The sequence below is a fragment of the Rhodococcus sp. NPDC055024 genome (genome assembly GCF_053608585.1).
Map to the genome: position 1 here is coordinate 1 of NZ_JBSGVT010000012.1, position 57671 is coordinate 57671.

At 61.4% G+C, this 57671-nt stretch carries 47 protein-coding genes and 2 tRNA genes (1 of these 49 running past the window's edge); 16 read left to right on the plus strand and 33 right to left on the minus strand.

The window, feature by feature from the left end; translation table 11 throughout:
* Positions 1-22: 22 nt before the first annotated feature.
* The 8 genes from ACWF6P_RS22945 to ACWF6P_RS22980 all read right to left on the minus strand — a co-directional run bounded on the left by ACWF6P_RS22945 (position 23) and on the right by ACWF6P_RS22980 (position 10318).
* Positions 23-778 carry an enoyl-CoA hydratase/isomerase family protein gene (locus tag ACWF6P_RS22945; protein ID WP_452622630.1) on the minus strand — a complete coding sequence of 252 codons (756 nt, stop codon included), beginning with the start codon at positions 776-778 and terminating at the stop codon, positions 23-25.
* A gap of 121 nt (positions 779-899) precedes the next feature.
* Positions 900-1748: a Bax inhibitor-1/YccA family protein gene (locus ACWF6P_RS22950; protein WP_452622631.1), complete on the minus strand. Its 849-nt coding sequence runs from the start codon at positions 1746-1748 to the stop codon at positions 900-902.
* A gap of 194 nt (positions 1749-1942) precedes the next feature.
* Positions 1943-3079: a class I SAM-dependent methyltransferase gene (locus ACWF6P_RS22955; protein WP_452622632.1), complete on the minus strand. Its 1137-nt coding sequence runs from the start codon at positions 3077-3079 to the stop codon at positions 1943-1945.
* Positions 3080-3135: 56 nt separating this feature from the next.
* Positions 3136-3822 carry a nitroreductase gene (locus ACWF6P_RS22960; RefSeq protein WP_378446526.1) on the minus strand — a complete coding sequence of 229 codons (687 nt, stop codon included), beginning with the start codon at positions 3820-3822 and terminating at the stop codon, positions 3136-3138.
* 68 nt (positions 3823-3890) lie between these two features.
* Positions 3891-4796 carry a TIGR03619 family F420-dependent LLM class oxidoreductase gene (locus tag ACWF6P_RS22965; protein ID WP_452622633.1) on the minus strand — a complete coding sequence of 302 codons (906 nt, stop codon included), beginning with the start codon at positions 4794-4796 and terminating at the stop codon, positions 3891-3893.
* A gap of 3 nt (positions 4797-4799) precedes the next feature.
* On the minus strand, positions 4800-5651 hold the full coding sequence (locus ACWF6P_RS22970) for an SDR family NAD(P)-dependent oxidoreductase (protein WP_378446524.1): 852 nt from the start codon (positions 5649-5651) through the stop codon (positions 4800-4802).
* A gap of 46 nt (positions 5652-5697) precedes the next feature.
* Positions 5698-8103, minus strand: coding sequence for a putative bifunctional diguanylate cyclase/phosphodiesterase (locus ACWF6P_RS22975; RefSeq protein WP_452622634.1), 2406 nt, complete (start codon positions 8101-8103; stop codon positions 5698-5700).
* Positions 8096-10318 carry a putative bifunctional diguanylate cyclase/phosphodiesterase gene (locus ACWF6P_RS22980; protein WP_452622635.1) on the minus strand — a complete coding sequence of 741 codons (2223 nt, stop codon included), beginning with the start codon at positions 10316-10318 and terminating at the stop codon, positions 8096-8098. The genes ACWF6P_RS22975 and ACWF6P_RS22980 overlap by 8 nt, the downstream gene beginning before the upstream one ends.
* Positions 10319-10698: 380 nt before the next feature.
* On the opposite strand from ACWF6P_RS22980, the gene ACWF6P_RS22985 reads away from it, so the two are divergent.
* The 3 genes from ACWF6P_RS22985 (at position 10699) to ACWF6P_RS22995 (ending at position 13095) form a co-directional block, all read left to right on the plus strand.
* Positions 10699-11376: a TerD family protein gene (locus ACWF6P_RS22985; RefSeq protein ID WP_378446521.1), complete on the plus strand. Its 678-nt coding sequence runs from the start codon at positions 10699-10701 to the stop codon at positions 11374-11376.
* Positions 11377-11665: 289 nt separating this feature from the next.
* On the plus strand, positions 11666-11860 hold the full coding sequence (locus ACWF6P_RS22990) for a hypothetical protein (protein ID WP_452622636.1): 195 nt from the start codon (positions 11666-11668) through the stop codon (positions 11858-11860).
* Positions 11861-12408: 548 nt separating this feature from the next.
* On the plus strand, positions 12409-13095 hold the full coding sequence (locus ACWF6P_RS22995; protein WP_007728826.1) for a hypothetical protein: 687 nt from the start codon (positions 12409-12411) through the stop codon (positions 13093-13095).
* A 99-nt stretch (positions 13096-13194) separates the two neighbouring features.
* Here the strand turns inward: ACWF6P_RS22995 and ACWF6P_RS23000 are convergent.
* The 6 genes from ACWF6P_RS23000 to ACWF6P_RS23025 all read right to left on the minus strand — a co-directional run bounded on the left by ACWF6P_RS23000 (position 13195) and on the right by ACWF6P_RS23025 (position 17865).
* Positions 13195-13268, minus strand: a tRNA-Leu gene (locus tag ACWF6P_RS23000).
* Between the two features lie 34 nt (positions 13269-13302).
* Positions 13303-14268: a Ppx/GppA phosphatase family protein gene (locus ACWF6P_RS23005; RefSeq protein WP_452622637.1), complete on the minus strand. Its 966-nt coding sequence runs from the start codon at positions 14266-14268 to the stop codon at positions 13303-13305.
* Positions 14265-14810 carry a DUF501 domain-containing protein gene (locus ACWF6P_RS23010; RefSeq protein WP_214885201.1) on the minus strand — a complete coding sequence of 182 codons (546 nt, stop codon included), beginning with the start codon at positions 14808-14810 and terminating at the stop codon, positions 14265-14267. Before ACWF6P_RS23010 ends, ACWF6P_RS23005 begins: the two co-directional genes overlap by 4 nt.
* A complete protein-coding gene (locus tag ACWF6P_RS23015) occupies positions 14807-15532 on the minus strand; it encodes an FtsB family cell division protein (RefSeq protein ID WP_452622638.1) in 726 nt (241 codons plus the stop codon). Before ACWF6P_RS23015 ends, ACWF6P_RS23010 begins: the two co-directional genes overlap by 4 nt.
* A 20-nt stretch (positions 15533-15552) precedes the next feature.
* Positions 15553-16839 carry a phosphopyruvate hydratase gene (gene eno / locus ACWF6P_RS23020; RefSeq protein ID WP_347874312.1) on the minus strand — a complete coding sequence of 429 codons (1287 nt, stop codon included), beginning with the start codon at positions 16837-16839 and terminating at the stop codon, positions 15553-15555.
* 213 nt (positions 16840-17052) lie between these two features.
* A complete protein-coding gene (locus ACWF6P_RS23025; RefSeq protein WP_452622639.1) occupies positions 17053-17865 on the minus strand; it encodes a lytic transglycosylase domain-containing protein in 813 nt (270 codons plus the stop codon).
* A 140-nt stretch (positions 17866-18005) separates the two neighbouring features.
* Here ACWF6P_RS23025 and efeU point away from each other — a divergent pair, with 140 nt between their 5' ends.
* Genes efeU through efeB form a run of 3 tightly spaced genes read left to right on the plus strand, consistent with a single transcriptional unit; the run spans position 18006 to position 21334 of the window.
* Positions 18006-18908: an iron uptake transporter permease EfeU gene (gene efeU, locus ACWF6P_RS23030; RefSeq protein ID WP_452622775.1), complete on the plus strand. Its 903-nt coding sequence runs from the start codon at positions 18006-18008 to the stop codon at positions 18906-18908.
* A gap of 14 nt (positions 18909-18922) precedes the next feature.
* Entirely contained in the window at positions 18923-20053 is a 1131-nt protein-coding gene (gene efeO / locus ACWF6P_RS23035) for an iron uptake system protein EfeO (protein WP_452622640.1), read from the plus strand.
* On the plus strand, positions 20054-21334 hold the full coding sequence (gene efeB, locus ACWF6P_RS23040; protein ID WP_452622641.1) for an iron uptake transporter deferrochelatase/peroxidase subunit: 1281 nt from the start codon (positions 20054-20056) through the stop codon (positions 21332-21334). It begins immediately after the preceding gene.
* A 16-nt stretch (positions 21335-21350) separates the two neighbouring features.
* Here efeB and ACWF6P_RS23045 read toward each other — a convergent pair whose 3' ends face one another.
* Positions 21351-22610 (minus strand): Hsp70 family protein, encoded by a 1260-nt coding sequence (locus ACWF6P_RS23045; protein ID WP_452622642.1) that lies wholly within the window; start codon positions 22608-22610, stop codon positions 21351-21353.
* A gap of 141 nt (positions 22611-22751) precedes the next feature.
* Between ACWF6P_RS23045 and ACWF6P_RS23050 the strand changes: the two genes are divergently transcribed.
* Together ACWF6P_RS23050 and ACWF6P_RS23055 are read left to right on the plus strand one after the other, a co-directional pair.
* On the plus strand, positions 22752-24590 hold the full coding sequence (locus tag ACWF6P_RS23050) for a serine aminopeptidase domain-containing protein (protein WP_452622643.1): 1839 nt from the start codon (positions 22752-22754) through the stop codon (positions 24588-24590).
* A complete protein-coding gene (locus tag ACWF6P_RS23055) occupies positions 24587-25819 on the plus strand; it encodes a lipase family protein (protein WP_378446512.1) in 1233 nt (410 codons plus the stop codon). The genes ACWF6P_RS23050 and ACWF6P_RS23055 overlap by 4 nt, the downstream gene beginning before the upstream one ends.
* 1 nt (position 25820) lies before the next feature.
* Here ACWF6P_RS23055 and ACWF6P_RS23060 read toward each other — a convergent pair whose 3' ends face one another.
* The 7 genes from ACWF6P_RS23060 to ACWF6P_RS23090 all read right to left on the minus strand — a co-directional run bounded on the left by ACWF6P_RS23060 (position 25821) and on the right by ACWF6P_RS23090 (position 35631).
* A complete protein-coding gene (locus tag ACWF6P_RS23060) occupies positions 25821-27236 on the minus strand; it encodes a glycoside hydrolase family 71 protein (RefSeq protein WP_452622644.1) in 1416 nt (471 codons plus the stop codon).
* Positions 27237-27430: 194 nt separating this feature from the next.
* Positions 27431-29242, minus strand: a complete 1812-nt coding sequence (locus ACWF6P_RS23065) for a Wzz/FepE/Etk N-terminal domain-containing protein (protein WP_452622645.1) — start codon at positions 29240-29242, stop codon at positions 27431-27433.
* Positions 29239-30654 carry a hypothetical protein gene (locus tag ACWF6P_RS23070; RefSeq protein ID WP_452622646.1) on the minus strand — a complete coding sequence of 472 codons (1416 nt, stop codon included), beginning with the start codon at positions 30652-30654 and terminating at the stop codon, positions 29239-29241. The genes ACWF6P_RS23065 and ACWF6P_RS23070 overlap by 4 nt, the downstream gene beginning before the upstream one ends.
* Positions 30651-31454 carry an SGNH/GDSL hydrolase family protein gene (locus ACWF6P_RS23075; RefSeq protein ID WP_452622647.1) on the minus strand — a complete coding sequence of 268 codons (804 nt, stop codon included), beginning with the start codon at positions 31452-31454 and terminating at the stop codon, positions 30651-30653. Before ACWF6P_RS23075 ends, ACWF6P_RS23070 begins: the two co-directional genes overlap by 4 nt.
* A complete protein-coding gene (locus ACWF6P_RS23080; RefSeq protein ID WP_452622648.1) occupies positions 31451-32887 on the minus strand; it encodes an oligosaccharide repeat unit polymerase in 1437 nt (478 codons plus the stop codon). Before ACWF6P_RS23080 ends, ACWF6P_RS23075 begins: the two co-directional genes overlap by 4 nt.
* Positions 32884-34188 (minus strand): hypothetical protein, encoded by a 1305-nt coding sequence (locus tag ACWF6P_RS23085; protein ID WP_452622649.1) that lies wholly within the window; start codon positions 34186-34188, stop codon positions 32884-32886. The genes ACWF6P_RS23080 and ACWF6P_RS23085 overlap by 4 nt, the downstream gene beginning before the upstream one ends.
* Positions 34189-34380: 192 nt before the next feature.
* Positions 34381-35631, minus strand: coding sequence for a hypothetical protein (locus ACWF6P_RS23090; RefSeq protein WP_452622650.1), 1251 nt, complete (start codon positions 35629-35631; stop codon positions 34381-34383).
* 382 nt (positions 35632-36013) lie between these two features.
* Between ACWF6P_RS23090 and ACWF6P_RS23095 the strand changes: the two genes are divergently transcribed.
* From ACWF6P_RS23095 to ACWF6P_RS23120, 6 genes are all read left to right on the plus strand, one after another.
* A complete protein-coding gene (locus ACWF6P_RS23095; protein ID WP_452622651.1) occupies positions 36014-37306 on the plus strand; it encodes a glycosyltransferase family 4 protein in 1293 nt (430 codons plus the stop codon).
* Between the two features lie 83 nt (positions 37307-37389).
* A complete protein-coding gene (gene gmd / locus ACWF6P_RS23100; RefSeq protein ID WP_452622652.1) occupies positions 37390-38427 on the plus strand; it encodes a GDP-mannose 4,6-dehydratase in 1038 nt (345 codons plus the stop codon).
* Positions 38424-39404 carry a GDP-L-fucose synthase family protein gene (locus ACWF6P_RS23105; protein ID WP_452622653.1) on the plus strand — a complete coding sequence of 327 codons (981 nt, stop codon included), beginning with the start codon at positions 38424-38426 and terminating at the stop codon, positions 39402-39404. Before gmd ends, ACWF6P_RS23105 begins: the two co-directional genes overlap by 4 nt.
* A complete protein-coding gene (locus tag ACWF6P_RS23110; protein WP_452622654.1) occupies positions 39401-39937 on the plus strand; it encodes a DapH/DapD/GlmU-related protein in 537 nt (178 codons plus the stop codon). The genes ACWF6P_RS23105 and ACWF6P_RS23110 overlap by 4 nt, the downstream gene beginning before the upstream one ends.
* Positions 39934-41055 carry a glycosyltransferase gene (locus ACWF6P_RS23115; protein ID WP_452622655.1) on the plus strand — a complete coding sequence of 374 codons (1122 nt, stop codon included), beginning with the start codon at positions 39934-39936 and terminating at the stop codon, positions 41053-41055. Before ACWF6P_RS23110 ends, ACWF6P_RS23115 begins: the two co-directional genes overlap by 4 nt.
* Before the next feature lie 33 nt (positions 41056-41088).
* A complete protein-coding gene (locus ACWF6P_RS23120; protein ID WP_452622656.1) occupies positions 41089-41643 on the plus strand; it encodes a YdcF family protein in 555 nt (184 codons plus the stop codon).
* Positions 41644-41667: 24 nt separating this feature from the next.
* Here the strand turns inward: ACWF6P_RS23120 and ACWF6P_RS23125 are convergent, their stop codons facing one another.
* The 11 genes from ACWF6P_RS23125 to ACWF6P_RS23175 all read right to left on the minus strand — a co-directional run bounded on the left by ACWF6P_RS23125 (position 41668) and on the right by ACWF6P_RS23175 (position 56253).
* On the minus strand, positions 41668-43149 hold the full coding sequence (locus ACWF6P_RS23125) for a sugar transferase (RefSeq protein ID WP_452622657.1): 1482 nt from the start codon (positions 43147-43149) through the stop codon (positions 41668-41670).
* Between the two features lie 320 nt (positions 43150-43469).
* Positions 43470-44306 (minus strand): MazG family protein, encoded by an 837-nt coding sequence (locus ACWF6P_RS23130; RefSeq protein ID WP_452622658.1) that lies wholly within the window; start codon positions 44304-44306, stop codon positions 43470-43472.
* A 7-nt stretch (positions 44307-44313) separates the two neighbouring features.
* Positions 44314-47940 carry a transcription-repair coupling factor gene (gene mfd / locus ACWF6P_RS23135; protein ID WP_452622659.1) on the minus strand — a complete coding sequence of 1209 codons (3627 nt, stop codon included), beginning with the start codon at positions 47938-47940 and terminating at the stop codon, positions 44314-44316.
* Between the two features lie 128 nt (positions 47941-48068).
* Positions 48069-50672 carry a glycosyl hydrolase 2 galactose-binding domain-containing protein gene (locus ACWF6P_RS23140; RefSeq protein WP_452622660.1) on the minus strand — a complete coding sequence of 868 codons (2604 nt, stop codon included), beginning with the start codon at positions 50670-50672 and terminating at the stop codon, positions 48069-48071.
* A gap of 2 nt (positions 50673-50674) precedes the next feature.
* The gene (locus ACWF6P_RS23145; RefSeq protein WP_378446494.1) at positions 50675-51661 is read right to left on the minus strand and encodes a DUF1839 family protein; all 987 of its coding nucleotides are present in this window, start codon (positions 51659-51661) and stop codon (positions 50675-50677) included.
* The gene (locus tag ACWF6P_RS23150; RefSeq protein ID WP_452622661.1) at positions 51661-52617 is read right to left on the minus strand and encodes an amino acid--[acyl-carrier-protein] ligase; all 957 of its coding nucleotides are present in this window, start codon (positions 52615-52617) and stop codon (positions 51661-51663) included. Before ACWF6P_RS23150 ends, ACWF6P_RS23145 begins: the two co-directional genes overlap by 1 nt.
* On the minus strand, positions 52614-53804 hold the full coding sequence (locus ACWF6P_RS23155) for an acyl-CoA dehydrogenase family protein (protein ID WP_452622662.1): 1191 nt from the start codon (positions 53802-53804) through the stop codon (positions 52614-52616). The genes ACWF6P_RS23150 and ACWF6P_RS23155 overlap by 4 nt, the downstream gene beginning before the upstream one ends.
* On the minus strand, positions 53801-54043 hold the full coding sequence (locus tag ACWF6P_RS23160) for an acyl carrier protein (protein WP_283301892.1): 243 nt from the start codon (positions 54041-54043) through the stop codon (positions 53801-53803). Before ACWF6P_RS23160 ends, ACWF6P_RS23155 begins: the two co-directional genes overlap by 4 nt.
* Positions 54036-54482, minus strand: coding sequence for a holo-ACP synthase (locus tag ACWF6P_RS23165; RefSeq protein ID WP_452622663.1), 447 nt, complete (start codon positions 54480-54482; stop codon positions 54036-54038). The genes ACWF6P_RS23160 and ACWF6P_RS23165 overlap by 8 nt, the downstream gene beginning before the upstream one ends.
* Positions 54483-54768: 286 nt before the next feature.
* The gene (locus ACWF6P_RS23170) at positions 54769-55410 is read right to left on the minus strand and encodes a ScbR family autoregulator-binding transcription factor (RefSeq protein WP_003946317.1); all 642 of its coding nucleotides are present in this window, start codon (positions 55408-55410) and stop codon (positions 54769-54771) included.
* A gap of 189 nt (positions 55411-55599) precedes the next feature.
* Complete coding sequence (locus tag ACWF6P_RS23175) at positions 55600-56253, minus strand: TetR/AcrR family transcriptional regulator (RefSeq protein WP_095972137.1); 654 nt, start codon at positions 56251-56253, stop codon at positions 55600-55602.
* A gap of 154 nt (positions 56254-56407) precedes the next feature.
* Here ACWF6P_RS23175 and ACWF6P_RS23180 point away from each other — a divergent pair.
* Positions 56408-56478, plus strand: a tRNA-Gln gene (locus ACWF6P_RS23180).
* A gap of 78 nt (positions 56479-56556) precedes the next feature.
* Positions 56557-57671 carry the 5' portion of a bifunctional UDP-N-acetylglucosamine diphosphorylase/glucosamine-1-phosphate N-acetyltransferase GlmU gene (gene glmU, locus ACWF6P_RS23185; protein ID WP_452622664.1) on the plus strand. The gene runs 337 nt beyond the window's last position, so 1115 of the gene's 1452 nt are visible here — the first part of the coding sequence; the start codon lies at positions 56557-56559; its stop codon lies off the right edge, out of view.

Consider the following 57671-nt stretch of genomic DNA (forward strand, 5'->3'; position numbering starts at 1 on the left):
AGCTTCTGCCGGGCGGCCGCTTTCATGTTGTGGTGAATTTCCGAGCAAAACTCCCCAACTCACGAATCAACTCTCGCGCGGCGTCGTCCTCACGCTGCACGGCGGCGCGAGCCTCTTCCGCCCAACCATGACGGAGCAGTCGTTTGGCGGCCAGGACTGCCGGTCCGACGTTGGCGGCAATCTGCTCGGCACTCTCGCGTGCGCGCGCATGTACCTCGTCGGCAGGCACGGCTGCGGTCGCCAAGCCGTAGTCAGCCGCCTCGATGCCGCTGAGCCACCGGGACGACAGGATCAGCTCGGCAGCGCGCTGTGTTCCGATCACCTTGGGCAGCAACCAACTACTGGCCGCTTCGGGCGCCGTGCCCAGCGATGTGAACGGCGCCCGCAAGCGTGCGTTCTCGGCAACGTAGACGACGTCGCAGTAGAGCAGCATGGTCAGGCCGATGCCGACGGCGGCGCCGTGCACCGCGGCGATCAAGGGCTTCGGAAACTCCACCAGCGCAACGATCAGCGGCGCGAATGCGTCGCCGAAGTCGGCATTGTCCGTGCCGGGTTCGGCCAGTGCGCGTAGGTCGACACCACTGGAAAATGCCTTGCCTGCGCCCTCTACGATCACCACGGCCACGGAATCGTCCGACGCCACGTCGTCGAGCGCCTTGGTCAACGCTCGAAAGCCGGCCGCATTGAAAGCGTTCAGGCGGCTCGGATTGTTGAAGGTCAGCGTTCGCACTGCTCCGGCATCCGCGACCAGCAAGGGATCGGTGGTGTTTGTCGACATTTGCGCATCCTTCATCCAAACCAAGCACTTGCTAGGTATCAATGCACCGTAATCGCCCACAGACGACAAAAGAAGGGCCCCTCGCGGGGCCCTTCTTTGGTGTTCTGGAACGACTCGAGAACTAGTCGTTGTTGAAGTAGCTCAGCAGACGCAGGATCTCGACGTACAGCCAGACCAAGGTGACGGTGAGGCCGAATGCAACGCCCCAGGCTGCCTTCTCCGGAGCCTGCGCGCGGATCAGCTGATCAGCGGCGTCGAAGTCGAGCAGGAAGCTGAAGGCCGCGATGCCGATGCAGACGAGGCTGAAGATGATGGCAATCGTTCCGCCGTCACGCAGCCCCAGTCCACCCTCGGTAAAGAAGCCGGCGACGAGGTTGCCGAGCGCCAGAACGACAACACCGATGAGTGCACCGATGATCATTCGCGTCAGACGCGGGGTCACGCGAATCGCGCCGGTCTTGTAGACCACCAGCATGCCGAAGAACACGCCGAACGTTCCGAGAACCGCCTGCGCAATCAGCATCGATGCGTCAGCGCCTTGGAGCTGGAAGGTGAACATGAACGACAGCGCACCGAGGAACAAACCCTCAGCCGCGGCGTAGGCCAACACGATTGCCGGATTGTCCATCTTGCGGCCGAACGTGGCGACCAGAACCAGAACGAAGCCGACCAGTCCACCGCCGATGACCAGCGGGGCTGCGAGGTCGGCGTTGTTGTTGACCAGGAAGTACGACACCAATGCCGAGATGGTCAGCACACCGAGCGTGATGCCCGTCTTGGTGACGACGTCGTCGATCGTCATGGCCCGCGAGGTGGGACCGGTCTGGTACGGCTCAGCCGGAGCGTACTGCGGCTGACCGAACTGCTGGGTTGCCTGCGAGGCGCCCGCCGTCGCAGATCCGAACGAGGCGTATCCGTTGCCCTCTTGCTTGGGCAGATTGCGGAACACCGGGTTGCTGGTGGTGCGCACCGTGATCATCCCTTCATCGTGGTGGCCTACGACGGGTGCGTCGCGGGTTCGCCGGACGGATCCGAGTTTCCGACACGGTCCGTGTACCTAACTAAAAGTAAAGCACTCGTAATTTACAACGTCGAAGCATCCGTTGTAGTTCCCGGCGCGTTTCCGGAAGGTCAACAGTCTTCGACACTCGTCCCTTTTCGATACTAGGACGGTTTGATCGACTTCATCACGATGAACTTCGCGTTCTTCGCCATCGCCTCACTGGGACCCACCGCGGCTTTCAACGGTTCGCGGTAGCCCAGATGCGCGTTATGGACAGTCCACAGCTCCCCGCCGGGGCGCAGGACGCGACCGGCGGCTTCGAACATCTTGAGCGCTCCACCGGTGTGAACCGCCGCGCCGACATGGAACGGCGGGTTCAACAGAACCAGATCCGTGCTCGCGTCGGGCAGCGAGCTCATCGCGTCGTCGCGCAGACCGCTCACCCGATCGCCGACGCCGTTTGCGGACGCGGTCGCCAGTGCCGAAGCGACGGCTGCCGAGGACTGATCCGTCGCGATCACGTGCACGTCCGGGAACTTGCGTGCGATCGCCGTCGCGAGAATGCCGCTGCCACAACCCAGATCGACCACATCGCTCAACGGGTCGACCGCTATCTTGCCGAGGTTCTCCAGCAACAGCCGGGTGCCGATGTCCAGGCTCGCACCGGCGAACACTGTGCCGTGAGCAACGACGTCGAGATCGAACTCGTCGAGACGTTCGGTCAACGGGAACGTGATCGCAACATCGGCCTTGGGTTCCGAAGCCTTGAGTACGCGCGACTTCTGACGCCCACGTGAGGCGCTGACGTCGGAAAACGATTCGCCGAGAACCTTGTTCATCGCCGGGGTGATGTGCTTGTCACGCCCACCGGCGAAGACCCGTACTGCCGGGTCGGCATGGAGTGCGATCAGTTGAGCGATCTCGGCGAGTTCGGCGAGACTACGCGGCAATTGCATGAGCACGACGCGGGCGCCGCTGAGCAACTCCTCGTCCAGTCCGTGGGAGGTGAAGGCGTCACTGAAACCGAGTTCGCGCGCATTGTTCGCGAGGGCCAACTCTCCGGTGAGCGGATCCTGGTGAACCCGCACGCCGGCGATTCCGTGAACGAGCGCAACACCGGCGGTCAGCGCACCGTAGTGATCGCCGATCACGACGACGGTGCCCGCCGGTGCCGCGGCAAGAGCATCGGCGGCCTCGTCGAGGATCAGACGATCGGCCGCGTCGACGGCAAAGAGATTGGGTGCCTCGACATCGGGGAATCGGCGCAGACGATCGAACAGTTCGGGTGTGTCGGACATGCCACCAGTCTTTCAGGTGGAACTACGCAACACTCAATCCCCCGACCAGCAGGTGATCAGTTCGACATCCACTGCACGACGTTGTCGACGGTTTCGCGTTCGGTGCGGAATCCGTTCACCGGGTGGTCGGTATCTGGGTATCCGAACGAGATAGCGCATACGACCTTGCGAGTGTCGTCGATGCCGAAGTGCTCGTGAATGAACTTGGAGCTACCTGCGAGTGCCGCCTGCGGAATGGTGGCCACACCCAGACTCTGGGCCGCGAGCAGGAAGCTGTTCACGTACAACCCGCAATCGACGGCGCCGTAGGTGCCCAATGCCTCGTCGGTGGTGATGATCGCGACGTGGGGAGCGCCGAAGAGCTCGAAGTTCTTCATCGTCTGTGCCGCGGAACCGGCGCGGTCACCGTGCTCGATTCCGACGCTCGAATAGAGCGCCATCGCGCAGTCGAACCGACGCGACTTGTAGATGCCCTGGTATTGGCGGGGGAACTCGAAGTCCGACTCCTGGGCGTTGGCGATCACGTACTCACCGAGGCCGGCGCGGAATCGTTCGGTGCCCTCCCCTTCCGTGATCGCGACCTGCCACGGTTGCGTGTTGCACCACGACGGCGTCTTCTGCGCCAACCGAAGGATCTCCTCGATCACCTCACGCGGCACCTGACGGTCCTCGTAAGCGCGGCAGCTGATCCGGGCATCGAGCAAGGCTTCCAGGCTCGTATCCACGACGATGCTCTCGGTCATGTGTTCTCTCCTCGATCAGGCTGCACAACAACACTTCGCACGATAGAACTACCGCCTCGACGCGATGGTCAGCGGGTCACCTTTGCGAAGGCCGCCACCAGCTCGCCGAACTCCTCCATCGCCGCATCCGGGTCGGGATCAACCGCTGCCAGCGCGACCAGCACGTCGGTAGCTCCGGATTCGAGCAACTGTTCGGCGCCGAGCATCGTCGCCGGGAGGTCGATCGAGCCGTCAGACCCGCGAACGACGGTCAATCGCCCACGAACCTGCAGTTCCGCCGGATCGCGTCCGAGATCTGCCATTGCCTTGCCGATGACGTTGATCCCAACACGTAGGTCGTCGTCGACGGCGCCCATGATCGGAATCCACCCGTCACCCCAAGTTGCGACGCGTCGTACGACCGCTTTGGAGAGCGAACCCGACACCCAGATCGGGATTCCTGCGGACGGCCGAGGTGCGCAGTACACGTCGTCGAATTTCAGTCGAGGAGTGTCGATGCTCGCGGGCGCCGAACTCCACAGGGCCCGGCACACCGCGAGAGCGTCGTCGAGCAGGGGTCCTCGTTTGCCGAAGTCCATGCCGGCAGCTTCGTATTCGCGTTCCTGCCAACCGGTTCCGACGCCCAGGTCGAGGCGGCCGCCGGAGAGCAGGTCGAGTGTCGCGGCAGTTTTGGCCAGTACCGCTCCCCCGCGCAGTGCGGCGATGACGATTCCGGTACCCAGGCGAATCGTTTGTGTCTGTCCGGCAACAAAAGCCAGGACGGTCAGCGGTTCGAGCCAGTTGGCGTCAGGCTCGGTGGGAAACGCCGACCACGTGTATGCCGAGTTGTCCGAGCCCATCACCACGTGATCGGTCACGAGGACCCGGTCGAAGCCGGCAGCTTCCGCGCTCTGACAGACCTGGACGAGTTTTCCGTAGGAGTCCTCCGCGAGAGTAGTGCCGAAATTGGGAACATTGAGACTGAAAGTTGTCATGTGTCAAGCCTTTCGGGGCCGGTTGGTCCAGCCACCCTCTTCTGTGGGGAACCAGCCACCAGCAGCGTGCGAGCCGCCGTCGACGTGGATGACAGTTCCGGTGATGTATCTCGCCAGGTCGGAAGCCAGGAACAGTGCGGGACCGGCAATGTCGACCGGCTGGCCTGGTCCACCCAACGGCGCCCACCCCGGCCACTTGTCCCAGTCGTCCGCAGAAACGATCTTGCGGTACGGCACCTGCACCGACTCGATCAGATCCGGGGCAATCGCGTTGACGCGCACTCCGGTTCGACCGATCTCCACACCAAGACTTCTGGTGAACTGTGTGAGTGCCGCCTTGTATGCCGAGTACATCGTGTGGCCCGGGATTGCTCGATGCGCCTCCACCGTCGTCAGGTTCACGATCGATCCACCCGAACCGCGGTCGATCATGCCGGGAAGCAGGGCATGGGTCAGACGCACGACGTGATCGAAATTGATGTTGCCGGCCTCGGACCAGAAACCCGGATCAGTTCCGGTGAACGCTGTCGGCGGATTCAGGAAATGCCCCACATTGTTCACCAGGACATCTGGTGCGAACTCGGTCAACGCGACGGGGACTTCCGGCGCCCGCACGTCGCACTCGAGATGTTTGATCGAACCACCTGCAGCGGAGTCGAATTCGCTCTCGTTCAGCGGAGCCACGTCGACAACCAGAACTGACGCGCCGTGCGATGCGAATGCTCGAGCTATCGCTGCTCCGATTCCCTGGGAGCCGCCTGTGACCACTGCCTTCTTACCCACCAACATCGGCCCTGGGGAGTATGCCGATCCGACCTCCACGAAGACACCCTTCTGCAGTTCGATGTGAATCACTTGGGCGTACCGTCACACATCGATTCGCAAGACGGGCACTAAGTTCTCACTCAGTGGTAGCCGCTACACCCCGCCTGCTCGGACCGCCGAGTCGCCGGTTCAAATAGTCCGGAATCTCGGCTGCCCGTATCGGCACTCCCTCCAGGTACCCCTGGATCACGTCGCATCCGCACTCGGTCACTACCGCGCGCTGCCTCTCCGTCTCCACCCCTTCGGCGACGGTGTCCAGCCCGAGAGATTTGGCAATCGCAATGACGGCTCGCAGGACAGCGAATCTCGAACTCGAGGGATCCGCGTCCAGTGGTGCGACGAACGCCCGGTCGATCTTCAACCGATCGAGTGGCAGGCGGGCCAAGCTGGCAACCGAGGAGAACCCTGTGCCGAAGTCGTCCATCGCAATGGCGATTCCGAGCGCCGACAGCTGTACCAACACGTCTCGGTCGGCGTCGTCGATGACGAGCGATTCGGTCACCTCGATCTCGAGTCGGCTGGGGTCGAGGTTCACTTCGTTCAGTGTCCGGCGCACCGACTCGACGTATCGACTCGAACGCAGTTGCACCTGAGAAACATTGACGGCAACCCGAATGTCCTCCGGCCACGTTGTCGCTGCCGTGCAGGCAGCCCGCAAAACGCCTGCACCAATTGGCACGATCAAGCCAGTTTCCTCGGCGACCGAAATGAAGTCTCCCGGCGAGACGAGACCTGAAGTCGGATGGTTCCACCGCAGCAAAGCCTCGAACCCGACGACAACTCCGGTCGCGGCCGAAACCTGCGGTTGATAGACCAACTCGAACTCTTCGTCGATCAACGCGCGACGAAGATCCAACAGTGCCCTGGCCCTACCGGTCGCACGATCGCGCAAAGTCGCATCGAAGGCGCGGATCTGGTTCCGACCGCTCTCTTTTGCGTGGTACAGCGCGAGGTCGGCAACAATCACCAGGTCTTCGAGGCTGTCGGCGTCGTCGGGCATAGAGCCGTAGCCCAGACTCGCGCGAATGCGAATCTGATTGCCGACCAGTGAAAATGGTCGTTCGAATGCGTCGAGAATTGTTTGGAATCGCTCCTCCACCTCGTCTGCATTCCCGGTATCCCCGAGGGCGATGTCGTCGAAGGCGATGTCGTCGAAGGCGATGGCAAACTCGTCACCCCCCAGTCGGCCACAGATCTCGTTCGATCGCAGAACGCTGTGCAGTCTGCTCGCTACATCACGAAGCACGTCGTCTCCGACGTGATGGCCCAACCGGTCGTTGATCGACTTGAAGTTGTCCAGATCCAAGATCGCCAACCACACTCTGCGCCCGTCCCGAAGCCGCGAAGACAGTTGAGCGTTGAAGCTGTACCGATTTCTGAGCCCGGTCAGCGAATCGACCTCCGCCAGTCTCAGGATGTTTTGACGCTGGTGATAGGAGTGTGTGATATCGGATCCGACACCGCGCCATCCGTAGTCCGACCGCTCGCCGCTGCCTGGGTGACCTGACATCGACCACCAGCGAGTGTCGCCCCGCACAACGACCTGCAGTGTGAGGTCCCGAAATGCCGTCCCTGCTTCAAAATTCGCAGCGAGGAGAGCTAGGGACTTCCTGCCCGCGTCTGTTCGGGACGCGCCGATCCCGATCAGAATCTCGTGCATGGTGCGGCCGCGGATCTTCGCTGCCGGTAAACCGACCTGCTCGGCGAATCGATACGACACGGTACTGGCGATACCGCGCGAATCGGTCTCCCAGAGCCAATCCTGAGCACCGTCTTCGAGATCGTTGAGCAACAATTCCACGAGATCACGTTCGTCCTCGGCGACGAGCTCGGCACGTAGCCGTCTCTCGAAAAGGTTGGCCAACAGCAATGTTCCGCTGTAGAGCGAACCCAGAAAGATGACCAGTACCCCGATCAGTACGTAACGCGACGTGCCTGGTTCCGTCCAAAACGCGCCGACCAGACCGGCCCCGACCAGGCTGATCCAGACGACAGTGATTCCGCGAAACATCATCGTGGGAAATACGCCGACCGCGATCCCGCCGATCAAGGTCGAGCTCAGCACCAATTCGTCACCAGGGTCGAGCATCGGGAAGAGAACGAGAGCCAAGCATGCCAGGAGCAGTCCCCAGACAACGATTTCGACTGTGAGCACCACCAATTCGGTAGTCTGCGACTCGGAGACGCCGAGACGCGCGCGCCGCAGCCAATAAACACTGAATCCGGCGCTCGACAACAGCATGACACTCGACCAGGCGAAGCTGAACCATCCGGCATCCACCGGCAAGAGCACCACGATCACTGACAACGCAACAGCTGCGGTCAGAAACGACCACGGAAGAACCCGCGCGGTGAACCGCAGCCGTCGATCGAGTAGACGACGGCGATCGTAATCCGAGAGGTGTTGTTCCGAGCCGCTTCGACCGAGCTTGCGCACCGACGTCTCGACACGACGCCTACGGAGTGCTGCCGGATCATCCATGATGGCCTGCTGTCACCAGTGCAACCTCGTCGACCGACATGACTCCGCCGGCGGCGTATCCCTGGACAGTCCGCACCCCTGCCGCGGCCACGGACTTCAGGTCCTCCTCACTGTCCACTCCCGACACGACGACTTCCATTCCCAGGGCGCCGACCAGATCCACGACAGCTTCGAGAATCGGCCGGCCGCCGGGCGCCGCACCGGAGATGGAGCGTTCGATCCGGACTCTCGTGAAAGGAAGGCTGGACAGTGATGCAAGGGAGGAGAATCCGGCGCCGAACTCGTCCACCGTCAGCGACACCCCCATTTCCGCGATGGCGTGCAACGCCGCCCTGGACTCGTCGGTGATCGCCGAGGATTCGTTGAGTTGGAGTTCGAGTTGGTCTGCACTGGCACCTGATCGTCGAAGCGAATCCCCTATCGAGTCGACAAAAAACTCCGATTCGAGCTGACGCGTCGATACCGCGACTGCTACCCGCAAGTGATCAGGTAGGCGTGACGCCGCCGCGCAGGCCAGCTCGAAAACTGTTGTCCCGAGCGAGTACGCCAAACCTGTGTCGTCGGCGACGCTCATGAATTCTGCGGACGTCACAGCCCCCAACCGGGCGTTGTGCCAGATCACACGAACCTCCACAGCCACGATCTCGCGGGAGACGACGTCGATCCGGGGAAGCAGTTCGAGTTCGAGGTCCTTGTCGGACACAGTGTTCCCCAGATCCTCGAGAAGGCGGGCACGCCGATCTGCCACGGACTTCATCGAGTCTCGATATTCGCGTACAGCGCCACGCCCGGATTCCTTCGCGGCGAACAACGCCAAATCCGCTGCGCCCATCAACTCGTCGGCGGAGGCCGGGAGAGTGTCAGGGCGGTAGTACCCGATGCTGCACCCGATCTCCAACCGCGTACCTGCCACTGTGATCGGCTCATGGAGTGCTTCGATGTAGCGGCCGAGCAGAGTTCGCACGTGCGAACTGTCACCGACATCGGTGAAAAGAATCGCGAACTCGTCGCCGCCCAAGCGTGCGAACAACTGTGACACCCCGCCGGCTTCGGACAGGCGATCCGCGACCTCCCGCAGAACCGCGTCGCCAACCGTGTGTCCCAGTGTGTCGTTGACCGATTTGAAGTTGTCGAGGTCGAGCATGGCCAACGCGAGACCGCTTTCGCCTGTGTGCGGATCGCGCAGCAGACGTTCCAACTCGGTCCAGAAGCTGTGCCGATTCGGCATTCCGGTGAGTGCGTCCACCCGCCCCATCCGCACGATTTCGTCGCTCTGCAGTTTCACCTCGGTGACGTCGGAACCGACTCCTCGCCAGACGAACTCGTCGGGTGTGCGGCCGGGCCGGGGCCGTCCGGACACCTGCCACCACCGGATTTCACCGTGTACTCGGACAGGAACGAGGACGTCGACGAATGCAGTTTTCGTGTGGCGGGCATGCTGCAACTCCATGAGCGCATCGATTCCGCCCGGGATCCGCAACGTGCCCAACTCCATGAACAGGTCCTGCCACGCCGTTCCTTGCAGCTCGGTGGAGTCCAACCCCGCTTCGACCGCGAGCCGCGTCGGGATTCGGTTGAACTTTCCTTTCTGGTCCGTTTCCCATACGAAGTCCCCGGCGTTGCCTTCGAAATCTTCGAGAAGCATCTGCACGACCGATCGTTCCGACGCTGCGCTCAGCTCAGCTCGGTAACGCGATTCCAGATTGCCCGAGACCACTATCGTGCCGCCGATCAGAGCGGCTCCGTAGGCGATCATTCCAATGAGTATTCGCTCGAACTCGGGTCCAGGTTGAAGCCAAAATGCCACCCCGAGGATGACGAGATTGGACAGCACCCAGGTGAGCCCCACCACCCGCAACATCGCGGTGGCCACGGCTCCGGCCCCGGTGATGGATGTGGTGACCACTATCAGGATCAGATCGCCGGAATCGTCCAGGATCGGGTACAGGACCAGGGCGAGCGAGGAATACAGGATCCCGACGACGGCAAATTCGACGATGAGAAACGCGTAGGACATCCGGTAGGTGGGCGTTATCAGGTTGAAATGAATGGCGAGCCCGACGCACATCCCCACCAACCCGATCACCCCGGACAGGAAGGGCCACAGGCTCGGTAACAGTCCGCTGTCCGGTGGAATCACGTACAACGCCAACCCGAGTGTGACGACCAGGTGGACAGCTGCGGCCCATGGCAGCACGCCGAAGGTGACGGCCATCTGTTCACGCGTTACGTCATCGCGTTGCGCGGGAGTCAGTCTTTCTCTCGGGCGCGGTTGTAGACGCGAGAGGACTGACATCACTTACCTCCCACTCCCACGGCGCAATTCGAACCGAACGTCCGACTGAGCAATTCTCCCGTAAATGGACACTGGCGTGTCAACCAGTACGTCCGACCTTTTTCGGAGTGAGGTCCGCCCACAGACACAGTAATCAGCAAACTGCTGGTCTGCCCGGTGGTTGGCGCAGCGAGTTGCGTGTCCTCAGGTTGAAATTCGGATATGAGGGACAATGGCCGGAGATCGCCGATCACGTCGGTGGAAATTCCTCGACGGGTAACACGATCGGACTCATTCGAGTTCAGACAAGGACTATCACGATGGCAATCGACTACACCCGACGTTCCGGCGAGTCCACACCGTCGCAGGCACCGGTCAGCCTGAGCAAGATCACGCTCACCAAATCAGCGCCGACGGTCAACCTCGCGAAGGCGGGTGAACGACAAGGCAATATGCGCGTGAACCTCAACTGGTCACAGGGAGCGCCGGCGAAGAAGACCGGTTTCCTCGCCAAGCTCGCCGGCGCAGGTTCCGGCGCGGTCGACCTGGATCTCGGTTGCCTCTACGAACTCGCCGACGGGTCCAAAGGAGTAGTCCAGGCCTTGGGCAACAGTTTCGGTTCGCTGACTTCCCCGCCGTACATCTCCCTCGATGGCGACGACCGCAGTGGTGCGAACACCGGCGGCGAGAACATGCACGTCAATCTCGGTGACCCCAGCGCTTTCCGGCGAATCCTCATCTTCGCGATGATCTACGACGGCGCTCCCAACTGGGCGGCCGTGGACGGCGTCGTCACCCTGTATCCCACCAACGGACCGGAGGTGGAAGTGCGACTCGACTCCGCCAGCAACCAGGAGCGACTGTGCGCGATCGCGCTCATCCAAAGTTCAGGTCAAGGCGTGACGGTGACCCGCGAAGTGCAGTACGTCAACGGCAGCCAGTCCGATCTTGATCGGGCATACAACTGGGGAATGAAATGGGCAGCCGGACGAAAGTAGGTGTCGCGGCCGGTGTGTCCGCCATCCGAATGACAAAGTCCGAATCGTCCCCAATGTCGCAAATTACTGGATAGTGTCGAGAAGTGGGGTCGGACATGAGGGGTCACGCTCGACACCGATAGTGGGTCGGTGACGCTATGTGCTTGGCGACGCCGACGTTCGACCGGAAAGGCCCTCGATTTCCCCCGAGATCGAGGGTCTTTTCGTATCTTGCGTCACTGTTCGCGCCCTTCCATTAGTTGATCGTTAAACTAAGCGTTCGTCCAACTTGCACCGATGGAGAACGTGAATGTCCACGAATTCAGATCGACGCCCGCGCCTGCCCGTGAGAATTGCCTACCTCGCCGCAGGAGTTCTCTTTGTCGCCGCGATGCTTTTACTGGCGAGCGTCGTCAACCCTGACCGGGACCGCGATTTCTCCATGAACCACGTCCCCGCGGGGACGCCGGCGACTTCCATCGTCGCCACCGCTGACCTCGACTAACGAAGGTACTGGTACGTAAGTGGCGCGCATCACGAAGTGTGGGTACCTTCAACGCCAATGGTTCGCCGTAGGTCGGTATTGAGAGGGACGGCCAACCACTGCCCTGCCTGGTTGCCCCACCCAAGCAGGTAGGGCACCCCTTCAACTCCATCGACTTTTCTGCGGATCCACGCCGACACACTCCGGCGTCCGGACGGTCTCACCGCAGCGTCGGCAGTAGTGAGTCCGATGCCCGCCGTTCTCGGTTGAGGCGCACCCACACACCTCCCAGCCGACAAGGCACGTATTCGCCGTGAGTCGGTGTCCATTCGGGCAGCGGTCCGGGGATCGCTCGGTCAACCGCATCTCCACATTTTCGCACACATGTTCGATAACCTGGTACTGCAAAGGGCACATTCGACTACACCGGCCGCTTCCGGTCGGCCCGAGCGCAACTATCCCTTCTGTCACTTCGGTCTGCTTTAATACGAAGGCTTTGTCGGGGGTTTACCAATGTCCGAAGTTGTCGAGTTTCTGCGAGCACACGCAGGCGAACACGGGGTTGAACTATGGGTTTCTTCAAGAAGGCGGCGGTGACTGCTCTAGCGGTCGCTGCAGTCGGAGCATCAACAGGGATCGCATCAGCTGATCCGTCGACCGACGTGAACTACGAAGCGAAGGTCGTCGACAAGTCAATCGTCACCACCATCGACGCCGGGCTGTTCAAGGTGTCCGGCGACGGCAAGTCCGTTGTCTTGCAGGACAGCAAGGGAGCCGATCTGGTTTCCCTGCCTCTCGCATACAACCTCGGGGATCTGCAGTTTCCCTTCGATCGCACGATCAGTGAAGACGGTAAGACCCTCACGCTGACACCGATCACCGATTCGGCGAAGGCCACCCCTCGGCCCGAGAGTGCGCCTGCGGCGAAGGAATGGACGCCCGTCGCCTCGCCCGAGGAGAATGATCGGGCGATTGCTCACTTCCAGAGTCAACTCGGACTCGGCACTCAGGTCGGCAGCCTGCTCGGCACCATCGTCGGCGCCGGAATCGGTTGCGCTGTCGGCGCTCCGCTGGGCTTGACCATCGTCGGACTCCCCGTCGCCGCGGCACTGTGCTTGGGTGGTCTCGCGACAGGAGCCGGCATCGGCGGTGTCGCCGGAACGATCCTCGGCGGCGGCGGCGCGGCAGTCGTGGCCGGCATCGATCTCGTCAACACGCTGAATGCTCCTGCAGGGACGACCGTCTGGGCTCAGTAGCCACTTGATGGGCAGTCGTTGCTCCACGAAAAACCCCGCCCGTCCGAATGAGGACGGGCGGGGTTTTTCGAAGTCCCACCGAGCGTTGGACTTTCTTTGTGCCCCCAGTCGGACTCGAACCGACACTTGACGGATTTTAAGTCCGTTGCCTCTGCCAATTGGGCTATGGGGGCCTTGACGCACCCGACTGGTCGGGCGCGGCAGGGATCAGACTATCGGGTCGGGCTGCGCTATCGACATCGCGATGCCGTCGAGGATGTCGTGTTCGCTGACAATCAGTTCGGTGATCCCGGCCTTGGCCTCGAAGGTCTGAGCCAGCACCGTGGTGATGATTGCTCCGCCGCCGATGACGTCCACCCGCCCCGGATGCATCGGACCGAAGGCAGCACGATCAACCCGAGGCATGGCAATGAGACGCTCACACACGTCGAACAGTTGCTTGAACGGAATCCTCGACAGGTGCACCTTCTCGGCGTCGTACTCCGGAAGATCCTGCGCGATCGCGGCCAGCGTCGTCATGGTTCCAGCGACACCCACCCACGTGTGCGCCTTCTCGACGGGTACGGCCTCGAACGCCTCGGCCAGTTTCGCGGTCGCAAAAGCCGTCGCCTCGGAAACCTGCTCTGCCGTAGGCGGATCCGACGGTAAGCACCGCTCCGTGACGCGCACACAGCCGATGTCGGTGGAGTACGCAGCTTGGACCCCGGACGCCTCGCCGAGGACAACTTCAGTGGATCCGCCGCCGAGATCTACCACCACGAAGGGGCCCTCCGACGGATCGAGTTCTCCCACAGCACCGCTGAACGAGAGACGTGCCTCTTCGTCGCCGGTGATCACCTCCGCTCCGGATCCGGGAATCACCGCACCGAGCACGTCCTGCGTCATCGTGAAGAAGTCTTCCCGATTCGCAGCGTCGCGAGTAGCCGAGGTGGCGACCATGCGAACGGCGGTTGCTCCGGCGTCGGCGATCATCGACGCGTACTCGACGAGCGCAACCCTGGTGCGTTCGATGGCCTCGGGCGCGAACGCCCCTGTTGCATCAACGCCTTGACCGAGTCGCACGACTCGCATCTCGCGTCGGACATCCACCAGACGACCGTCAGCTCCGACGTCGGCGATCAGCAGTCGAATGGAGTTGGTACCACAATCAACTGCGGCAACACGGCGAGTCACTGGTCGGTGTTGTCGGCATCGTCGATGCCAGGCCAGTCCGCGGGAATTGCAGTGCCGCGGAGCTTTCCGTGACCGGCCAACGCCACGGACTCGTCACCGAGCGGATTCACGCCGGGACCCTTGGCAAGCGAATGCGCCATCAGCACGTGCAGGCACTTGACGCGATCCGGCATCCCACCACCGGCAAAGTCGGTACCGAGAGATTCGATCGCGTCACGCTCGGCGAGGTACGACTCGTACGCCCGGCGGTAAGCCGCGGCAAGTTCGGGATCCTGCGTCAGACGTTCGGTCATCTCACGCATGACGCCGGCGGATTCCTGACGGCTCGCTTCGGCCGTCAGTCGCGGGTCGGTGAGGTAGTACAACGTCGGGAACGGTGTTCCGTCCGGAAGTTTGGGGGCAGTCTTGACGACGCCCGGCTGACCGTCCGGGCTGCGGTACGCGATCTCGATCACTCCGCGTGGCTCACGGCCCAATTGAGCGGCAACGGCGTCGAGGTCCGCCTGTGAAACCTGTGGGGAATTTTCGGACGTGTTGCTCACCCGGTGGGTACTCCTTGTTCTTCTGGCTCTATCGGCGCCAACGGCATCGGGGCCGGTGTCGTCGTCTCGGGAACCACTGGCGGTTCCGAAATCGTTTGCCACAGATCGCGATACCACGGACCTGTCAGCGGTGTTTCCTTTTCCTGCTTCTTCTCCGGCTCCTTGTAGTCACCGGGAAGCTGAACCTGAAACGGGGTCTCGCCCGGTTTGACGTACCGAAGGCGTTCTCGTGCAAGAGCTTCGATGTACGCAGGGTCGTCGAAGCGTGCGTTCTGCCCTTGCAGCTTTCGCAGCTCTTCCTCGAGCACCTGACGTTCGGCCGCCACCTGCGCGGCGTCCGATCGCTGGCTGATGTAAGTACGCAGCGGCACAGCCAGTGTCAGCGCCAACATGAGTACAACCATCGCGAGCACCACAGCCCGGCTGGTGGACAACCCGAAAATGGTGTTGTCCGACTTGGGAAGCCGAGACCAGAACTTGTTGGTTCCGCTCTTCCCTCGAGCCGACTTCGACCCGCGTGCCGACGCCTTCTCTGTCGAGGCCCCCGACTGCGCGGGGTCTGTCACAGCGGAATCAACTGCTGCCGGATCTACCGAAGGTTCCGACGCCCGTGGGCGTCGGGCGCTGTCGCGACGCGTACGAGACGGTGTGTCTCCACGACGGGAACCACGACCCCCCGGACTTCCGCCGGGGGATCGTGGCTTACCGCGCTGTGCAGACACTACTGAATCTTAGATTTCCGTCAGGCCTCGAAAGCGAAGCGCGGGAACGCAACCTCGCCGGCGTAACGTGCTGCATCGCCGAGGTTCTCCTCGATACGCAGCAGCTGGTTGTACTTGGCAACGCGCTCGCTGCGGGCCGGAGCACCGGTCTTGATCTGGCCGCTGCCGACGGCAACTGCGAGGTCGGCGATGGTGGTGTCCTCGGTCTCGCCGGACCGGTGGCTCATCATCGTCTTGTAACCGTTGCGGTGAGCGAGATCGACAGCGTCGAGGGTCTCGGTCAGGGTGCCGATCTGGTTGACCTTCACCAGGAGTGCGTTGGCCGCGCCCTTGACGATGCCTTCTTCGAGACGCTCGGGGTTGGTGACGAAAAGGTCGTCGCCGACGAGCTGGATCTTGTTGCCGATCTGATCGGTGAGCGCAACCCAGCCGTCCCAGTCGTCTTCGTCGAGCGGATCCTCGATGGAGACGAGCGGGTATGCGTCGATGAGGTCGGCGTAGAACGCCGCCATCTCGGCCGCCGTGCGGTTCTTGCCCTCGAACTTGTAGCCGGTGCCGTCGGTGTAGAACTCTGTGGCGGCGACGTCGAGAGCGAGCGCGACGTCGGTGCCCAGCTTGAGGCCGGTCTTGTTCACGGCGATCGTGATGAGGTCGAGTGCTTCCTTGGTACCCGCGACGTCCGGAGCGAATCCGCCTTCGTCACCGAGACCGGTGGAGAGGCCCTTCTCCTTGAGAACCGACTTCAGGGAGTGGTAGACCTCGGTGCCCCAGCGCAGCGATTCCTTGAAGCTCGGTGCGCCGATGGGCGCAACCATGAATTCCTGGACGTCGACACCGGTGTCGGCGTGTGCGCCACCGTTGAGGATGTTCATCATCGGGACGGGGAGTACGTGAGCGTTGGGGCCACCGACGTAACGGAACAGCTCCAGGCCCGAGGACTCGGCAGCGGCGCGAGCGACGGCAAGCGAGGCACCGAGCAAAGCGTTTGCGCCGAGGCGGGACTTGTCCGGGGTGCCGTCTGCGTCGAGCAGCGCCTGGTCGACCGTGCGCTGCTCGGTCGCGTCGATGCCGATGATGGCAGGAGCGATCTCGCCGAGCACAGCCTCTACGGCCTTCTCGACGCCCTTGCCGCCGTAGCGCGCGCCACCGTCGCGCAGTTCGACGGCTTCGTGCTCACCGGTCGAAGCGCCGGACGGCACCGCAGCCCTGGCGAAACTTCCGTCTTCGAGCAGAACCTCGACCTCAACCGTGGGGTTGCCACGGGAATCAAGGATCTCGCGAGCTCCGACCTGCTCAATACTGGCCACTGTGTGGTTCTCCTTCGAATGGGCTTCGCATTGGGGCACGCACTGCGTGCTTGACACTTGGGCTCCGACCCCTCCGGTCGAAAGAGGACCACGATCGCGGCTGGGCCTCTGCAGTGCCAGCACCTCTGTAGTGCCAGCACACAGCCTAACCGCACCGGCCGAAGGCTTCTTTATCGACGCGCGGTCATGGCCCCGACCTGCGGTCGATCACCGTCAGTCCGGCCGAACCCCGACTGAATATGCCGACGCACGATCACGGACCAGCGCGAGATAGTCGCCCGAGAGGTTGTACGCCATTAACGCCTGCTGCCAACCGGCAGCCGTAGTGAGGTCTCCCCCGCGTGCGCACAGGTAGCGGGCAGCGGTGAGGGCGGCGTCGTCGATGTTGTCCGGGTCCACGCGGCCGTCGCCATTGGCGTCGACACCCCATTTGAGCCACGTCTCAGGGATGAACTGCATGGGCCCCATGGCACGGTCGTGCACGGGATCGCCGTCCATCGCACCGCCGTCGGTGTCGGGGATCTCGGCAACTCCCGGGCCACCGTCGAGAGGGATTCCCCGAATGATCGGGGCCACCTGACCCAACGCGTCGACCGACGAACCGTCGTAGGTCCCGTGGCGGCTCTCGACGCTGCCGATACCGGCCAGAGTTGTCCACCCGATTCCGCAGCCGGGGAGCGTCTCGGCCATGACCGCAGCGGCATACCCGTATGCCTCGAGCGCAGTGGTACCGATCCCGATGTCGTCGGACAATCCCGCCGCCCAATCGGCAAGTTGATCGGCACTGCGGCCGGGAGCGTTGATGTCGATCGGCGGTGTCGGAGAGCCGCTACCTGGGGGTATGCCCTCGGGAATGGCCACTTTCGGTTCGTTCGATCCACACGCCACGGCGCCAACGCCCAGCAAAGCTGTTCCGGCAGCTACTGCGGCGACGGCTCTCGAAAGACGCCGGGGACTTCTGCGGGCAGCGGGGGTTCGGTACACCCTTCCATCATCCACATGCGAGCGAACTACTCCCGGATCCATTGGTAAAGAACAGTAAAAGTACAGGTCAGGGCATGGTTCCCCGCTGATTGTGGAGTATCTTTTTCTGAGTTAAGGCTGGCCTAGCCTCATGAAGCTGTCCGAACCTGTTTCACCCACTCAGTCAGGAGTCGCCCGTGCCCGTGTCGGTACTCGCTGCCGCGAGCACACCGTCAGTTGCCACTCAGCTATTCGGTAGTGGCCTGATCGGTCTGCGCGAAGGCCTCGAAGCGGGCATCGTGGTGATGATTCTCGCTGCCTATCTTGTGAAGGCTCAGCGCAAGGACGCACTCAAATGGGTGTGGCTCGGCGTCGCGATCGCCGTCGCGATGGTGGCGATCATCTTCTTCGCGATCCACTACGGAACATCGACGGTCGACGGCTTGACCGCTGAGATCATCGCAGGCGTTGCCTCCCTGATCGCCGTCGTCATCGTCACGATCATGGTCCTGTGGATGCGCACGGCAGCGAAGAACATTTCCGGGGATCTGAAAGCCGGAATGGAAAAGGCTCTGATCGCCGGCCCAGTCGCCATTTTGTCGCTGTCGTTCTTCGCGGTTGGTCGTGAAGGCGTCGAGACGGCGTTGCTCATGGTCGGATACGCCGAGAACACCGCGGGCAGCTCCTGGCCACTGGTCGGACTGCTCCTCGGAATTCTCGTGGCCGCCGCCTTGACCGTGGCCATGTACTTCGGCGCTCTCCGCCTCAACCTGACGACGTTCTTCCGGTACACGGCGATCTTCCTCATCGTCGTTGCCGCCGGAATTCTCTCGTACGGCGTTCGCGCTCTGCAGACCGGAAACGTCCTGCCGGGCGGATCCTCTCTCGCGTTCAACCTGACGCCCGGCTACGACCCGTCGACCTGGTACGGCACCGTCCTCGCCGGAATCTTCAATTTCCGGCCGGATCCGACTGTCCTGCAAGCCACCGCATGGGTTGTGTACCTCGTCGTCGTTCTCGCGCTCTTCCTTCGTCCGCTTCCGTCGAAGCCGTCCGAGCCGACGGCCCCGCCTGCTCACGACACCCATGTTCCCGAAAAATCCTGAGAGGCATTGCCGACATGCGTAAATCCACCCTCGTACTGGCCACGGCTGCGGTACTTCCCTTCTCCCTCGCCGCGTGCACCGAGAAGACGACGGCGAGCGACGGCGACATCACGGTCACCGCCACCGACGACTCGTGTGAGGTCAGCGCGACAACGGGGACGACCGGCACGTCGACGTTCCAGGTGACGAACAACGGCTCGAAGGTCACCGAGTTCTACGTCTTCGCCGAGGGTGATCGAGCGATGGGCGAGGTCGAGAACATCGGCCCCGGCCTGACCCGTCAGCTGATCGTCTCCCTCCCCGAGGCCGCGACGTATCAGCTCGCATGCAAGCCGGGCATGGTCGGAACCGGAATTCGTCAGGACTTCGTCGTCACCGGTGATTCGCAGGCAGCAACCGACGAGAGCGGCCAGCTCGCCGAGGCCGCCGACGGTTACCGTCGATACATCCGCAGCCAGATCGTCGCCTTGCAGGACACTGCGGCGCAGTTCGTCGCCGCTGTGCAGTCCGGCAACGTCGACCAGGCAAAGGCACTCTTCCCGATTGCACGTACCTACTACGAGCGCATCGAGCCCGAAGCCGAGAGCTTCGGCGAACTCGATCCCAAGCTGGACTTGCGCGAAGCGGATCTCGAGCCCGGTCAGGTCTGGACCGGATTCCACCGCCTCGAGAAGGATCTGTGGGTCACCGGGCTGCAGCCGGACACCAACGCGGTCGCCGATCAGCTACTCGAAGACATCCAGTACCTTGCCGATCAGGTGAACGCAGACGATTACACGATCGATCCCACCAAGATCGCGGGCGATGCCCAAGGACTGCTCGACGAGATCTCGACTTCCAAGATCACCGGTGAGGAAGACATCTTCTCGCATACCGACCTGTGGGATTTCCAGGCCAACGTCGACGGCTCACAAGCTGCGATCGCGGCACTGAATCCAATTCTGCAGGAACGTAATCCCGAGCTCGCCCAGCGCATCGCTGACCGATTCGCCGACCTCGATGCCGCGCTGGCACAATTCCGCGTCGGCGACGGATTCGTGTACTACGACACCGTCACCGAGGCGCAGCGTCAAGAACTCTCGCGCAAAATCGATGCTCTGTCCGCCGAGGTCAGCCAGGTCCAGGACGTAGTTGCGGGACAGTAGATGACTGATTCACCAGAAGGCACACCCGCTGCGGAAAACGCAGCACCGCATGCAGTTTCACGGCGCCGATTGTTCGGCGCCGTGGGAGCCGGCGCTGTCCTGGCCGGTGCCGGCGCCGTCATCGGGCGGGTGACCGCCGACGACAATTCCGGCGCAAACTCCGCAGATGTGGTGGCCTTCCGCGGTGAACATCAGGCAGGCATCACCACGCCGGCCCAGGATCGCATGCACTTCGTCGCTTTCGACGTGACGACGAAATCACGGGACGAACTGATCACGCTGCTGCAGACGTGGACGGCGATGGCCGAACGAATGACTGCGGGTCAGGAAGCAACCGAAGACGGCGCGACCGGCGACGGTCCCTACGCACCACCGAGCGATACCGGCGAGGCTCTCGATCTGGCGCCTTCGCAACTCACCCTGACCATCGGATTCGGACCGTCCCTTTTCGACGACCGTTTCGGGCTCGCGGACAAGAAACCTGCTGCCCTGCTGGATCTTCCCCACTTCCGTGCTGACAACCTCGATGCCAATCGCAGCGGGGGCGACATCGCCATCCAAGCGTGCGCCAACGATCCCCAGGTTGCCGTGCATGCGATCCGTAACCTCGCACGAGTCGCTTTCGGGACTGCATCGGTCAAATGGTCGCAACTCGGGTTCGGACGAACGTCCTCGACCTCGACGACGCAGGCGACACCACGAAATCTGTTCGGGTTCAAGGACGGAACCGCCAACATCAAGGCAGAAGATCCAGACGCACTAGCCCAGCACGTCTGGGTCGACCCCACTGACGATCAGGCCTGGATGGCAGGCGGATCGTTCCTCGTCGCCAGACGCATCCGGATGCTGATCGAGCAGTGGGATCGCGCAGTGCTCAAGGAACAGGAAGCCGTCATCGGCCGATCCAAACGGAGCGGAGCGCCGCTCGGTGGCAAGGGCGAGTTCGACGAGCTCGATCTCGATTCCAAAATGGGACACGACTTCGTCATCCCGGAGGATTCACACGTGCGTCTGGCCTCGGCCGAGGAACTCGGTGGGATTCAGATCCTGCGCCGCGGATACAACTTCACCGACGGCTCCGACGGCTTCGGTCACCTGGACGCGGGACTGTTCTTCGTCGCGTATTGCCGGAATCCAGTCGAGCAGTTTGTTCCGATGCAGCAGAACCTTTCACGACACGATGCGTTGAACGAATACATCCAGCACGTCGGTTCTGCGGTCTTCGCCTGCCCCGGGGGTCTCGCCGACGGCAAGGACTGGAGTTCTCAACTGTTCACCTGATGAGCATCTCCAGGGTTCAGTATCTCCACGAACGCACCAAATTGACCGGCGCCCGATTCCGCTCGGTCAGTGGATCGATCGCCTTGGTCGTAGTCGGTGGCAGCAATGCCGAAGTAGGTACCGGCACGACAATCTCAGTTGTTTGCGCCTGCGGCGGTTCCGCCTGTGCCGGATCCGAGAACGGGCGCAGCACTGCCCACGCGAGGAAGCTGGTCAGTGCAACCAGCGAGAACCCCACGCCCACAAGGATTTGCATTCTCCCAAGCCCACCTGCGGGTGGCGAATCTGATTCGGTGCCTTCTTCGGTTACACCGACGCTGTGCACCTCGGCCTCATCGGGAGACGCTTCGACCGCATCCGTTGCGATTTCCGAGTCCGCGACTTCCGAATCCGGAAATTCCGAATCCGTGACTTCCGAGCCTAGGTGTTCCTGATGTAAGACCTCGGCTATCAGTGCGGCGCCCTTGGCCGAGGCGAGCTCGGGCTCGGCCGGCCTGATCACCGGTACCGAAAACTCCCTCTCGAGAATCTTCTCCACCAGTGATATTCGGGCGCCTCCCCCGACGAGGACCAAGGCGTCAGGGACGCACCGGGCTCGCGCCGCGACTTCTCGAATCACCATCAGCGTGTCTTCGACTTCCCGTGTGACAACCGAATCGAAACGGATGCACATGGATTCGGGAACGGGCATCACCTGCGCACGACGGGAGCCGCTGGCAAGGTATTCCTTGACTGCACGTGCGTCGAACACGCCATCACCGTCGAAAGCCACATCAGGACCGGTTGCCGACAGCAACTCCGCGACGATTCCGTCGAGCCTGTCACCGGCGAGCGCCGTCGACCGCGTGGACGCGATAGTTGTCGCAGTTCCAATCTCGATCATCGAGACAGTCACTCCGGTTCGGCCGATATCGAGAACGGCCAGTAGCCGAAAACCTTCGGCTGCACCCGAAGTCCGTACCAACGCGACAACGGCCACCGCTTCCGGCACGGTGACGGCGCCATCGACACCTCGGGCACGCAATTCCGATTCGAGCGCTACGTTCTGTCGCTCGTCGGGAACCGCGATGACCATTCGAGACGTGTCCCCGCGAACTGCAGCACCTAGGTGAATCGCGGCTGTCCGCGCCGGAGATGCGTCGAACGCGTCCACCGTCCGAGTCAGGAATCGACCGCCGCTCTCGGATCCGGTTTCCGGCTGGGGGTCGGCGCGAACAATACGAACCGATGCAGCGCCCAACGACGCACCGAACACTGGATCCATCGCTGTACGCACCCCCGTATCCAACCCTTGCACTGTTTATTCGTCACTAAACATACTTGCGGTATGTTATCCGTAGCGGGAAGTTTACCGGATCCCTCGGAGACCGGAGAACTACGCGAAACTGGCAGGCCGAATCAATGTGTGGAGAGGTCCTTGAACAAATCGATGGCCAACATGACAACCGTGATGTCCGCACTACCCATACCCCGCCCCTCCCTGCTGGCGACCACCACCCGACACCTCCGCGACCGCGAGACACCGACCGGGATTCGCACGATTGACACGTGGATTCCAGGCCCTGGTGATGCGGCACTGTTCGCCTCGCTTCACCTGCCTACGGACGCTGCCGTGCGCGGTGCCGTCGTCATATGTCCACCCCTTGCGAAGGAACACATCAGCGCTTATCGGGGACTGCGCCAACTCGCCCAGGAACTTGCCGGGCGCGGATTCCTCGCTCTTCGTTTCGACTATGAGGGACAGGGAGATTCGTCCGGTCGGCAGGACGACCCGCTAGCAGTTGCGCACTGGCAGGCCAGCGTGGCGGCAGCCGTGGCGTACGTGCGGCGTACAGGTATCGAGTCCGTAGCCGTCACAGGTTTGCGCGCAGGAGCTCTACTCACCGCATCCACCGTGGATACCCTTGGAGACCTACGTGCGATGGTCTTGTGGGATCCGGTCATATCCGGTAGGTCCTACGTTCGAGAACTGACTTCGATGTACCGCGTTTCCGTCGACGACGACCCCCACCACGACGACCGCACATCAATCGTCGGCGGCCTGCTGGCTTCCGCGGCGATGAAAGACCTTTCCGGACTTGACCTCAGCACGTTCGATCCGAGTTCGTCGACAAAAGTCCTCGCCGCGATTCGCCCTGAATTCGCTGATTCGCCCCGCACGGTTCGGATGCTCGAGCGATCCGGTGCTGAACGCATATTCGTCGAACGGCAGAATCAGTTCGTTTCCCCCAGCAGTTTCGTACTCTCGGTGCCTACGCACGACATACAACGGATTTCGAGTTGGGTGTCGCGACAATTCGGCGAGGACAAGACTTTCGTCGATCCAGAGATCACGTCGGCGGCGCATGTCGCGACGGCTGACGACGGCGAAGAAATCTGGGAAATCTTGGAACGACGGTCCACCGGATCACTCTTTGCAATCTCCACCGCATCCCGCACGACTGCGAGCCACGCTGCCACTGCGATCTTTCACAGCACCGCGAACGAGTACCGGATCGGGCCGGCGAGGCTGTGGGTCGAGTCCGCTCGAACTCTCGCCTCGCATGGTATCCGGTCGATTCGCTTCGACAGGATGGGCACAGGAGACAGCGGAACGGTCTCCACCGACGAGAACACCCCCATCGTGTCTCCGGAAGCGCGCCGCAATGTGCTGGACCTCGTCGACACCCTCGGCGTGCCGCCGTCCCGCCGGATGCACATCGGAATGTGTTCCGGTGCCTGGATGGGTGCCTACGTGGCTAGCCAGCGCGGGGCACGGTCCGTGGTGCTGCTCAACATCGTGAATTGGTCGATCAACAATCGACGACCACCGGTGAAGAAAGCGCACGTCGATGCAATGGAGTCTGACGTTGCAAACCGAATTTTCATCGTAGCCAGAACAATTCGCAACGCCGGACGGCGAGCCCAGCAGTACTTGCCTTACCCGGTGTGGCTCGGTCTCGGCTTCCTCGGATTGGTCAATGCCCCCGAGTCGATGCTTCGCACCTTGACCCGCCGCGGGACACAAACTGCCGTGTCCCTCTCGCCGGAAGACGAAGTTTGGTTCGAAGCGAACAGAGGCCGACGAGGTGTCACACGTCTTTCGAGCTCGAAGAATCCCCCACACATCTTGTTCTCCGGCTCGGGTGATCACAACCTGTTCCATCGCAGTTCGCGAGAACGAGTCGGCCGGTTGATCGTTGCATCTGCACTCGACGCGTTCGGAGATCGAAGACTTGCCGTGTCGAAGCGCGACAAGGAGCGACTCGGAGCATGATTCGCACGTCGACCCGGGTCAACATTCGAACGTCGTCCCACGTATTCGTAGTCGTTGCAGCGACAACCGCGGCGCTTCTGACCGGTTGCACTGCCGACACGACGCCCGCAGAACCGACTCCCACGTCCGCGCCCCTTCCCTCGATCAGCGCCGACGCCGCCGGGGCCAGAGGCAAACTGGAAAGCGCGTCCGAGTTCGACGACGTCGATCCACTGATAGCCGACGTGGGCGCGACTGCCCACCAGATCACGTATCGATCAACTTCAGGCATGGACGGAAGCTCAACGGTCGTGTCTGGTATCGTCTTCGTTCCGGAAGGCGATCCACCACCGGGCGGACGACCTGTTGTCACCGTCGGTCACGGCACAACGGGAGTCACGGCGGAGTGTGGACCGTCGATGTACCCCGATCTCCTGGGCTACGCGAGCACGATCGTCCCTTTGATGAAACTGGGATTCGTCGCGGTCATGACCGACTACCAAGGTTTGGGTCCGGCAGGCGGTACCAACCCGTACCTAGACCCGAACACCAGCGCCTTCAACTTGATCGACGGAGTTCGCGCAGCGCGGGAAATGGTCCCGGACACGTCCTCGAAATGGGCAGGACTCGGCGTGTCGATCGGTGGACAGGCGACGTGGGCGGCAGCAGAGTTGTCCGGTTTCTACGCGCCCGAATTGAATTTCGTCGGGTCGGTTGCGCTGGCTCCGGCCGCAGATCTTTCCAAGCTCGCCGACCTGGCCCAGTCGCAGTGGCTCACACATGAACAGCAGATCATGATGTCGTACGTAGTATCTGGGCTGACCACGGCCCGACCCGGGACCGATCCAGGCAACTACCTACACGGCGCGCTGTCGAGTAACTCTGAGATGTGGTTGGCATGTGCGGGTCCGGCGTTGAAAGAACGCGGCGAACAAGCATCACGACTGAATCCCGCCGACACCCTGCCGAGCTCCGACGAGGCCGGAGCAGTCCTGCGCGACTGGCTCACATCGATCGCCCTCCCGCAGCGTCCATCCGGAGGACCACTGCTGGTCATCAACGGCGACGCTGACGAGACGATTCGTCCGCAGTGGGTGCAAGAGGCCGTCGACAATGCTTGTGCGTTCGGCGATTCGGTGCAGCACATCGTCAGAGCAGGCCAAACTCACAACAATCTGGATCCGGGGTCGGAGACTGCGGTCTGGCTCCAAGCGCGCTTCAGAGGCGAGTCGCCGCCGTCGGACTGCTGACTTATCGTCGAAAACTCGAATCGACCAGGTACTCCATATTTTGAACCGAAGGTGTGGACACGACGTCTGAATGTGCCTTCACCGAAGTCACTTCCGTCCCGTTCCGAACCACACTGACCGAGACGGCACCGACCCCAGAGGGAACCGTGCACACGTCCATCCCTGAATCCGCACTGCACGTGGTCGTCGAACCGCCGACCGTAACCTTCACTTCTGCACCCTCGACCAAGAATGTCAAAACCTCGATCGTGTCGCGAACCGGGGACGACCCCGCGCGCAGAACCATCGGAGATTCCGAGGGAAGTGCGGGTCGCGCGGACGACAGTTGGTTCCGGTAGCTGACGTAAGCGACGTCACGTGTAATCGTCGGTGCAGTTCCGGTTTTGAACCAGTCGACAAAATATGCGTTCAGATCGAGCAATGCCCGACCGTGCCCCTCGCTCGGCGCAAACGCCGTGCCTTCGCTGTAATCGTTCCACGAAATAAGTTGCACCCATTCACTATCCGATTCACGCGCAATCTGCCAGGTGTTTCGGAGATTCCCGGTATTCTGCGCTTCGTCGAAAACCGATTGACTGGGACGCACATCCTGGAATGAGACCGACTGCATCCATATCTTGCCCAGAGCATGCGCTCGGTTCGCCTGATCCAGTGGCGAGCCGATCCCGGTGTCCGTCACTGGATTGAAGGCGGGGTTACGTCCACCCCACGTCGACATTCCATAGCTTATCGACGCGAATGAATCCATATTTGTAGTGGAGTTCAGGAAGAGCGGAACGAAGGCTACCTCGATCCCGAAGCGGGCCTTCATTATGTCGAGAAACTGCGACCACCACGCCGGGTCGTGTTTCTCGGCAAGAAACGGCGAAATCACGACCCTGTTGTCCGCCAATCGAAAAACTGACGGCGATGACGCATACTGTGACAACTCGTCTGCCAGATTAGCGGGGTCCAATGTGCCGAGTTCGCCGTTCATATCCGGCATCAACATTATTTCGAACGCGGGATCGACTGCCGCTGAAGCCGCGAGAAGTTCGGCCGGCACGGAAGAAGACCACAACGCGTTCGACGACTTCGTCAGAATGTCAACCGAGAAGCCACCGATTCCCGCGTCGATTGCCTGCCGCACTTCATCTTGCAGATCTCGCTGCCTCCACTGTGGGTCAGCTGAAACGGGCCGTGATTGTGGCCGGTCTCGGAGAAACCCTCCGACTGCGGCGTATGCGCCTCGTTCACCGTTCGGGTTGAGATACTGCGTGGCGTAATAGTCCTCGCCCGACGGTAGATTGTCGATCGAGACGGGATACGGCGGGAAGTAATGTGCAAAGACCATCTTGCCGGTCGCCTGTCCGAAGACCGGAACATCGAAGGCGAGATGCGACGACGCCGTCTCGTCAACTTTCGCGGTTCGGACCATTCCATCAGAGAGCCGAAAGCCGGCTGCTACGAGAAGCGCTGACGACACCAGCGTAATTCCGATGACAATTGCACGAAATTTCCTGCCCCGCGAACCTTCGATACTCACCCGTTTCCGATTTCGAGCATCGGCGTTCACCGAATCAGCCACCCCTTCTCGCGCACGGTCTTACGCCGCAATGCCCGGTGACGTTGTCATCCAGAACCTGGGAATGGCATTCCAACTTGATTCTGCTGCAAAGAATCCGAAGCTTGCGGCGGGTGATTCGACCTGGAATCGGAATCGCCGTTTCCACCGAGTGATCTTACCTGCCGCTCATCGGTCGGCAACTCGTCGCTCGAGCGGTTTGCCTTCTGCGCGACCTTCGTGCGGAGCATCGAGCGAGGGATTGCCACTGTGGGACTGTCCAGATCACTGCGCGTGTAGCGCCCTTCGGTCTCTGCCGGCTCCCATTGGTCGAAATCGATGCGCATATCTTCGGCCGGAGATTCGACCGAATCACCCGAATCATGCTTGTCCACTTCATTCTTCCCCGTCGATCCAACACCTGGTTCTGCGTGGACTCCCTGCGCAGCAGCTCGCCGTTCGACGGGAGGCCACGCGCCGACTGGCTCATTCGATTCATTTTTCACCGGAGGCTCGTTCGCCGCAGGCTCGTCCACCACGCTCACTCGGCTACGGCCCTTGACCGAGCCACTACGTCCGACACCCGTGAGCACCGCACCCAACAGGTTCGCGCCGGCAGCGCGCAGCGTGGTCGCTGCGCCTTCCACCTCGTCCACCGACGAAATACTCTGTGTTGAAACAAGAACCACGCCGTCGACGACTGAGCCGATCACAGCCGAATCGGAATAGAGCGACAAAGGTGGACCCACGACGATCGTGTATTCGAATTTCTCGGAGGCCTCCAAAAGTATCTCCCGTGCCGAGACCGATGCGATGACGTCCCCGGAATCGGATCGTATCGAGCCGGCGGGCAGCAGAGTCAATGAGCGACCGGGTACCTGAACGAGCACATCCACGAGCGGAATCGCGCCGGCAAGAACGTCGGAAAAGCCGGCTGCCGGCTTGATACCGAGGTATGAATCCAAGCTCGGCGACCTCAAGTCACCGTCCACCAACAGCACTCGACGTCCCGCTTCGGACAAGACAACCGCGAGATCGGCTGCAAGACACCCCGCAGGCTCAGAGTACCGAGGTGAAGCGATGAGGACCGAACGGATCGCGTCGGCACTCGGCCCGGCGAACTCGATACCCGTCCTGAGCTTGCGTATCGACTCGGCATACGCAGTCGCGCCGTCCGAGGGGAACGTCAACGCGTGAGATCCCCGCGAGGCCGATTCCGGAACTGTCGCCAAAATCGGTACACCCGCAACGGCAGAGAGCATGGAAGCACTTCGAACTGATCGATCGAGCCGCCCGAGGAGCACCCGGACACCGATGCCGACGGCCAGACCACCAACGAGGCCGAACAGGGACGTCATCACGAGATTCGAACCCCCACTGGCATCTTCAGCGTTGGCCTCGGTCACCACCTGGACAGACGTATTCGGACGGCCACCACCGTTAGGGGTCTCCAACTGCCCGACATATTGTGCGAAATTCTTCGCATACGCATTGGCGATGCCGGCTGATCCTTCGGCCGTCGAATCCGTGACGGAGACTTGCAAGAGCACGGTTTTCTCCACTGCTGCCGCCGAAACCTGCGAGGCCAACTCGTGTCCGCTCATTGAAAGACCCAGGTCGTCGATCACCTTGACTGCCAGATCGTCGCTCGAAAACAGTTGGGCATAGGTTGCCGCTCGTTGCTGAGAAAACAGATCGCCCTGATAAGCGCCAGCCGAGTCAGCGCTGATCGGCGAGCCGATGAACAGCACAGTTGTCGACGTGTAGGACGACGGACTCGAGATGGCCATGAAAGCACCGAGGATCAAGCCGAGCACCGCGAAGACAGGTATTGCCCACCCCCGCCTCAGAATTCGCGCGGCAGTGCTGAGTGCATTCATGTGTTCGCCTTTCTTGGAGACCGCTGTGTGCGTGTGTCTCCGTCGCGCCGTGGCGTGTGACTTGCCACCGAGACAGTTGTGTCTGGCCGACCACCGGGCAACACTGCCCCTCGCTGCGTTCGGCGCGTGGTGGCCAGCAGGACCGAGCCTTCGATCTTCGCACCTGCGATTTCCAGATCGTGAACCTTCGTCATCAACGTCTGCCTGTTTGTCGAATGAGATTGAACGACAAGGATTATCGAACGGCACACCTTGGCCAATCGGCTCGAGTCGGCGTACTGCGTCCCGCCTGAGTCGAAGACAACCACAACGTCGAACCTGGCACTCAGATCTCGCAACATGCGCCTGAACGACTCAGACTCGATGACTCTGTCGGGAGTTTCGGTCGGCGAACCGCTCCGGAGGAGAGTCGGCCGCAGTGGCGTCGAGCTCAGAACATCGTCGAGGGTGGTGTCCGACATGACGATGTCGGTGACCCCCAACTCGATCTGCGCCCGCGACGATCGGAAGTTGCAGTCGACGAGAACCACCGAATATCCCAGAGCACAAGCAGCATCGGCGATGCCGCCAGCTGCGAACCTGCTGATCTCCCCCTCGTCGGCAGCGGTCACGAGCACGGGTGACGCGGGCGTACCTGTCCCGATGAGGTCTCGGTTGAACTGCAGTCGCGCAAAAGAACTTTTCAATGCCGACTGATCGCCTTCCTCGGCGGACGATCCCCTGCCACCGAGGTACTGGATGGACTCGAGCACAGGTAGACCCGTCCAGGCTGCCAATTCGTCGACACTCTGAACTGCTCTCGACCTCGCAGCTGCCAAGGTCACACCCGTCACTCCAACCATCGATCCGACGACCAACCCCATAAGAACGTTCGGAATCGTCTGCGGGCCAGCCGGGCTCGTCGGTGCTGACGCCGTGACGACAGTCAGCGGCTGAACAGTCGGGATCAACGTCCCACTCGGTGTCTCGAGCCGCCGGATCGTCTCGTTCATCTCGTCCGATGCCGCATTCGTCAGTTGCAACGCCCGGTCTGCGCTGTCGGCGATCCCAGAGATTTCGAGCAACACGGTGTCGGGTACAACGCGAACCGAAATGCTCTCGACGTCACGAAGACCACTCTCGCCCAGACGACTTGCGACCCGGGCCGCGAAGTCGGAACCTTCCGCCAGACGCGTGTATGTACCCGCTCGTTGCTGCGAGAATTCGTCACCTTGGAAAGGGCTCGAATCTGCATTGCCCAGAGTTGTCGGTGTTCCCCACCCTGGCGTGGTGAGAAAGAGTTGGGTCGAGGTCTTGAAAGTGGTCGGCGTGAGCAATGTCAGCAGAACGCCTACCAGCAGACCGAGCACTGTCGAGATGCCGACGACAATCCACCTGTCACGAAGGACCTCGAAGAAACGGGACGGGTTCATCGGAGAATCCCCCCATTCGGCGCGCCCTCTCGAATCACACCGGAGGAGGTCAGCGATTCCACCAGTTTCTGAGCAATTACTGCATTCCCCACTGCATTCGGATGCACACCGTCCTCGAATTTCAGTGTCGTGAGGTTCACGTCGGCGTACCAACCGTCGGCAACGGGGTCGATCACGGTCGCGGCAACGGATTCCCCGTAACTTCGCAGCGCTGATACGAATTGGTCGTATCCGTCGTACGGCACAGGTGTGACGTATGTCGGCACGATGATCACCAGACGCGCATCCTGCCAGGCATCCCGGACGGCATCGATGTACGACGTCATGACGGGAAACAAATCCATCGGCCTCATGTGCAGATCGTTTCGCCCACCGTCCACAAAAATGATGTCCGCTCGATACCGCTCGATCGACACCGGTAGTCGATTCGCGAATCGTGTTGTAGTTCCCTGATACTCGGGTGCGCCGTCGTTGGTGAAACCGGTGCTTCCCTGTGCATCGACATTGCAGTCCCACCCCATCCGGACGCAGATGATTCTCGGGTACGCCCCGAGCCCGATTCCGTTGATGCCCGCAGTGAAGCTGTCGCCGAACCACATCGATGCCGGCGCCGTGTCCGGCGGCAACTGAGGAACCGTTGTCGCTACCGTGAGGGCGGACCGGCCGTTTTCGGCAGCCGAACTCTGACGCACGGCCAGCGCCGTCGCACAAACGACCAATACCACCAGCAGAGCAAGGCCCACGAGTTCCAGCGGGCGACGGGCAGAGATTCTCGACGAGAATCGGTTCGTCCGAGTCATCGAGTCACCTCCCGCCGTGAGACGAAGAATGCACAGCCGATGATGACGAGGAAGTACGACATCGCTTGCAGCAGTGATCCTCTGAGAAGAATGATCAGGTAGAAGGGCAGGATGCAGGCAAGGATCGTCGGCGCCGTGGACTGGCGCAGCGACAGTTCGATTCTTCTGTCCTGAATCCCTGCGATCAAGCCCAGGGCAACCATTCCGGCAATCAGCGCGATCCACCCACCGTTGACGAACAGCTCGGACCACAACGGCGCAGAAAGGTTCTTGACCGTGTAGTTGCGGCTCTCCGCGAGCAGGATGCCCGTGTCCGTAGCTTTGCCGGGCCAGATGGTGCGCGGAATCCAGAAAAGAACAACGCCGAGTGCCTGCTTACCATCGGTAACCCCGTGCGTATTCACAAAGTTGACGGTGTTGTTGACCTGTGCAAATGCGTCGTAGTCCGGAGACGTGAGCGATTCGAGAGGCGAGCTTGTCTTGAACTGTGCCGACGTGCTGTACCTGAACGCATCGGCGAGCGGAAAGACCAGGACAAGTGCAGCCACGGCAAGCAGGGCAACCACACGGAAACGAACGCGGGTCGCGAAGAGTCCGAAAAGTGCCGCCACGGCGAGTGCTGCAGTACCGAACAGATACCTTGCACTCGAGATCGGATTGAACGTCAACAACAACACGGCTCCGAGCACGATGGCGCAGAGAAGAAACAGACGATCCGCTCCCGGATTCTGATCACGGTATTTGACCACCGCGATGAATGCGACGAGCAAGGACATCATCGCGACGGCGCCGATGATGCTGGCGACCGTGGATTGCCCCAGCGACGCACTCGCCTGCTCCACCACGGCACTTCGACTCGACAGAAGCGTCCCTACACCGAGTTTCTTGATGTAGTACGCGTTGGCGACGAGGGCGCAACCGGCAAGAATCAAAACCCGGACGGGATCCACTCGCACGCTCGTGGCGTTTCCCCATCGCGTGTCTCTGATTCGACGCCACACCGCTCCGGAGAACACTATTCCGACCAGGAAACCGCCGATCCCCAGAAGGACGATCGACACCGCTGTCGAGTTGAGGGACGGATCCACTCGGGGCGTCGTAGGAGGAATCTCTCGCAGGCGGAGCTGGGCAAGTGGAGCAAGACCCATGAAGACATAGGTGAAAACCCAGAACGACATCTCGACGAGCCGCCGAAATCCCTCGCCGACAATCCACGCATAGCGCAATCCCGAGATCGTGGTGACGGCAAGTACCGCCATCCATACACGCCCTGGCGGTGTCGGAGTGAACTCGACGACTGCGAAAGGCACGATGATCACCATGATCACCGCGGTCCAGATCGCAATCAGCGGTGGCATCAACGAGTCCTGCCGGCTGACGTCGAATTCCGCGAACTCCTCAGGCTTTGTCCGCCCGCTGGAAATGGTTTTCACGTGGTCGTCCCGGCCAGTGCGCCTGTTCGTGTTCGGCGCAGATCGCCTGGTTCGGCACGATCAGCAGTGGACGGCACGCTCGCGGGGTCTTCACGGCCGGAGTGCTTCCGTTGGGCAGCGACCACCAGGCACACGGCAACGAGGACGGACGAGACCGCCAGCCCGATCGCGACTCCGACCGCGGTTCCAGTGAGGGCTGCAGCCGCGCTGCAGATGACGATTGCCGTGAGACTCTGGATGATTCGCAGCTTGAGCAGTCGTCCGCTGGCTCCTTGAGTGCGGTAGAGATTGTAAACACCCGCTATCCAACAGATCGCCGCGTACTCGAGTCCGAGAAACGGCAGAACATGGCGAGCCTCGGCCCAGGACTCTCCGAGAACGACTCGGCCGAGTTCATCGGGGAGGAAGGGAGCGGCGAATCCGATCGTTGCCGCCATCGCAGATGTGAGCCACGCTGCATAACGCAGTGTGCTCCACACCTGGCGCGCGGTGTGGCCGGCCCGAACCGATTCGGGAATGACGATCAGAGGAAGCGAACTGATCAGCACGGCGAACGGACCCAGTACGGTCACTGCTCCGCGCAAAGACGCGGCAGCCACCGTTCCGATGAAGGCTGTGGACACCGCGACGATCACGATTGCAGCCAGTTGGTCGATGCCACTCTCGAATCCGAACCGGATTCGATGAGTCCAGAACGACGCCCACCAGCGATACACACCAGTCAGTCGCGGTAGCGTCTGTACGCGAATCATCAGGTAAACGAGTGCAAGCGCTCCGGCGAGGGACCACAACCAAATCATCTCGGCGATCGAAAGTGCCTCTGGTCGAATCCAAGTCACGACAAGCACACCGAACGCCGCACTCGCCCACAACGCATCGCTGAAGAACGCGTGTTCCGGTTCTCCCATCGACATCGCGGTGAATCGCAAGGCATCCTGCGCGAGAACAACCGGCGCGGCGACGGCGTATGCAATCCCCACCTGCGGTTCGTGAAGGAAAACTGAGACTCCGAGGGCAACGATCCCAACCAGGACTCCGAAAATGGCTGCACCCGAGATCGCATGTCTGCTCTCCGCGCGAATCCTGTTGCGACTGTAGGCACTCATCAACAGCAGGGGTGTGCCAACAGCACCTCGAACGAATCCGAGCGCAGCCGTGAGGATGGAGAAAACAAGGATCGCCAGACCGAACTCACTCACCGACGACGGGCCCGCCATCGCGAACAGAATGAGCGCATTGCTGACGCTGGACAATACCTGATCACCCGCGCTGAACAGCATGCGTAGCTTCAGACCCGCCACGTCTCACCTCCTCCCCTGCACTCGCTGCATTCCAAGACTTCGATGTTCCAAGACCGAGTTCTTCCAAGACCGAGATCGATTTGAAACTATCGGTCCGCTCAGTTCACTCAAAACAGTCTATAGGATTGTTTACTGCGAAGTAACCGAGGAGTGAGAAGTGCCTGCGGACGACTTGCGGGACGCAGATTGCCGCTATCGCTCGTCGAAGTGAAATCCTGATTCCATCGTGAGGTCGGCACCCGACAGGTCAGCGGCAGTCTTCACTGCCGCCATCAATGAGGCCTTGGCGACATGTCCACCCGAATGGCTGAACGTGCAATCGGACACGTTCCCAGTCGCCCGAATGTTGATCGACATCGAGTTTGCGGCGTAGGTCTGCATCCCACCGGAGTACACGAGTTGACCACCCAACTTCGCATACGGCCGATCGGCTGGGAGACGAAAACACGACATACTGGTGGTCAGCGACTGCTCCGCAGTCCCGTCACCTTCGCCGCTGGATCCGTGCCTGTAGTCAGCTGCGCGCGCGACCACCTCGCCTACTGATCGACGGATCAGCGCCTCGCCCGACCGAATTCGCGACGACAGTTCGTGCGCTACGTCAGCAGGGTCGTCGACTGACCAGTCAGCTCGAAATGGTATGTGACTGAACGCATTCCCGTCAGTGAGTCCGAGAACCGGGGAATACGAGCGAAGGTCAGCCACCACGTGATGACTCTCGTGTGCCCCACGTCCCAACGCGGCGAGAAGTGCGCAGTAGAAGTAGACCGACGGCAACTTGCGATCAGTATTGCCTTCGAGCCGAGCGAAATACCACCACGCGCGTGAATCCAATGCATGCATGCCCGACTCGTCCGGGCGAGCAAGAGGACGCGGAACTTCCTTCCGCATACCGACAATCTGCCGTATCGCGTCGAACGACGCTTTGGGATGAGCGACGGACATCCGAAGTCCGCCCTCGACGATTCTGCGCGCAGTCAACGGCCGCCCGTCCTGACGTTCCGGCGCGCAGTCAGGACTCAACCCGCTCAATGCCAGAAAGAGTCGCTCCGACTTCGGCATGAACACGGTCTCGTCACCAAATCGGTGCGAGTAGATCAGTCCGATCATTCCAGCACTTACGACCAACACGATCGTCGACGGGTCGACGAGGCGACTGTTGTGGAAGAAACTCACGAAGACTTTGTTGAATTCGTCGACATCGACGGTGTCGAACTCGTCTGGGAGATCGCCCGCCACGTCGTCGAGCACCAGATGCTCCGATTCGATTTCGGATTCGTCGACTCGGCGCACCAGCACGACGCGCACACGGACCTCGTCCTCTGGATCGAAAACACTGCTGATCCACACCGAAATCGCGTCGTCGACGACTGACGGTACAACCGTCGCAAACGCCTGCTGAGTATTGCAGCAGTAGATGTTCCCCCACGGATCAGACCTCATCATTTCCCCTCTGCCGCCGAATACACAACAAACCGCAAGACGGTCAAAGTGTGATCGAGCATTCACGCAGACCATTGCATGAGCACAGAATTGCATACGAGGCGAGAGCGCAGAATCTGGACCCGCCCGGACGAACAGCATCCACCTCGACCCAACTATCACCAGAATCACATCAACTCAGTTATTTCTCGGCTAAATCAGTAGTCCGGGCGGTCGACCGTCGGAATCCACCCGGGCAATTCGTCCATTTTGTCGAGTCCACCCAGCTGACCAGGTTGATAAACCGCCCTAGTGGCGCTTAAATAGCTTGAATAAAACTGTTTGACTGTTTAACGCGCATTTTCCCAACCGGAGGTTCGTCATCAGTACACAGACCGACCAGATGCACGACCACCCTGGCGGCGATTCCGCGATTGCCGAGTTACCGACAAGTGCCACCGTCGGCTCGCTGAACATCACGATCCTCGGCATCAACTACGCGCCGGAAACCACGGGGATAGCTCCGTATATGACGGACCTTGCCGAGTCGCTCGGTGAGCGCGGGCACGAGGTGCACGTCGTCACCGGGTATCCGCACTATCCGGCATGGGAAATCGACGCTTCGTATCAGGGGCGGTCGATAGACGAGGTAGTGAACGGTGTTCACGTTCACCGACGGCGCCATTTCGTGCCGAGCCCACCGAACGCATTGGGCAGAATCAAAATGGAGCTGAGTTTCGGCGCACGTGCCGCCAGTTCCGGGTGGAACACACCTGACGTGATCGTATGCACCAGTCCGGCATTGCTGGCCACTGCGATGGTCCTCGGACGTGCTCGGCTGACGCCCAATCGTCCGGCCATCGGGGTCTGGGTCCACGACTTGTACGGACAAGGTGTCGTGGAGACCGGCGCAATGACAGGCCGCAGTGCCCGCGCAACGTCCAGGCTCGAGGCGGCTGTCGTGAAGTCCGCCGACGGAATCGCCGTCGTCCATGACCGTTTCGTCGACCACGTCGTCAACGAACTTCACGTCCCGCGTGAACGAGTCACAGTCGTTCGGAACTGGACGCATGTGGCGCCGATCGATGTGGACGATCTCGCCGCCGCACGCACCAGATTCGGGTGGTCGCCCGACGAAACCATAGTTCTGCACACCGGAAACATGGGTGCGAAACAAGGTCTGGAGAATGTGGTCGAGGCGGCTCGACTCGCCGACGAGCAGAATCTGCCTATCCGATTCGTTCTGGTCGGTGACGGTAATCAGCGACCGAACCTCGAAGCCGCGGCAGTGGGAGTCAATCGCATCGACTTCGTCCGTCCACTCGACGACCGGGACTTCCGCACGGCCATGACCGCCGCTGACGTTTTACTGGTCAACGAGGCGCCCGGGATCGTCGGGATGGCAGTGCCGAGCAAGTTGACGTCGTACTTCAGCAGCGGTACCCCGATTGTGGCCGCGACCGACGTGGCATCCACGACTGCTGACGAGATCCGTGCTTCCGGTGCCGGGGTCGTCACTCAGAACGGTGATCCCGCCGGCCTGCTCACCGCGGCCCTACAACTCGCCGGCGATGCGGAGACTTCCGCCAAACTTGGTGCCGCCGGGGTCCAGTACTGCGCCACCTCGGTCGGCAAAACCGCGTCCATCGACAAATGCGAACAGTGGATCCGCGAGCTGGTGGCCGGCCGCAGATAGCACGCGAGCCGTTTGGAACAACGCCTCACACATCTCGACTCGGATCTGAAGACGACGAACACAGACAAGGTAGCTGACGCTCGATGACCAAACGCGCACTCATCACAGGGATCACCGGACAGGACGGTTCCTACCTGGCAGAACTGTTGTTGGCCAAAGGCTACGAAGTACACGGATTGATCAGACGCGCATCAACTTTCAACACGTCACGCATCGACCACCTCTATCAGGACCCTCATGAACAGGGCGCACGGCTGTTCTTGCACTACGGTGACCTGTCCGACGGTGCACGACTCGTCACGCTTTTGTCGAAGATCGCACCAGACGAGGTGTACAACCTCGCTGCGCAGTCGCACGTCCGGGTCAGCTTCGACGAGCCTGAACACACCGGCAACACAACCGGAATCGGGTCTATTCGTTTGCTCGAAGCGGTCCGCATGACGGGATTGCAGTGCCGCTTCTACCAGGCTTCGAGTTCGGAAATGTTTGGGGCCAGCCCGCCTCCACAGAACGAGGACACCCCGTTCTATCCGCGGTCGCCGTACGGTGCCGCGAAGGTGTACTCGTATTGGGTCACCAGGAACTATCGCGAGGCGTACGGAATTCACGCGGTGAACGGAATCCTCTTCAACCACGAATCACCCCGCCGCGGTGAAACATTCGTCACGAGGAAAGTAACGCGTGCGGTCGCCCGGATCCAAGCCGGAATCGAAGACTCCCTGTACCTGGGCAATTTGGACGCGGTCAGGGATTGGGGCTACGCACCCGAGTATGTCGAGGGCATGTGGCGGATGCTTCAAGTCGACGAACCAGATGACTATGTGTTGGCCACCGGAGGAAACTTCACGGTCCAGGATTTTGTTGTGGCCTCATTCGAACATGTTGGTCTCGACTGGCAGAAGTACGTCAAATTCGATCCTCGTTACCTTCGACCGACAGAGGTGGACGCTCTGGTCGGCGACGCAGGCAAAGCCGAAGACAAACTGGGCTGGAAAGCGACAGTACAGACCCCAGAATTGGCTCGAATCATGATGGACGCCGACATCGCAGCATTGGCGCATGCCGGCACACCTTGGATCGACACGCCAAATCTCCCTGATTGGAAGATCTCGCTCTCATGATCACAACGAAATCGATTGCACCTCTTGATCGCAGCGCCCCGACATTCATCGCCGGGCACAAGGGACTGGTGGGATCCGCGCTCTGGCGCAAGCTCGAGCAGAGCAACTTCACCGACCTGATCGGTCGCACATCCGCCGAACTCGATCTCCGAAACCGCGCAGACGTCTTCGCCTTCTTCGAAGCCACCAAACCGTCGTGCGTTGTCTTGGCTGCTGCAAAGGTCGGGGGAATCGTCGCGAACAACACCTACCCGGTCGACTTCATCTCCGACAACCTCCAGATCCAGACCAATGTGCTCGACGCATCGCTGCAGCACGGCGTGCATCGATTGCTGTTCCTCGGGTCCTCGTGCATCTACCCGCGCCTGGCACCACAGCCGATCACCGAAGATCAGTTACTAAACGGCCATCTGGAACCGACCAACGACGCTTATGCGATCGCCAAGATTGCGGGAATCATCCAGGTCCAGGCTGTTCGTAGGCAGTTCGGGTTGCCCTGGATCTCGGCGATGCCGACAAGCCTGTACGGACCCGGCGACAACTTCTCGGAGAACATTTCGCACGTACTTCCTTCGATGATCCGTCGTCTCGATCAAGCCAAAAGAGATGGAATCGAATCCGTCACGAACTGGGGTTCGGGGAGCCCACGTCGAGAATTCCTCCACGTGGACGACTTGGCCGACGCACTCCTGCACCTACTCGACACCTTCGACGAGTCCGGACATATCAACGTCGGTACCGGTCACGACGAAACCATCAAAGATCTCGCAAACATTGTGGCCGAAGCAGTGGGTTATGAAGGCCGAATGGACTGGGACACAAGCAAGCCCGATGGTGCACCGCGCAAGCTCCTCGACGTGTCCACACTGATCGCCACCGGCTGGAAACCCCAGATCTCAACCCGCGAGGGCATCGAGTCGACCGTTGCCTGGTATCGCGAGCACGTCCAGGACGCGTCTGCAGCGGTCCGACTGTGAGCACAGCCCGCACTCTGTCCGGGTTCACCGGTGCAGGATACGACAAGGGTCGCGGCCCGCTGGTTCAAATCTTCTGGCTCGTAATTTCCGGTGTGCTGCTTTCTCATTGGTGGTGTCCCAACGGAATTCGCATTGCAGTTCTCAGGAGATTTGGAGCAGACATCGCCGACGGCGTCCTGATTCGACACCGCGTCCGTATCCACTGGCCGTGGAAACTGACGGTCGGAGCAGACTCGTGGATCGGCGAGGGAACCTGGATACTCAATCTCGAACCCGTCACCATAGGGGCGAACACCGCTATCTCGCAGGATGTTCTACTGTGCACGGGAAGCCATGATCACCGAAGTCCCACGTTCGAGTTCGACAATGCCCCCATCGTCATCGGTGACCAGGCATGGATCGCGGCCCGCGCGACGATACTCCGCGGTGTCACGATAGGGGATAACGCAATCGTCGGCGCAACGGCCCTGGTGACGTCGGATGTTCCCGCCGGAACCACGATGTTGGCGCCACGGGCGGGCGCTGCACGATGAAGATACTGCAGATCGTCACTCTCTTCTCACCGGACGCCGCCTACGGAGGGCCTATTCGGGTCGCCCTCAATCAGTCGAAAGCATTGCAGGACAATGGTCACGACGTAACCATCGCTGCAGGCGAGCGTGGGTACGCAAAGCCTCCTACACACGAGCAGGGAATAGCTCTGAAATTGTTTCCGGCGCGGACCGTGATCCCGAAGATCGGGTACGCGGGGATCGGCGCGCCGTCGATGCTTGTGTGGCTCCGCAAACACATCCGAGAATTCGACGTCGTGCACATTCATCTCGCGCGCGACCTGGTGACACTTCCTGCAGCGAAGCTGGCTCTTGCATACAGTATTCCAGTTTTCGCACAGACTCACGGGATGATCGACGAGACGGACAAACTGCTGGCAAAACCGTTGGACGCTGTTCTCACGATCCCGGTCCTCAAACGAGCACGGACAGTGTTCTATCTGACCGAACGAGAGCACGCAGACCTGCAGTCCGTCGTCGGAGACGGTCGCGTCAACTTGGTGGAACTCAACAACGGGATTCCCGAGGCCGAAGACCGCGAGTCGCGGCCAGTCAACAGTTGCGACCCGCCCGAGGTCCTCTACCTCGCCCGACTACAGGCAAGAAAGCGACCCCAGGTCTTCGTCGAAGCTGCAAAAGTGTTGTTGGACAACGGACACGCGGCTCGATTTTCGATAGTCGGGCCGGATGAGGGTGAAGCAGAAGCCGTCAGCCGGCTGATCGAACGCTCCGGCCACAGCAGTTCCATCCGGTACGAAGGCCCACTACCGTTCGACAAGTCTGCCGCACGATTTCGTCAAGCCGCGGTATATGTCTTGCCCTCCGTGAACGAGCCGTTCCCGATGTCTGTACTCGAGGCGATGGCCGCTGGTCTGCCCGTAGTCGTCACCGACACGTGCGGCCTCGCACCACTGATCCGCGACGGACATTGTGGCCTCGTGATCGATGACGCCACCGAGTCACTGACTGCGGCGATCTCGTCGCTCTTGAAGGATCCCGTCGCCGCCGCAGAGATGGGCGCCCGCGCACGAAGCGTTGCTCGCGAACGCCTCGGAATGCCTGCCGTCCGTGCGGTTCTCGAAACCCAGTACGGGCTCTGAGCCGCTCCCACATCCGCATTACAGGAAGTCATTGTGAAATCCACTCGACACAAGGTTCGTCGACGCATGTTCGTTCTCAGCGGGGTGGTCGGCGGACTTGCTGCAATTACCGCTGCCGGCTGGCCGGTCTACGTCGATCCGGTGATCGACACACCCGAAATGGCCGACGCGATAGTTGTTCTCGGCGGCGATCACGACGGCAGAGAAGAGTACGGAATGTCCCTGGCCGAGCAGGGCTACGCTCCTCAGATAATCTTTTCGAATCCGTATCGCAGCAGTGATCCGAAGATCAACGCAATCTGCGAAGGAACCTACGACTTCGAAGTCAGCTGTTTCAAACCAGATCCATCGACCACTCGGGGTGAAGGACAGGAGATTCGGCGTCGCGCAGAGGCGCAGGGTTGGAAGCGCGTCATCGTTGTGACCTTCGTTCCCCATGTCTCTCGCAGTCGCTACATCATCAACCGCTGCTGGGACGGTGATATCGACGTAGTCGCGGACCCCCGACCACTTCCGTTCTGGGTCTGGGCCGCAAACTACGTGTGGCAAACCGCCGGGTACGTTCGCGCCCAGTTCCAGGAGTGCTGACCGCCGCTGACCGCCTCTGGCCGGTCAGTACGCTCCGTCGCTCCTGAGCACTGCGGATACGGTCTTGGTGATGATCGAGATATTCTGCGCCGCAGACCAATTCTCCACGTAAGACGAGTCCAGTCGAACAGATTCTTCCCACGAGAGGTCACTGCGTCCACTGACCTGCCAGAGACCGGTGATGCCGGGTTTGACCAGCAGGCGCCGGGCAACCTCGTCGTCGTACATCTCGACCTCGCGCCGCAACGGCGGCCGCGGACCGACAACGCTCATCTCTCCGCGAATGACGTTGAAGAACTGTGGTAGCTCGTCGATGCTCAATCTACGAAGAATCTTGCCGACGGACGTGATTCGTGGATCCTCACGCATCTTGAACAACACGCCGCCCGCGCCTTCGTTGTCCCCCATCAGATCGACAACTTGCTGATCGGCACCTTCCACCATGGTACGAAACTTGAACATGGGGAACGGTTTCCCGTTGAGGCCGATGCGTTCCGCCTTATAGAACACCGGACCTTTGGACGTGAACTTGACTGCAGCGGCAGCGGCGATCATGAGCGGCGCCACGAGGAGGATCATCATCATCGAGAACGCCGCGTCGAAAACAGCGGGCGCAAGCCGGTTAGCGCCCTGGTACCGCGGTCGCGCAACGTGAATCAACGGGAGTCCCGCCGCTGGGCGAAACATCAAGCGAGCCTTCGACACATCAGCCACGACCGGCGAAACCACCATGTCGACACCCTCGGCTTCGAGGTCCCACATCAGCTTGCGAATGCCCACCTGCCCGAGGTCTTCGGTCCCGGTGACGATGACGGTGTCTGCGCCGCTTGCGCGCATCGCCTCGACCACCGCGAACTCGTTACCCAATACCGGGACTGCTGCGCCGTCGACGACGATGTGATCGTCCAACGCGGTCGCCCGACGCGGAATGCACGCTCCCACAACGTCGTAACCTGCCGAGGAATCCCGCACGAAGGCTCGCGTAGTAGCAACGACGGACGCGTGTCCACCGACCAACAGCACCGAGTTGCGGCAATCCCCGATTGCACGCTTCTTTCGGATGTCGCGTCGCCAGAGATAACGCCCGAGTAGTAGCGCAGCGAGCCCGACGGGCAATGCGATCATGAGATAGCTACGCGCGATTCCTACGCCGAGAATGATCCCGGCCAATGCACCCACTCCGAAGACCTGACCGGTAGCGAGCAGCACCTTCTCGTACTCGTCACTGCCCTCTCCCAGCATCGACTGATGACGGCTGCGTCCGCGTGCGAGCGCGATCATCCACAGCCCTCCCAGCGCTGCAGACGCGATCACCTTGAGTGGTGTCAGCCACTCGATGGGATGTGGCCACATACTGCCGATCTGAGCGAGTGCGATCACGAACAGAACCGTGATCGAATCGCTCACGGCGATCCGTTTCCTGTACGCACGACGCCAGTCGGTGCCGACATCAGCGGAATCCTTCAATGTTGCCGACCGGGTCCCCACCTCAGCATGAACGCTCATTTGCCATCAGTCTTTCTTGTCATTCGAACGGCTTCAATGGGTCCGTACAGCTTCAGCGGGTCGCTGATCGGTAGCCACCTCGAGCTTCCAGGAACGGCAACACCCCGCCGGTTGCCGTACCTCGCCGCTCGCAGTGCAGAAATGAACTCTCATCGGACCCCCTACATAACCGCCGATCAAGGGCCGATTCGTGCGACAAAACGACCCCTTGTTGCTCATTCCGTACGTAAACATACCTTAGGTTTGTTTCAACTGCACTCACCGAACCCAAGCTATTTCCCGGTTGCCAGGTGATTACCGGGCAAATACGTCAAAGTGGGCTAATCTTCCACGTTTTCGAGACGTCGTCCCTCACGTGTCCGAATGTCGGTCATCAGCATGTCCAGGGCGCTCAGCAGTTCGGTGTCGGCGCGTCGACATCTATCGATCAGGGCTTCCAGATCAGTTTCATCGGTGCTCTCGATCACACCCGCTTTGGCAGCCCTGCTCAGCACTTTCTCGGCGAGGAGCAAAGGCGGTTGCGACCGTGCGATGCCGTCCATGGACGACGCTCGCGCCTTCTCGGCAGCTTTCAAGGCGTCCCACGCGCGCTCCTGCTCGGCGATGTCGACCACCCCTGAACTGACCAGGTGTGGGCTCCGATGGACAAGTTTCGCGATCAAAGCGCCGGCCACGTCATCCAATTCGAAAACGCCGTGTGATTGAGCAATCCGCGAGTGGAACAACACCTGGAGCAACAGGTCGCCGAGTTCCTCCCGGAGATCGCTCTCGTCGTCACTTCGAATCGCGTCCAGCACCTCGTAGGTCTCCTCGACGAGGTAAACCGAGAGGCTCTCGTGTGTTTGAGTCGACTCCCACCCGCCTCGATTCCACAATCGGTCCATGATCGACGCCGCTTCCACCAGTCGATCGCCGTGAACGGGTTCGGCGCGAATCACCCTCACCTCGGAAGCGATCAACGACTCGATTCTCTGACCTGGGGTGTCCATCTTCACAGTCACAGCGGCACCGGGTGTCGGGATCGGCAGTGCACTGCGAACCGACTCGGGAACGTCGGGGTCGATGTCGAGCACGCCGGACAAGAACGGCAGTGCCGCAAGCGGAAAGACGTGCGGTCGCAATGGATCGAGCAGTATGACGACGGGCGATTCGTTCACCGTGCGCTCACGCCTCGACAAGGACGGCGCCCGCAGCTCGCCCGTCTATCGCCAGGATGAAGTCTGCGATGTACTGCAGCAGCTCGACGTCGCGGAGGCGATCCGAGCCGACTCCGCCGGTACGTGGCAGCGGGAGTTGCACGAGCCCAGTCGTTGCCCGGTACTGCGCGCTCGGATAGATCCTCTTGAGCCTGATCTGTTTGGAATCCGGCAGTGCCATAGGCGAGATCTTGAGCTGAGTTCCGGTGACGGCGACTTCCTCCAGTTGGTACTCGCGGCAGAGCAGTCGAAGTTTGGCGACCGAGATCAGTCGTCGAACCTCTTCGGGCAGTGGGCCGTAACGATCGACCAGTTCTTCGACGACGGCAGCGATACCGTCAGAATCCGTCGCGGCCGCGAGCTTGCGGTACCCCTCCAACCTGAGTCTGTCACTGGTGACGTAGTCGGGCGGGATGTGCGCGTCCACCGGCAGGTCGATCCGGACTTCCTTGGTGCCCTCGTCCATCGTGATCGGTTTGCCGTCTGCTGCCGCCCGGAAGGCTTCGACTGCCTCTCCCACTAGCCTCACGTACAGATCGAACCCGACGCCTGCCACGTGGCCGGACTGCTCGGCGCCGAGGACGTTTCCGGCTCCACGAATTTCGAGGTCCTTCATCGCGACTGCCATACCTGCGCCGAGGTCGGAGTTCTGCGAGATCGTTGCCAGTCGGTCGTACGCCGTTTCCGTCAAAGGCTTTTCGGCCGGATACAGGAAATAGGCATATCCGCGTTCGCGACTACGCCCGACCCGTCCGCGCAGCTGATGCAATTGCGAAAGCCCCAGTGAATCCGCACGTTCGACGATCAGCGTGTTCGCGTTCGAGATGTCGAGACCGGTTTCGATGATCGTGGTACAGACCAACACGTCGTAGTCGCGCTCCCAGAAGCCCTGCACGGTCTTTTCGAGAGTGTCCTCGTTCATCTGACCGTGTGCCACGACGACGCGAGCCTCCGGAACGAGTTCGCGGATCTTCTTGGCTGCCTTGTCGATCGAGCTGACGCGGTTGTGCACGTAGAAAACTTGGCCATCGCGCAGAAGTTCACGCCGGATGGCCGCGGCGACTTGCTTGTCCGCATACGCACCGACGTAGGTGAGGATCGGATGACGTTCTTCCGGCGGCGTGAGGATCGTGGACATCTCGCGGATCCCGGCCATGCTCATCTCGAGAGTACGAGGGATAGGGGTAGCCGACATCGTCAAGACGTCGACGTGGGTGCGTAGTGCCTTGATGTGTTCCTTGTGCTCGACTCCGAATCGCTGTTCCTCGTCGACGATCACAAGCCCGAGGTCCTTCCAGCGGATACCGGTCTGCAGCAACCGGTGGGTACCGACGACGATGTCGATCTCACCTTCGGCCATGCCTGCGATGATTTCCTTCGAGTCCTTGGCATCGGTGAAACGGGACAGCCCTCGTACCTTCACCGGGAACGACGCCATTCGTTCGGTGAACGTCTGAAGATGTTGCTGTGCAAGCAAAGTCGTGGGCACCAGCACCGCCACCTGCTTGCCGTCCTGTACTGCCTTGAACGCGGCGCGGACGGCGATCTCCGTCTTGCCGTAACCGACGTCGCCGATCACCACCCTGTCCATCGGAACCGGCTTCTCCATGTCGGCCTTGACCTCGCTGATGACGGTCAACTGGTCGATGGTCTCGGTGAACGCGAATGCGTCTTCGAGTTCCTTCTGCCACGGCGTGTCCGGGCCGAACGCATGCCCGGGGGCCGCCTGACGCGCCGCGTAGAGCTGAACCAACTCGCCCGCGATCTCACGAACCGCCTTGCGGGCCTTGCGCTTGGTGTTTGCCCAGTCGGATCCACCGAGCTTGCTCAGCGCCGGCAACTCTCCACCGACGTACCGGGAGAGTTGATCGAGCGATTCCATCGGGACGAACAGACGATCACCCGGGTGACCACGCTTGCTCGGAGCGTACTCGATGACCAGGTATTCACGACGCGCCCCGCCGATGGTGCGTTCGACCATCTCGACGAACCGGCCGATACCGTGCTGATCGTGCACGACCATGTCCCCTGCCGACAGCGCGAGGGGATCGACCTGATTGCGGCGCTTGGCCGGTAAGCGCTTTCCGTCGCCGACCGCGGCAACACGGTTGCCGGTCAGATCGGACTCTGTGACGATCACCATCCCGGGCGTCGAGTCGTCGCCGGCGAGTACCAAGCCGTCATGCAGCGATCCGCGGAGCACCGCGACCTGTCCACGGGCGGGGGTAGCGCCGGCGTCGAGCATCTTGGCGGGCACTTCGGCTTCACCGAGTCGCTCCACGACGCGGCTTGCCGTTCCGGCACCTGCCACCACGATCGCCGCGCGACCGCCCGTACTCACGTGGGCCCGGAGGCTGACGAACAGCTCGGCCAACAAGTCGTCGGAACCACGTACCTGCGGTGCCGCCTGAACCGGGAGTTCGAGTTCTTCACCATTTCCCGACGCCAGCGGGCTGACCGTCCACCAGGGTCGACCGGCAGCCTCGGCAGATTCGCGAACATGACGAAGCGACCGGTACGCGGAGGCGCCGAGATCGACTCCCCCGCCGTTGAGGATCGACGTGTCGAGCGGTGCCGCGCCGCCGATCGACGCCGCCGTCCACGACGCTTCCAAGAATTCCTGGCCGGTGCGCACCAGGTCGGTGGCGCGGGTGCGCACCTTCTCCGGATCACACAGAAGGATGTGCGCCCCCACGGGAAGGACATCGGAAAGTAGTTGCAGTTCACCAGGTTTGAGAACCGGGAGCAGAGCTTCCATTCCTTCGACGGGGATGCCTGCGGAGATCTTGTCCAGCATCTCGACCAACGACGCGTCAGCCTGATTTTCAGCAGCGAGTGCCGCAGCTCGATCGCGAACATCAGCTGTCAGAATCAGCTCACGACACGGCGGCGCGATCACGGAATCGACGTCGACGTCCGGTAGCGAACGCTGATCGGCAACCGAGAAGTACCGCAGCTCCGATACCTCGTCACCCCAGAATTCGATGCGTACCGGATGATCCGCCGTCGGCGAGAACAGGTCGAGAATGCCGCCGCGGACCGCAAACTCACCACGCTTTCCCACCATGTCGACACGGCTGTACGCCATCTCGACCAGACGTACGAGAACGGAATCGAAATCGATCTCGGTGCCGACGCGCAACGTTATCGGCTCGATCTCGCCCAGACCTGGTGCCATCGGCTGAACGAGAGAGCGCACCGTGGTGACGATCACCCGAAGAGGCGAACCGTACGAGGCGTCGTCTGGTCTGGCGAGTCTGCGCAGTACCTCCACCCGTCGACCGACGGTATCCGCGCTCGGCGACAGTCGCTCGTGCGGCAATGTTTCCCACGACGGGAACTGCGCGACACCTCCACCGAGCATCTCGGTGAGTTCTGACGTCAGGTCGTCGGCTTCGCGACCGGTGGCCGTCACCAGCAGCACTGGCGTCCGAGCGGCAAGAGCAGCAGCGATGAAGGGCCGAGCCGGCTTCGGCGCCACGATGTCCAGAGCGGCCGCGCCGATGGAGTCGATCACTGAAGTGAACGCGGCGTCTGCGAGGGCGACCTCGGCGAGTCCAGCGAGCGCAGTCTGGGCAGAGGACAAGGAAGTCAACGAACGCGCTCCTGAACAGTGATGACGGGTTGCGGACGCACAGCCCGAGCGCAAGATCCCCACCGATGCAGAGTTATGCGCCGGTTCGATTCTATCGGTGCGCGATCTCGAAGCGCAGTCCGATCCGTTCAGTTTCCCTTAGCACTTGTCTTCTTCGACGTCCGCTTGGCCGGTGAAGATTGCGTGGCCGGTGCGCTCGGCGGTGTGACGGCCACGCTGGTGTGAGAGTTGAGCGCCCGGACCCGGCCGATCACCTTCGTTGCCTGGCCGGTTCTCCGTAGACGTACAGTCCTGCGACCGTTCGGCGCGAGGTGGAACCAGGAGTCTTCGGGCTCGAAGCCCTGCAGTTCGAGGGCTACGTATTGGGCGGCAGCATCCGTCGTGACGTCGACGACCCACTCCTCATTCGCGAGGCCTGAAGGTCGGCCGACGCTGCGAGCAGTAGCGACAAGTCCGACCGACCGCTCGAGGGGCCGCGCCGGACCCCCCAGGAGATGAACCACTTCGTCCACCATCTCGCCGTCCTCGTCTTCGAGTGTGACAGTGACGGCGTCGTACGTCCGCGCCCCGAACCGAAAGACGTGGGTGAGGTCGGTGAAACGGCCGACAAGACTGTCCACGGACCAGGTCAGACTTGAATGCGCGTCCACCTTGACAGGTAACGCGACATCGACCGGGACGACACCTGACCGACTGTGTGCTCGAAACCTGATCTCGCCGACGACAGGATTGGCTGTCTCGTTGATCGCGTCGAGCCTCAATCCGTCCATACCGTCGTCCGTGACAAGGAGCGTGATCGGTTTGGCGCTCCGACGGAGCACGAACCACGGAGCCTTGGGGCTCCCGCTCCAATCGAGGACACCCCATCCCGGTCCCGGCTCCAAGTCTCGCAGTGCGAGTGTCAAGGCGCCGTCGCACCGGGAGTCCGGGCGACGCCAGTAGCCGAGCGTCGATGCGAACGCCTCACATACAGCTGCACGCCCCAGGTCGAGATAGCGTTCCGGGTCGGACCACCTGACTTCACGAGGATCTTCGCCGAACAGGGTGTGGACATAGTGATCACGAACATCCTCGAAATCCCACGACGATCCGTTGTCCCGCGGCACCGCAGCTTTCCATGCCGGATGGTGCCCGGCGACGGCGAGTGAACCGAATTCGTTCTCGATCACGGCATTCGACGGTGGAATCGAAAATGCCAGTGATTCGGTCGCAAAACGTACTCGCGCGCTGAGCACGTCGGCCAGTGGACGGCGATAGGCACCGACCCCGAAGTAGTGAGCGACCCCACTTCCGACGTGCGTTGCCAATTGCTCTCCCCCGCGAGGCGCTGAGGGGGACGACGTCACGTACTCGAGTTCAGGTGCCACCGTGGAGATCAGCTCCGGCAGTCTCGAATGAATGAGCGGGATGTTTTGATCGACCAACCCCAGCATGGTCGGCTGCTGTTCGGTCTCGCTGCCCCCGCAGAAGACTGCCAATGCTGGATTTCCACGCACCCTGCGCAGGAACGCGGTGACCTCGGCGGCAACAAGTTCGAAGAATTCGTCGGTATCAGGCGGATCAAGCGTCGCCAACATCATGTCCTGCCACACCAGAATGCCCAGACGCGCGCATTCGTCCCAGAAGTGGTCGCTCTCGTAGACCATCGTTCCCGGGATTCGAATCATGTTCAGACCGGCCTCGGCCAGCCGTACCAACACAAGTGTGGTGTCGGCGTCGCCTTGAAGCGAAATCGGGTCGGTCGGCACCCACACAGAACCACGGCAGTACACCCGGATGCCGTTGACATTCAAACGGAATCCACCATCGGATCTGTCGACTTCCACCGTCCGGAAGCCAACCGAACCGAGGTGCTCGGAGACTCCGTCCGTTTCTATCGTCACCGGATAAGTGCGCGGGGCGCCATGAGTGTGCGGCCACCACAACTGCGCGTCCGGCACTTCGACGATGCCGGACACCTCGAGGAATCCGTCCGGCCCGGTAGCCGTAGCGAATTGTTCCGAGTGTTCGCCGACGCGTACGGTGACGTACTCCAGCGCGACCGGCAATCCGGTGAGCCGAGCACTGACGGCAACGCGACCTGTTGTGCCGTGGATACTCGCGTGCTTGACAGCAGAGACGACGGCCGCAACTCCCCTGTCCAACAACCGGATACCTCGCCACGGACCCACTGGCACCGGCACACCACTGAATACGGGAGCCATACCGAGCATCGTGGTTCGGATCCACCGAAGACCCTGTTCGCGGACCATCGACGAGCGCCAACGCCCTCGTGGGCGCCTCGATCTCAAAGTCGCGGAGAGGGAATGAAAATGAACAGCCACCTGGACACGTTTGCCTGCGCCGACTCCGGCCGGAATGCTCACTTCCCCAGGCGTGAACATGGATTGAGTGGACGCGACGAGGACGCCGTCGATCCAGACGTCGGCAAACGCCGTCACACCGTCGAACTGGAGCAGCCACGACCCCTCACCGGTCGTAGCCACGGTAGTCACGAACCACCAGTCCGAGGCTGAAACAGACGACGCTGAAACAGACGATGCTGCACCAGGCTTTGCGCGTCCGGCATCGGATTGCGCCTCACGCAACGCGCCGGCGGCTGTTCCCGGCACGGGCGCTGTCATCCACTCGGCCGCGGTTTCGAGGGCATCCGGAGCGGTCACGGACCCGGGTTCGGTTGCAGCGCATCGCCATATCGCGCCGGCCAGCAGGTCTGCTGACGAGCGAGGCACTGTTAGACCAACCTCAGGTGTCGATGCGAGTCGACGCCGACTGTGTCGGCAACGACGTCCATCGCCCTCTTCCACGACACGGCCATCTCGTCGAGTTGCTCACGTGGGTCGACCGCGCGACCCCTGGCGGCGCGTGCCATCTGAAACTGCACGCTCTTCGCCCCGGACGCCACTTTGCGGAAATCCGGCGCAGCCTCGACTATCCCGGAGAAACCTGCAGTCTCCAAAAACTCGCTGGCGTCGGCCGCCAGCTCCGCGCTGGCACCGCACTGACGAAGTAGCCCGAAGGACCAGAGGTGATAAGCATCCATGCCCGCCCCCTGCACCCATTCGAGGTCGTCGATCACCCTGCGGCCCAACTCTCGTACGGGATTACCCGCCGCTCGAACCGCTACATTCCGCCGAGCCACTTCGGCGATGTTTCCGGCGTTGGTCGCGTGAACCGGATTGAGCCGGATCTGCTCGACGTAGGGCACGAACGAAGGAAGTGAGGAACGATCGAGGTCGAAAACGCCGGAAAAGTCCTCACCTCGCAACATGTAGTACCCGCTGTTGTGGAAGTACTCGAGTTCGCCGGCGACGCGATCGATCCGATTGGGCACGATCGTAGTTTTGGTGTGCCCCTCGTGATAACTCGTTCCGAGAGTGTCGGGAAGCCAGTATCCGTCCACCTCGACCGTCGACAGCATCCCGACCGCGAGGTTGTCCTCGACATGGATCAGCGGTGCCCGCCAGACGTTCATCTCGGCGACTTCGATTCCGTACAGCGCGTAGATGTCCTCCGCCTTGAGCTTGAGGAACGTCCACTGAGTCCCGTCGAACCGCGACGAGAAGGCACACGCCAATGCCGGGACGGGGTCCAATCCCAGCGAATGCAACACTTCGATCCACAGATCCGTGTAGCAGTTGGTCTGCGCCCACACCCGGTCGTCCTGGTGCAACGCGTGTGGCCGGTAGCGATCAGGTGAAATATCGACGAGACGTGACATCAGATGCCCATTCGCTCACGAACGGAAGTTGGCCACGTAGCCACATCAAGACCATGAGTCCGCAACAGGGACAACGCTATTCGCTCCATCCCGAAGCCGACGCACGAGCTGTGCGCCACCTCGCCCTCCGCTGTCCGGATGTCGAAGTTGACACCGAAATGGTCGAGATGGTTGTTCGAGGACACGATGGCCGTGCCCTCGTCGAGATCTCCGTAGAGCCGAACCGTCAGTTCCGTCTTGAGATTCTCTTCACGCTGGTTAGCTGCAAGCATCTTTCCGGCGCGCCCGAAGAAGGGATCATTGGCGATCACCGGGGTGGCGTCGAGCTCGAGCAGGCCGAGCACCTCGAGTCCCCGCTCGATCCAGTGCTCGCGATGCGCTCGCGCTGCTGCGGCATCACCGATCGTCACGAACTCGTGCATCCGAAACGCTTGCATACGAGCCGGGTCGATCGCCGGTTCGTGCCGGAAGCAAAAACCGTAGATGTCCAGCAGTACCCCACCTTCGGGGAGAACTCCGGTATACCGCGCATAGGCGGGATGGCACGCAGCGGACACGAGCATGGTCTCGGTCGGTTCGAGATGGCGATCCCACGATTGCCCATCGGCGCGATCGGCCAGCAGTCGCGCGTGATCGCGATTGGAACCGGCGAAGGTGTTGATGGCGCCGGTAAGGTTGGGAAACGAAGCGATGTAGTCGGTGCGCTCGAAACTGCTCCGCGGGAACACCGGCGGGAACCGCAGGCGGGTCGCAGCTGCGCCTGGCCCCGCTGCAACCACGACGCGATCAATGCCGTCGACGATGTCCTCGAACACACCGGAACGCCCGTAGAGTCCCGGTACTTCCGTCTCTACGAGAAGCCCTTCGACAAGCAGTTCGCGTTGAAATGCAGCTCGAGCCCGATCCAGATCGGTTTCGGTTGTCGCTGTTTCGGTTGTCACAGTCTCGGTTGTCATAGCGTTCCCCGGTATCCGATAGCCATGTGAGCTGAACCTGCCATGATTCGATCGTTGTTCACCATCACCGCTGCGCCGTGCGCATCACGAAGGTGGCGGCCGAGCGAGAATTCGGTGTCCTCGCGATATCCGGAGATTCCGCAGATCAACATTGTCTGCCCCACGATTTCCACCACCGCGGTGGAGGTAGTGACCTTCAGATTGTTCATCGCGAGCGAAAAACCCACCGCGCCCGTCGCCTCGAAATCGGCAGCGCCTTCCTCAGCGTGGACTGCGCGGTCGTACCTACGCGCAGAAGCGTCCACGAGATCGGCGAATTGTTGTGCCGAAGCAGCAACTTCGGCGAGACGCAGCGCTCCGGGCGAAGTGACTCCGGGCTGCTTGCGGGCGGCGGCACGCACGTACTTGCGCGCCTTCTCGACTGCCGCGTCGGCAATTCCCAACCACACCGAACTCCAGACGACGTGCGAGACCGGGAGCATCGTATGGGTGGAGATATCGGAATACGGTACGTCGGCGACCATCTCGGGTGTCGAGGTGGCCCGAAGGATGTAACCCAGGCTGCAAGTTCCCCTCAGCCCCAGCGTGTTCCACTCGGTGGTGCGTTCGAGCGTCAGGTCTGGGGTGCGACACACCACGAGAACCTGATCGTTGGGCTGGCTCTCCGGCGTTCGTCGAGCCGTCACGACTATCGCGTCGGAATGCTCACCGTACGAAATGACGGGCGCATTCTTGATCAGTAGTAGATGACCACCCAAATCTTCTACGGCGCAGTAACTCCGGCTGACGTCACCACCGATTCCCAGCTCGGTAGTCGCCGATGCCAACAGCAATTGCTTGTCGACAGTTTCTTCGACGAACGCGCGGAGCGCTTCGGTATTGCCATGCTTGACCAGCGAGTAGATCTGCGTCTGATGCATCGCAAAAATCATTCCGCTTGCTGCACAGCGTGTTCCGATCACGCGGGCGATCTGCGACACCTCCTGCAGCGAGAGCCCTTCGCCGCCGAGTTCCCTCGGTACCGCGACGGACAGCAGCCTTTCGCTTCGCATGGCGTCGACGGCTTCACGCGGAAACCGTGCCTCCGCATCAACTTCGTCGGCCCACACCGCTGCAACTTCGTCGGCTAACCGTACGGCCCGCTCGAGAGCCGTCCCGGTGGAGCACTGCGATTGCGGAGCGTTCATGCAGCACCCAACTCTGCCAACGCACCCTCGATCGCCTTGACGCTCGCGAAAGTACTCTTCCGCAACAATTCGTCCGGAAACTCGATGTCGAACGAATCCTCCAGCGCCAACATGACATTCACGCTCGCGTGCGATGTCAACCCCAACTCGTAAAGATCGGCCTCTCCGTCGATCGTGCTCACGTCGACTGCCAGCCGACCGTGCTCGACGAGCACTTTCCGAATTGCCTGATCAATCATCAGCGATGTCGTCCTTCTTTTCGATGCGAGCGCCCGAGCGCGTTGCGATCACCATTGCGATGGCCACGTCCGCTTCGTGCGAGATAGATACTTGAAAGTCGTGCAGATCCTGGGCCCGCGCGAGTTCCGCGGCATTGCCGGACAGAGTCACCCCACAACCACCCCACTCGGCCCGAGTGATTTCGATGGATGTCCACGGAACGGGAACGTCACCCGGCCTGAGCACCTTCACAACGGCCTCTTTGGCCGCGAAACGCGCAGCCAGTCGTTGATCCCGCGCCGGCCCGGCGCACGTCTGCAATTCATGAGGAGTGAAGGTCCGATCGAGATACCTCCGCCCGAAGAGGTCGATACTTCGAGTGACATCCACCACGTTCACGACGTCACAGCCGATCCGCGGACCGATGTCGAGCATCGGCGTCGGTGCAGTGTCACCCATCTTCTGACTCCCCCCTTTGGGGTCGTACACGCCGGGCAGCCCCCTATGCTGCCCGGTGCGCCGACGCCGTCACCCTGCCCTGACAAACCTGCATACTCAGCAATTCTTCAGCTACCGGTAGAACATACCGCAATCCGAAGATAGTCGGCAAGATCGGACTTCCAGATTCCCATCAACACTATAAACATACTCTCAGTTTGTTTCGAATGCAGAACAAAGAGAACAATCTCCCTACCAGGACATTTCCAACAAATTGATCAAAGGAGCGTGCGGAGAGCTCGTGCTTTCAGTGATCGCTGGCGAGACGTCGCGCTGCGAATTGTCTGAAGTACTCCACTTTGGATTCCGGGACCACGATCGGAAGTATCAGGTTCCACGATGCCTTCATCGAGTCCGAAAGCTCACGAACAGTCCCGGTCGCCGCTGCCATCAGCCGAACTCCGGACGCCACTTCCAACAGGAAACGAGCGATATCGGCAGAATCCGCGTCCGAACGCAGATCACCTTCGTCGGCCGCGCGGCTGGCAAGTTCGCGGTAAATGTCGAGCCAGACGTCCAGCGTTGCCGGCCCGGATCCCCGATAGTCCCCGATCTCGACCAGCAAGCGGAAGGTCGCACGAACCATTGCGTCGTGCGCACCGATGTCGACGATGACGGACGAGATACCGATCAACGACTCGAGTGCGGGAGTGCGACGGTCCAACCAGAGTTCACATTTCGCGTCGAAACGTGCCGAACCCTCGTCGATCACCGCGCGCGCGAGTTCTTCCTTGGACCCGAAATGGAAGTACAGGGCACCTTTAGTCACCTGTGATTCGGCGATGATCTCGCTCAAGCTGGCATTGGCATAGCCCAGGCGCAAGAACACCCCCGCTGCTCCGCGCAGCACCGAATCACGGGTGGCTTCTGCCCGCTCTTGCCTCACCATCGATCCGGCCTCCAATCACCACACATCGAACGAATCCTTGGTCTTACCCGTTCACAGCGTCAAAATGGAAGGCACGGTTCGGCATTCAACCCACCCTGCAAACAAATGAGACATTTGCCCATCAAACGATCGTGATACAGCGAACACAGCTTAGACCGCGATCCATCTCTGCGTGGCAGGCGCGCCTGGTTAACCCTCCAATTGTGGGTCGGCTTCCAGATTCGTCAGGCCATTCCAGCACAAATTCACGAGGTGAGCCGCGACGACTTCCTTCGACGGAGTCCGTTCGTCGAGCCACCACGTAGCCGTCGTGGACACCATGCCGACGAGCGCCTGGGCGTACATCGTTGCTAGTCCGGGGTCGAAACCACGTCTGGAGAAGTCCCCGGCCAGCAGGTAGCCCACCTGACTGATCGCGTCGTTGAGCAAGCTCGAATACGTCCCACTCGGAGCGACAACGGACGAATCGCGCACGAGTATCCGAAATCCGTCAGTGTGCTCTTCCACGTAGGTGAGCAAAGCCAACGCAACCCGCTCGACTCGAACTCTCGAGCGATTTTGAGAGAGCGACGAAGTGATCATTTCGAGAAGCCGCGACATCTCCCGGTCCACTACGACGGCGTACAGCCCCTCCTTGCCGCCGAAGTGCTCGTACACGACCGGCTTGGACACGTTCGCTCGCTGGGCGATCTCCTCGATCGAGGTCGCCTCGTATCCCCGTTCGGCGAACAGTGCCCGCCCGATCTCGATCAGTTGTTGCCGACGTTGGGTACCGGTCATCCGGATCCGTGTCGCTCGTTCGGGAACTGGATCCCCGCCACCCGAACCGGACACCGTCGCCATTGTCTTCCTCTCGCCGACACACAAATTACTGCTGTGGACGCTCAGCCTATCGGGACTTCGGGGGCCAAATCGGAGGAGCGGTTCGACCTACGACGGGTCGGCATGCGATTATTCTTTCGCGCGTTCGGCCGCAAGGCTCGGCAATGCGTGGCAATCCGCCGTGGTGTAATGGCAGCACCTCTGATTTTGGTTCAGATAGTTCAGGTTCGAGTCCTGGCGGCGGAGCTGGTGAACAACATGCGTTTTCCGAGCGAAAATGCATGTCTTGATCGACAGTTTGATCGACAGAGGGAGCTCAAACCAGTGCAGACCGCCGTGATCGTTCTCGCAGCGGGTGCCGGTACACGAATGAAGTCGAAGACTCCCAAGGTCCTCCACACTCTCGCCGGACGCAGCATGCTGGCACATTCGCTTCACGCGGCAACCGCACTGAACCCCACGCACCTGGTGACCGTCGTCGGTCACGATCGTGAGCGTGTCACCGAAGCGGTCAGCGCAGTCGCCGGCGAACTGGGCCGCCCTGTCACCGTCGCCGTTCAGGACGAGCAGAAGGGCACCGGGCACGCCGTCAGTTGCGGACTCGAGGGTCTGCCGGCCGACTTCGCCGGAACCGTACTCGTCACAGCCGCCGACGTGCCCCTGCTCGACGGCAAGACCATCGCAGACCTCCTCGCTCAGCACACCGCCGCCCCTGCGGCCGCGGTCACGGTGTTGACGTCGACGGCGCTCGACCCCACCGGCTACGGTCGGATCCTTCGTACGACGGACGGCGAGGTCAACGCCATCGTCGAGGAGAAGGAAGCCACCGATTCGCAGCGCTCGATCACCGAGGTCAATTCAGGTGTCTACGCCTTCGACTTCGAGACTCTGCGTGACGCGCTGGCGTCTCTCGACTCCAACAACGCACAGCACGAGTTCTATCTCACCGATGTGATCATGATCGCCCGTCGGGCGGGCAAGCGTGTTCGTGCGCAGCACATCGCGGATTCGGTTCTCGTCGCGGGCGCCAACGACCGCGTGCAGCTCTCGACACTTGCCCGCGAGATGAACCGTCGAATCCTCGAGACGTGGATGCGTGCCGGCGTCACCGTCGTTGATCCCGCGAGCACGTGGATCGATTGTGACGTGCGAATCGCACAGGACGTGACGCTCCTGCCGGGAGTTCAGTTGACCGGCACGACATCGGTGGGCGAAGACGCCGTGATCGGCCCGGACACCACCTTGGACAATGTCAGCGTCGGGGAGCGCGCGGTGGTCGTCCGCTCGCACGGGACCGACTCCGTGATCGGCGCGGACGCAAACGTCGGGCCGTTCGCCTACCTCCGGCCGAACACCCGTCTCGGTGACCACGGCAAGATCGGCGCCTACGTGGAAACCAAGAACGCCGACATCGGCGAACATTCGAAGATTCCGCATCT

Excerpts from the sequence above, each read along its gene's own strand:
- ACWF6P_RS23175 (WP_095972137.1), bottom strand. The coding sequence starts at position 56,253 with ATGGCGACGGTGTCCGGTTCGGGTGGCGGGGATCCAGTTCCCGAACGA.
- ACWF6P_RS23090 (WP_452622650.1), bottom strand. The coding sequence starts at position 35,631 with ATGAGGTCTGATCCGTGGGGGAACATCTACTGCTGCAATACTCAGCAG.
- ACWF6P_RS23160 (WP_283301892.1), bottom strand. The coding sequence starts at position 54,043 with ATGATTGATCAGGCAATTCGGAAAGTGCTCGTCGAGCACGGTCGGCTG.
- ACWF6P_RS23105 (WP_452622653.1), top strand. The coding sequence starts at position 38,424 with ATGATCACAACGAAATCGATTGCACCTCTTGATCGCAGCGCCCCGACA.
- ACWF6P_RS23115 (WP_452622655.1), top strand. The coding sequence starts at position 39,934 with ATGAAGATACTGCAGATCGTCACTCTCTTCTCACCGGACGCCGCCTAC.
- ACWF6P_RS23165 (WP_452622663.1), bottom strand. The coding sequence starts at position 54,482 with ATGGGTGACACTGCACCGACGCCGATGCTCGACATCGGTCCGCGGATC.
- ACWF6P_RS22945 (WP_452622630.1), bottom strand. The coding sequence starts at position 778 with ATGTCGACAAACACCACCGATCCCTTGCTGGTCGCGGATGCCGGAGCA.
- efeB (WP_452622641.1), top strand. The coding sequence starts at position 20,054 with ATGACTGATTCACCAGAAGGCACACCCGCTGCGGAAAACGCAGCACCG.
- ACWF6P_RS23095 (WP_452622651.1), top strand. The coding sequence starts at position 36,014 with ATGCACGACCACCCTGGCGGCGATTCCGCGATTGCCGAGTTACCGACA.
- ACWF6P_RS22960 (WP_378446526.1), bottom strand. The coding sequence starts at position 3,822 with ATGACCGAGAGCATCGTCGTGGATACGAGCCTGGAAGCCTTGCTCGAT.
- ACWF6P_RS22965 (WP_452622633.1), bottom strand. The coding sequence starts at position 4,796 with ATGACAACTTTCAGTCTCAATGTTCCCAATTTCGGCACTACTCTCGCG.
- ACWF6P_RS22995 (WP_007728826.1), top strand. The coding sequence starts at position 12,409 with ATGGGTTTCTTCAAGAAGGCGGCGGTGACTGCTCTAGCGGTCGCTGCA.
- ACWF6P_RS22990 (WP_452622636.1), top strand. The coding sequence starts at position 11,666 with ATGTCCACGAATTCAGATCGACGCCCGCGCCTGCCCGTGAGAATTGCC.
- ACWF6P_RS23065 (WP_452622645.1), bottom strand. The coding sequence starts at position 29,242 with ATGAATGCACTCAGCACTGCCGCGCGAATTCTGAGGCGGGGGTGGGCA.
- ACWF6P_RS23075 (WP_452622647.1), bottom strand. The coding sequence starts at position 31,454 with ATGACTCGGACGAACCGATTCTCGTCGAGAATCTCTGCCCGTCGCCCG.
- ACWF6P_RS22975 (WP_452622634.1), bottom strand. The coding sequence starts at position 8,103 with ATGGATGATCCGGCAGCACTCCGTAGGCGTCGTGTCGAGACGTCGGTG.
- ACWF6P_RS23070 (WP_452622646.1), bottom strand. The coding sequence starts at position 30,654 with ATGAACCCGTCCCGTTTCTTCGAGGTCCTTCGTGACAGGTGGATTGTC.
- ACWF6P_RS23155 (WP_452622662.1), bottom strand. The coding sequence starts at position 53,804 with ATGAACGCTCCGCAATCGCAGTGCTCCACCGGGACGGCTCTCGAGCGG.
- efeO (WP_452622640.1), top strand. The coding sequence starts at position 18,923 with ATGCGTAAATCCACCCTCGTACTGGCCACGGCTGCGGTACTTCCCTTC.
- ACWF6P_RS23060 (WP_452622644.1), bottom strand. The coding sequence starts at position 27,236 with ATGGTCCGAACCGCGAAAGTTGACGAGACGGCGTCGTCGCATCTCGCC.
- ACWF6P_RS23055 (WP_378446512.1), top strand. The coding sequence starts at position 24,587 with ATGATTCGCACGTCGACCCGGGTCAACATTCGAACGTCGTCCCACGTA.
- ACWF6P_RS23170 (WP_003946317.1), bottom strand. The coding sequence starts at position 55,410 with ATGGTGAGGCAAGAGCGGGCAGAAGCCACCCGTGATTCGGTGCTGCGC.
- ACWF6P_RS23150 (WP_452622661.1), bottom strand. The coding sequence starts at position 52,617 with ATGACAACCGAGACTGTGACAACCGAAACAGCGACAACCGAAACCGAT.
- ACWF6P_RS23025 (WP_452622639.1), bottom strand. The coding sequence starts at position 17,865 with ATGGATCCGGGAGTAGTTCGCTCGCATGTGGATGATGGAAGGGTGTAC.
- ACWF6P_RS22985 (WP_378446521.1), top strand. The coding sequence starts at position 10,699 with ATGGCAATCGACTACACCCGACGTTCCGGCGAGTCCACACCGTCGCAG.
- ACWF6P_RS22955 (WP_452622632.1), bottom strand. The coding sequence starts at position 3,079 with ATGTCCGACACACCCGAACTGTTCGATCGTCTGCGCCGATTCCCCGAT.
- ACWF6P_RS23125 (WP_452622657.1), bottom strand. The coding sequence starts at position 43,149 with ATGAGCGTTCATGCTGAGGTGGGGACCCGGTCGGCAACATTGAAGGAT.
- gmd (WP_452622652.1), top strand. The coding sequence starts at position 37,390 with ATGACCAAACGCGCACTCATCACAGGGATCACCGGACAGGACGGTTCC.
- ACWF6P_RS23145 (WP_378446494.1), bottom strand. The coding sequence starts at position 51,661 with ATGTCACGTCTCGTCGATATTTCACCTGATCGCTACCGGCCACACGCG.
- ACWF6P_RS22980 (WP_452622635.1), bottom strand. The coding sequence starts at position 10,318 with ATGGCCGTCACCTTCGGCGTGCTGCCATGGGCCGCAGCTGTCCACCTG.